Here is a 56788-nt window from a genome sequence, read left to right on the forward strand (position 1 = left end):
CTCTGGTAGTCGTTGCGCCGCTGGATGAACACGACGAAGTTGACCGCGCCCGCTATCAGCATCTGGCTGGCCTCGATGGGCAGTCGCTCGGAGGCCTGCAGCGCGTAGGTGGAGATGCGGTTGAAGACCTCGCTGGAGCTGTTGGCGTGGATCGTGGACAGCGAGCCGTCGTTGCCCTGCGACATGGCGTTGAGCATGGTGACGATCTCGTCGCCCAGGACCTCGCCGACGATGACGCGGGAGGGGTTCATGCGCAGCGAACGGCGCACCAGCTCGGCCATGCCGATCGCGCCCTGCCCCTCGGAGTTGGGCAGCCGCTCCTCGAACGCGACGACGTTCGGATGGAGTTCGGGGAACTGGTCGAGCCCCAGCTCCAGCGCGCGTTCCACGGTGATGAGCCGCTCGTGGGGCGGGATCTCGTTGGCGAGGGCGCGCAGCAGGGTCGTCTTCCCGGCGTTGGTGGCGCCGGCGATCATGATGTTCTTGCGGGCGCGGACCGCGCAGGCGAGGAAGTGGCCGACCTCCGGGGTGAGGGTGCCGTTGCCGACGAGGTCGGAGATGAAGACCTTGCCCATGCGGGCGCGGCGGATGGACAGGGCGGGGCGCCGGGCGACGTCCATGACGGCCGAGAGCCGGGACCCGTCCGGGAGGCGCAGGTCGAGCTGGGGGTTGGCGGAGTCGAAGGGCCGGGAGGAGAGTCCGGAGTAGGCGCCGAGGACCTGGATCAGCTCGATCAGCTCCTCGTCGGTCTCCGCGACCGGTTCCCCGCGCACCTCGCGGCCGTCCGCGTAGCCGACGAAGACCTGGTCGCAGCCGTTGATGTCGATGTTCTCGACCTGCGGATCGTCCAGCAGCGGCTGGAGCCGGCCCACGCCGAACAGGGCCGCGTGCACGGCCGCCGCGTACTGTTCCTCGGTCTCCGCGTCGAGGGGGGTCCGGCCCGCGTTGATCTCGGCGCGGGCGTAGTCCTCCAGGATCTGGGCGATGACGGCGCGGGCGTAGTGCCGTTCGTCCTCGTTGGACATCGGCGTGACGCCGTTGACCTGGTCGAGGCGGCGCTGCTCGGCGATGCGGTCGCCGGCCTCCTGCCGGAACCGCTTGACCAGCTGGTGGTCGACAGCGGTCATCGCCCGGCTCCCGCGTGGCCGCCGGCCTGGCCCTGACCCTGGGCGGGCACGGACCAGGCGGCGCCGTACTGCTGGTACAGGTCGGCGGTGACCTTGCGGGCGGAGCGGATCAGCAGGGACTTGTCGAGCCGTCCGCGCTTGCGCCCGGCCAACTGGTCGGCGCCGGCGGGGTCGTCGGCGATGGTGCCGACGACGCGCGCGCCCGTCTGGGCGTGCACGAGCATGTCGTTGACCTGCCCGGCGAGCTTGCCTGCGGTGCCCGGGTCGGCGATCAGGACGACGCCGATCAGCGGCGTGGCGAGGCTCGCGGCGCCGCGCGGGCCGCCGTGCAGCTTGGCGGAGAGGGCGGCGGCCCGGTCCCGTACCCGGGCGAGGGCCTCGGGCTCGGTGCGGGAGATCAGCAGCACCAGCGCGGCGTGCGGGAACAGCTCCAGCGCGGGCGTGTCCCCGCTGATGCGTCCGCAGTCGGCGATGACGTCGGCGGGCGCGTGCGGGGAGTCGGCGAGCGAGGCGAAGGCGCGCCCCAGGGTGGGCCACAGCCCGGTGAGCCCGGCGGCCTGTTCGGCGATGCCGAGGCCGACGAGCACCTCGAGCCCGCCGCTCAAGGGCTGTACGTGGTCCCACAGTTGGTCGGGCACCAGCCCCCGGCGCGCGGTGGCGGCGATGGACAGCATCCCGGTGTTCGGGTTGAGCGGCCCGCCGTGCGCCGCGGCGGAGCGGTACACCAGGTCCCCGCCGGCCGGATCGGTCTCGGCCAGCAGAACGCGCCGCGGCCAGACCGCCGCGAGGGCGACGGCCGCGGTGGTGACGCCGGGGGAACCCTTGTCGGCGGCGAGAGCGATGAGCGCCATGGGTGTGGTGCCCGCTTTCTAGTTGCCGTTGCCGGGGATGTGCACGATGGCGACCTCGCCGGCGGCCGCGGCCTGGGCGAGGGCGGCGGCGTCGGCCTGGTCGACGACGAGGTTCACGACGAGGGTGCCGGTGGACACGGTGGAGTCGCTCTGCGTGCCGACGCTGCGGACCTCGGCGCTGTCGACGAGGACGCCACCGGCCCCACTGCCGCCGCTGCCGGCGTCGGACGCGTCGCCGTCGGAGTCCGAGCCGCTGCCCGACGCGGTGCTGCCGACGCGGTAGGCGGCGACGGTGTGGCCGGACTCGAGGTCCTTGGGGTACTGGCCCTCCTTGAGGGCGAGGCCGACGGCGGCCTTGCCGGCGGGGACCGAGTCGCCTTCGGTGAACATGTTGCCGACGAGGACGGTGCCCTGATGGATCGTCGACTTGGCCTTGAGCTTCTTGAGGGCGTCCAGCTGCTCCCAGCGGACGTAGTTGATGGTGTCGTCCTCGGCCACCATCACGGAGGTGACGTCGCCGTCCTCGACGGACTCGCCGGCCGGGATCGACTCCGCGGTCACCTTGATGACCTCGATCCGGTTGCCGGCCTGGAGCACGAGCATCGTGGCGCCGAGCGCGCCGACCAGGATCAGCAGCACCGCGAGTGCGGCCAGCGCGGGTTTGCGCTCGCGAGGAGGCGTGGGAAGCCGGTCACCGACCGACGGCTGAGCCGGTGCCGCGGAACGCCCGGCGCCCGCCCCCGTACGCTCTTGGATCTTCACGCAGCCGCTCCCCGTACACCCAAGATCATTCTGCCAGTTCGCCGATGAGTCCGGACACTTCGCTCCCAGGGGCCCTCGCATGCACGCGGAAACGTCCGCATGCGTCATGCGCCGCGCAAACGTCGGCGCCGCGACGCGCCGGGACGAGTAGCCAGCGCCGAGGCGAGTGTCAAGCCATGGCACCGTATCAGCCGTGCATAAGGCCCTCAAGGCGCGTCCGGCGCAACGCACATCACCTCGTCACCATCCGTCGGAGGACAACTGTGCCGCGTCTCCCCCTCTTTACGGGAGCCACCGCAAGAGGCGGGTCCATGTACGGGAGCGAACGGCCGGATTCCTCACGCGCCGACCATCGGTCCTCCACGATCGACTCACGAGGTCCGGCAATCGCCATGCCATGATCTTGGATCCTCACGATCAGGAAGAGACGTCGGGAAGCGGGGACAGTGCGGTGACTCACACCGGCAACCAGGTGGAACTGCTGCCCATCAACGGCGCGACGCTGGCATCCGACGCCCGTGTCCTGGAGACGGCGCGCGCACTGGGGACCCGAGTCGGGGCCGACTATCTGGACGACGCGGCGGTTTCCGCCCTCCTGGCAGAGCGCCGCCGTGCGTTGGCGGCAAGGCAGCGCGGCCCGCTCGCCTGGATCGGCGCACTGGCCATGGCGCTGACCGTGCTCTGGCCGATGTCCGCTCCGCTCGTCCCCGCACTCTCCGACCGCCCGGCGTTGGCGTTCGGCCCAGCGGGCGTGTGGCTCGTGCTGGCCGTGGCGACCCTGACGGCGATGCGCGTTCGCTGGAAGCGGGAGCTGCTGCATCCGTGGCTCGCCGGGTACCGCCAACTGCTGGGACTGGCGCGGGCACACGGCCTGCCCCTGACCCACGTGCCGTACTGGCTGGAGGGCAGGTCGCCCGACGGGACCGGGAAGGGGGCGGCGCCCATACCGTCGTATCCGAAGGTCGAGCCGGTAGCCGAGCAGGCGGCCCCCGGGCAGCCCTCGCAGGCGCAGCCGAGCACGGCCCCGACGACGCCGGTGTCCGCCGACCCCGCGACGCCGGTGTCCGCCGACCCCGCGACGCCGGTGTCCGCCGACCCCGCGACGCCGGTGTCCGCCGACCCCGCGACGCCGGTGTCCGTCCCCCCGAAGCCGGCGACCGTCGCGTCGTACGAGGCGATGGCGGACGAGGGCGGCTGGCACGACGAAGCGGGGTGTCTGCTGATCGCGGCGGGCGGAGGCGGCGCGTTGTGGGCGGCGACCTCCGACGCACCCGTCGGCTATCTCGCCCCCGTACTCCTCGTGCCCCTCGCCATCTCGGTCTGGGTCTCGGGCAGCCGACAGGGCGCGGAGAAGGAGCGCTTGAGGCAGGAGGCCCTGGCCTACGTCCGACAGGTCGCGGCGGCACAGGCGGCGGGTGCGCGGGTGCCGGAACTGTCGCCGGCGCTGCGCAAGTTGCTGGAGGAGTGAGCGCGGCGGGTGGCGTCGGGCGGGGGCCTCGTCGCGCCGGTGCCGAGCGGGGAAGAGCGAACGTTGTCCGCGGTTGGCCCCTTCAAGTCAGCGCTGCCGCATCTGGGAATCACCCGAACGACGCACGGTGCGGCGGGGCGCAGCCGTGACCTCGCCACCGTCGGCTTCTGGGCGCACGGCGGGGAATGGCACACCCGCCCGAGGATGTGGCGGTGGCTCCGCCGCCCGGGCCCGGGCGGCTCCGGCTGATGCGGATGTGGGCGCCGATGGTGCCGTTGGCGGAGTCGGCGCCCGAGTCGGGGGTGGGTACGGTCCCGGTGCCTGACTGATCAACGCCCTGGCCGTCGTCCGCGTACGACGTGGCCGGCGCCCAACGCGAGGAGGCCGGCCGTGGTCATCGCGCGGGGACGCCCGGAGGCCGGTCACCGGACGTACGCTGCGGCCCCCTTCTTGCAGTTCTGCTGCGTCGCCTGCTAGTCGCCCTCGTGTCTCATATCCAGCGCAGCGAGTGCGCCATCGCGTCGCACAGCTCGCCCATGGCGCTGTCCGTTCCGCTCAGCGGCATCGAGCAGGCCAGGTGCAGATAACCCACGTCACCCGGCATACGGACGTGGAAGTCGAGCGTCGTCCCGGTGCGGGCGCGGACCGTGCGGCCGGCGGGCAGGTCGACGAGGCCCACCTCGGTCTCCGGACCCCGGCGCCGGGCCAGCGTCTCGGCGAACTCCTCCGGCGTGGGCGCGAGGCCGCGGGGCGTTGGCGGCCAGGAGATCAGCAGGGACGCCGGCAGCGCCGAGCCGCCGGGTGACTCCGAACGGAGGAAGAACTCCAGGGCGCCGCGGATGAGTCCGTTCTCGGCGGTGTTGCGCAGGGCGACCCACGTGCTGCGGGCCACCTCGGCGGGCATGCCGCTGCCGGTGAACTCCTTGTCCACGAAGGTCTTCAGCTGTCCGCGCCAGCGCTCCCGTGTGAGGTCGACGCGGAACCAGTCGCGGGGGACGAGGAGGCGGTAGTCGGAGGGCGGGGTTTCGGGCACGGTGGCGGTCACGCCCCCGACAGGGAAGTAATGAGCGGTGCGCCGTCGGCGCCGTACAGGCGGATGCTGCTGACGATGTTGCCGAACATCGTGGAGAACGTGTCCCAGGCGGGGAGGGTGGGCGTCGACATCTCCATGACCAAGGTGGTGCCGTTCGGGAGCGGGACGTAGACCCGTATGAACGAGGTCTCGAAAAGGAGGCTTTCGCCGGACTCGGTGAGCTCGCCCAGCAGCTTGGCGTCCCGGGTGCCGACGTACGAGACGGCCCATCCGCACGACAGTTCGATCCGCGAGGTCTCCCCGGTACCGAGGCGGTTCAGGCCGGCGGCGATGGCCTTCGCCGCGCCCTGGACGTCGTTCGCCTGCGGGCTGTCCACGAGGGACGCGAACACCGTCGCGGTGCACGGTGTCCCGTCCATCGCCGCCACGCAGAGGGCCGCGTACTGGGCGCCTGCTTCCAGCAGGTCGTCGATGCCGAGAGCACAGGTGACCGCGAGCGCCGTCTGCGCCTCCTCTCCCGCGCCGGGCAGCGCCTTCTCCACGAGCTCACCCAGCAGTCGTACGGCCTCGTCGTCGTCCTGCACGTAGAGGGGGAGGTCGTGGAAGTTCTCCGGCATCACCCAGCGCACTTGTATGTCGTCCGCGTGCAGCGCGGCCGGCGCGGGACCGGTGGGTATCAGCGCCGGCAGTTCGGTCTCGGTCGTCACGGGGACTGTTCCTGTTCGGGGACGGGGCGGTCGGGCGCCTCCGGGAAGAATTTCCGGGAGGTCGCGTACATGCCGTAGTACGGGTACAGGCGCGGGATGTCCGCGCCGCCCTTGCGGGCGATGCCGACGATCTTGCGGTACAGACGCGCCCGGCAGCGCACGTTGCGGACGACGGGGTCGAGCAGGGTGCGCCTGCGGGCCAGGTAGGCGCCGATGATCAGGCCGCAGACGATCAGGGCGTCCACGACGACGAAGCCGATCTGGAACTGGCGCGACTTCTGGGATGCGACCAGATCCCAGAAGGGCCAGGCGCCGACTCCGAAGACCAACAGCGGCACCGCTAGCAGACAGCCGATCAAGCTGCCCTGCTCCGTGTCCTCCCGGCGCTGGAACAGCAGCCAGTGCACGGCCCTGTCGTCGAGGAAGTCGAAGCGGACCTCGCGCCCGTACTTCTCCGCGGCCGCTCTCGCCTCCGGCACCGCCGCGATGACGGACGAGGGGACCATGTTGTGGACCGTTCCCTGGTCGTCGACGAAACGGCCGAACTCGAGCGCTTGGTAGTCGCCCATGGTTTCCTCTTTCCTACGCGGCGGGCGCCAGAGCGGCGTGGAACGACGCGGACGACGGTGTGGGGCTGGGACTCGGAGCCGGCTGCGGTGAGGGGGACGGCGGGGTCGGGACGCCGGACGGGGCAGGTGTCAGGTCGGGGGTGGGCCTGGGCCTCGGGACGACCGTCGGGGAGCCGCCGCCGCTGGGCGAGTCCTCGATGCCGTCCATCCTGTTCTTCACCCGGAGCACACCCTGCACACCCGCATTGACCAGGGACGCGCCCTTGATGTAGCGGGTGACCAGTTCGGGGTCGAACCCGTTCGCCGGGAGCTTGATCCTGGTGATGCCCTTGCTCGTCAGGTACTTGGAGGCCAAGACGACACCCTTGTTGAAGTTCTTCACGGCGAATCCGTTGGTGAAGCCGGCCCAGACGGCGTTCTTCGCCGTGAGGAAACGGGAGCCCTTGGCCGCCGCGGTGAGCCCCTTGAGCGCGCCGAGGCCGGGGATGATGCCCAGCACGTCCAGGCCGATCTTCAGCAGGTCGAGTTTGCCGCCGCGTGCGAAGACGTCGTAGAGGCGACCCGTGAGGGCGGTGGCGCTCAGCGCGGACGCCGCGAGCACCAGCACGAAGGCCAGTGTGCCGCCGGACAGGACCACCGCCGCGACCAGCGCCGCGACCGCCAGCACCGTGGCGGCGGCGGAGAACCAGTCCGCGTGGTCCGCGATGAAGTTCATGATGCCGCCGGGATCCCGGACGCCGTCGTGGTGGATCACGTTCTTGATCTTCTTGGCCGCCCGGCTCGCCGCGTCGTCGCGGATCTCCTTCGCCTGTTCGATCTTCCGGCGCGCCTTGGCCATGAGGAGCGCGGCGTCGTCCCGCTTCTTGCCCTGCTTGGTGCGCTCGGTGTGGTCCTCGCGGGACGGCACGGTGCCCTCGAACGGCTCCAGCGCCTTCAGCGCCGCCTTGTGGTCGGACTCGGCCGCGCGGAACTCCTCCAGGGCCTTGTCGGCCATGCGCTGCGCCCGGTGCAGTTCGCCGGCGTACTCGTCGGACCGGCCGTCGCCCTCGACGACCTTGGTGCCGAGCGCGGTGGCGGCCTCGTCGTAGCGGTCGTACGCCTTCTTCAGCCGACCGGCCGTGTCGCCCGCGATCTCGTGGAAGGCGCGGCCCGCGTCGCTGTCCCAACCGTCCACGGACGCCAGCGCCTTGATGTTCCGCGCCTGCTTGTCGATCTCGTCGGCCATGCCGCGCAGCTTCTTGCCGAGCCGCGCCACCTCGTACGGGTCACCGGGGACCGGATCGGAGTCGTACATCGGTGACCAGTCCTTGGGACGGGCTGTCACTGGCTACTTCTCCTTCTTGCCGTTCTTCTTGGCTTCCCGGAGCGCGTTCGCGAGCTCGTGGTCGATGTCCTCGTACGCCTTGGCCGCATTGGCCGTGTACTTGGCGAGGTTCTCGATGTCCTCCATGAGCTTCTTGCGGTTCTTCTTCCACGTCTGGGAGAAGTCGTCGAAGACGTCCCGCAGTTCGTCGCTGCCGAGGGCGTCGCCGTACTCGTCGGCGGGGTTGCCGTTCTCCTCGAACTCCCGGTGGATCCGGTAGAGCGAGTTCGAGCACTCCTTGATCAGATCGAGGTCGTACCGAGTCCTGTCTGCCACCCGTTCAGACTTCCTGCCTCACAAAGGGCCCACCGGGCGCGGGCGTGGCGGACATCCCACGTGCCCCGCCACGCCCGCCCGGTGCGGCGGCCGGCGACGTCACGAACCCTTTGCGCTCTTCGCGAGCTGCTCGTCCAGGTCCTCGTAGGCCTGCTTGGCCTTCTTCAGGAACTCGGACATGCCCTCCAGGCCCTCCATGGCCTTCTTGGCGCCCTTGGTGAAGTCCTTGAACGACTCCTCGAAGGCGGCGGATCCCTTCTGGGTGGTGTAGCCGTTCTCGACGAGCTGCTTGATGCGGTCGTCGATGGTGTCCAGCTCGCCGTGCAGCCGGTGCATGTCCTTCAGAAGCTTGCCCGCTTCCTTGTCCATCTCGGCATAAGTGATATCCGCGTCTTTCTTGGCCATGACGGCTCCCTCCCGTTTCCGACAGCCGCAGGGCGGACCCCCGTGGCTACGTCGCAGTGGACGCTGTGGAGACCCGAGCAGTTGCGGGCGTCCGCGTGAGCAAAGATCTTACGGGCGGGCGGGATGGGATCCCAGGGGCGTCGTGGGGGTGGATCGTGAACGCGGACGCGTTCGGGGCCCGAGTGCAACGTCACGGTGTGCGCGGCCCGTTCGGAGTGACCGCGTCGGCCTGCTCAGGCCGGTCCGCCCCTTGCCGGGCCAGTCCTGGGAGTTGGTCCAGGCAGACGCACAGTCGGAGTCCACGGAGACTCGGGCCTCGGCTCGGGCCCGGGGCAATGGCACCGTCGAGCGGTGACCGCCGATCGCCTGATCGCTGCACGGACGTCGGGGACTTGCCGTCCCCCCGGCACCCGATGTCCCCCCTTCCCTCGCCCTACCCCGAACATCGCCCATCGCGTCGCCCGCCACCGCCGGCACCGCCATGACCGCGCCCTCCACTCCGTCGCCCCCACCTCCCATTGCCCAAAGCAAACCCCCGACCACTAAGGTCGCTTCCGTTGCGGGGGCGGCCTCGGGGCCGGCGGGAGTCGGTGCGGAGCCGGTACGGAGGCAGTGAGGAGGACGGACGTGCGTCTGAGTCTGACCGTCGTCGATCCGATCGGTGGGGCCACCGCCGACGTGGTGCTCGACGCCGATCCGGAGTCGCCGATGGGTGACATCACCCGGGAGCTGGCGCGGCAGGTGGGGCTGGGCGACGGGGCGCGGATCATTCCCCTCGGGGGGCAGCGCACGGCCGGCTCGGGTGATGCGCCGCAGGCCTTCGTCGACGGGTATCTCCTCGATCCGGACTCCACCATCGGCGGTTCGCCGTTGCGCGAGGGCGCCGTCGTCAGTCTGTACGACCCGGCCGGGTGTCTGCTCGGGGAACCCACCGGCGTGGTCGAGTTCCGGGTCGTGGGCGGGCCCGGCGCGGGGGCCGTGCACCGGCTCGGGGTCGGCCGGTACGACATCGGCAGCGGGGCCGCCGCGCAGATCCGCGTCGACGATCCCGAACTGGACGGTCGTGCGGCCACCTTGTCCATCGCGATCGACGGGACCTGCCAGGTCGTCGTGCACGGCGAGGGCAAGGAGGACGCCCGGCTCGACGGGGAGGCCCTCGACGGGGACGCGTGGCCGCTCGGCGCCCAGCTCGCCGTGGGGAACAGCCTGCTGGAGATCGTCGCGTACACCCCGCCGAACGCCGCGCTGAAGTGGTCGGAGGACGGCATCGGCCTCGACTACAACCGGCCCCCGCGGCTGCGGCCCGCCGAGCGGCAGACGCGGTTCCGGCTGCCGTCGCCGCCCGGTGAGTTCGAGGCGCGCCCGCTGCCCTGGCTGATGGCGCTGTTCCCGCTGGTCGGCGCCGTCATCGCGGTGATGATCTTCAATCGCTGGTACTTCCTGATCATGGCCGTGCTGAGCCCGATCATGCTGTTCGGCAACTACTTCCTGGACAAGAAGCACGGCCGCAAGTCGCACGCCAAGCAGATGAAGGAGTACAAGGAGACCAAGGCGCGGATCGAGAGGGACGCCGAGGAGTCCCTGGTCACCGAGCGCACCGACCGTCGGCAGGCCATCCCCGACCCGGCCGCCGTCCTCACCTTCGGCACCGGCCCCCGCACCCGCCTGTGGGAGCGCCGCCGCACCGACGCCGACCACCTCCTCCTGCGGGTCGGCACCGGCCGCATACCCTCCGAGGTCGTGCTCGACGACCCGGAGCAGGACGACCACAAGCGCGAGGTCACCTGGCACATCGAGGATGCTCCCGTCGCCCTGCCGCTGAAGGACCTCGGCGTGATCGGCCTCGCCGGGCGCGGCGACTCGGCGCAGGCGCTGGGGCGTTGGGCCGTGGCGCAGACGGCGGTGCTGCACAGCCCGATGGACGTGCAGTTCTACGTGCTCACCGAGAACGACGCGCACGGCCGCTGGGACTGGGTGCGCTGGCTGCCGCACGCCCGCCCCTCCAGCGGCCAGGACGTCAACCTGCTGATCGGCACGGACTCCGAGACCGTCGGCGCCCGCGTCGGCGAGCTGACCCAGTTGCTGGACGCCCGGCAGAAGGCGCTGAAGGAGTCGGGGCGCGGTGACGGCGGCCCGGCCTTCTCCGACCCGGACATCGTGGTCGTGTGGGACGGCTCGCGGCGGCTGCGGTCCATGCCCGGCGTCGTACGGCTGCTGCGGGAGGGGCCGGCCGTGAGCATGTACGCGATCTGCCTGGACGAGGAGGAGCGGTTCCTGCCCGGCGAGTGCCAGGCCGTCGTCGTGGCCGAACCGCTGCGCAGGGACGACGCCACCGCCGCGTCCGCCGCCGTCCCTCAGCCCGCCGCTCCGCCCGGCGGCTTCCCCTCCTTCCACGCCTGGCACCAGACCGCCCAGCAGCCCGGCGGGAATCAGGACGAGGCGTCCGAGCTGCGGCTGCGCGTCGAGCAGAGCGGCGCCCGCCGGATCGGGGACGTACGGCCCGACTTCGTCTCCCCCGCCTGGTGCGCCCGTCTGTCGCGGTCGCTGTCGCCGCTGCGGGACATCAGCGGCGAGACCGAGGACTCCGCGCTGCCCGCCTCCAGCCGGCTGCTGGACGTGCTCCAGCTGGAGCCGCCGACCGGCGACGCGATCGCCGCGCGGTGGCGGATGGGCGGCCAGTCGACGACGGCCGTGATCGGCGAGTCGTACGACGGCCCGTTCGGCATCGACCTGCGCAAGGACGGGCCCCACGGTCTGATCGCCGGTACCACCGGTTCCGGCAAGTCGGAGCTGCTGCAGACGATCGTGGCGGCGCTGGCCGTGGCGAACACGCCGGAGAACATGACCTTCGTGCTCGTCGACTACAAGGGCGGCTCGGCGTTCAAGGACTGTGTCGAACTGCCGCACACCGTCGGCATGGTCACCGACCTCGACGCGCACCTCGTGGAGCGGGCGCTGGAATCGCTCGGCGCGGAGCTGAAGCGACGCGAGCACATCCTGGCGGCGGCCGACGCCAAGGACATCGAGGACTACCGGGACCTGGTGCGCCGGGACCCGTCCCACCAGCCGGTCCCCCGGCTCCTCATCGTCATCGACGAGTTCGCGTCGATGGTCCGCGACCTGCCGGACTTCGTCACCGGCCTGGTCAACATCGCCCAGCGGGGCCGTTCCCTCGGCATCCACCTGCTGCTCGCCACGCAGCGCCCGAGCGGCGTCGTCTCCCCGGAGATCCGGGCCAACACCAACCTGCGCATCGCGCTGCGCGTGACCGACGCCGGCGAGTCCACCGACGTCATCGACGCGCCCGACGCCGGTCACATCTCCAAGAGCACGCCCGGCCGCGCGTATGTGCGCCTCGGGCACGCCTCGCTGATCCCGTTCCAGTCCGGACGCGTCGGCGGGCGGCGGCCCGGGGCCGCCGATCCGAGGACGCTGGAGCCGTGGGCGGGCGAGCTGGCCTGGCAGGACCTGGGCCGGGCCACCCTGCGCAAGCCGAAGTCGCAGGCGCGCGAGGAGGAGGAGATCACCGACCTGAAGGTGCTGGTGGACGCCGTGCGCGAGGCCAACGGCGCGCTCGGCATCCCCGCCCAGCACTCCCCCTGGCTGCCGGCCCTGGAGGAGACGCTGCTGCTGGACGACATCCCGGCCGTGCCCGCGCAGGGCGCGCTGCCCGCGGCGCCGTACGGTGTCGAGGACCTGCCCGCCGACCAGGCCCGCCGTCCGGTCGCCGTGGACTTCGCGACCTTCGGGCACCTCCTCGTCGGCGGCGCCCCGCGCACCGGCCGCTCGCAGCTGCTGCGCACCATCGCCGGTTCACTGGCGCGCACCAACTCCTGCGCCGACGTGCACCTGTACGGCATCGACTGCGGCAACGGCGCCCTGAACGCGCTGACCCGCCTGCCGCACTGCGGCGCGGTGGTCGGCCGCAACCAGCTCGAGCGCGTCGTACGCCTCTTCACCCGGCTCTCCGGCGAACTCACCCGCCGGCAGGACCTGCTGGCGGAGAAGGGCTTCGCCGACATCGGCGAGCAGCGGGCGGCCGTGCCGGAGGAGGAGCGGCTGCCGCACATCGTGCTGCTGCTGGACCGCTGGGAAGGCTGGCTGCCCACGCTCGGCGAGTACGACCACGGGGACCTGACCGACCAGTTGATGACGATGATGCGGGAGGGCGCGAGCGTCGGCCTGCACGTGGTGATCACCGGCGACCGTCAGGTGCTCGCGGGCCGGATCTCCGCCCTGACCGAGGACAAGTACGGTCTGCGGCTCGCGGACCGCGGCGACTTCTCGATGCTGGACATCAACTCCCGCAAGGTTCCCGAGGAGATCCCGCCGGGCCGCGCCTTCCGCAACGAGACGGCGACGGAGACGCAGTTCGCGCTGCTGTCGGAGGACACCACCGGTCAGGGCCAGGCCGCCGCGCTGATGGCGATCGGGGACGCGGCGACCGCCCGGGACGCGGACGTGCCGCGCTCGCGCCGGCCGTTCCGGGTGGACGTGCTGCCCAGCCGGATCTCCTTCGCCGACGCCTACGCCATGCGCGACCCGCAGACGACCGGCTCCCCGCTGTGGGCGCTGGTCGGCGTGGGCGGCGACGAACTGACCGCGTTCGGACCGGACCTGGCCGAGGGTGTGCCGGCGTTCGTCATCGGCGGGCCCGCCAAGTCGGGCCGCAGCACGGTGCTGATGAACTTCGCCCGCTCCTATCTCGCCCAGGGGGTACGGCTGGTCGTCGCCGCGCCCCGGCAGTCGCCGCTTCGCGAACTGGAGGGCCGGGAGGGGGTGCTGCGGGTCTTCACCGGCCGGGACGTCGACGAGGACGAGCTGGAGGAGGCCGTGGGGCCGGCCACGCGGGAGCAGCCGATCGCCGTGCTCGTGGACGACGCCGAGGTGCTGGACGACTGCGACGCGGAGGACGTCTTCAAGCGGATCCTGCAGAGCGGCGTCGAGGAGGGGCTCGCGCTGGTGATCGCCGGTGACGAGGAGGAGATCTGCGACGGCTTCTCCGGCTGGCAGGTCGACACGAAGAAGGCCCGCCGCGGCATCCTGCTCTCCCCGCAGGACAGCTCAGCGGGCGAGCTGATCGGCATCCGCACGACCCGCAGCATGGTCGGCGGCCCGATCGCCCCCGGCAAGGGCATGCTGCACCTGGGCAGCGGGGAGCACATCACGGTGACGACGCCGATGTGAGCGGGCGCCTGCGCCGGCGGCGGGGCGGGGAGCGTGGCGGGAAGCGTGAAGGGGGAGCGTGGAGGACGGGGAAGGGCCGTCGCCGCGGAAAGCCTGCGGCGGCGGTGCCGGGAGGGCGGGGCGGAATCGTCGCCGTGGTCGCCCTACGCCCCGGTCGCCTGCGCCCCGGTCCCCTACGTTCCGGTCGCCTACGCCCCGGTCCCCTACGCCCCGCCGCCCTCCACGTCCAGCAACTCCACCCGCACATCCCCCGCGAACCCCGTCGTCGGCCCCACCCTCCGCGCGAACTCCGCCACCGCCGCCAGCTGCGGCTCGCCGAAGCGGAAGTCGAGGGTGGTGAAGTAGCGCTCCAGGACCTGCTCGTCGAAGGCCTCCCAGCGGGCCGCCTGTTCGGCGACCTTGGCGACCTCTTCCAGAGAGAGGTTGCGGGAGGCCAGGAAGGCCTCGTGGACCTTGCGGGTGATGACCGGCTCGCGTTCCAGGTAGTCCCGGCGGGCCGCCCAGACGGCGAAGACGAACGGCAGGCCGGTCCACTCCTTCCACAGCTCACCCAGGTCGTGGACCTGGAGGCCGAAGCGCGGGCCGTCGTGGAGGTTGGCCCGCAGCGCCGCGTCGCCGATCAGCACGGCCGCCTCCGCCTCCTGCATCATCACGCTGAGGTCGGGCGGGCACGTGTAGTAGTCGGGCGTCACGCCGAACCGCTCCGCCAGCAGCAGCTGCGCCAGTCGGACGGAGGTTCGAGAGGTGGAGCCGAGGGCGACGCGGGCGCCGTCGAGCCGGTCCAGGGGGACCTGGGAGACGATCACGCAGGACATCACCGGGCCGTCGCAGCCGACGGCGATGTCGGGGAAGGCGACCAGCTCGTCGGCGTTCTTGAGGAACTCGACCAGGGTGATCGGGCCGATGTCGAGGTCTCCCCGCACCAGCTGCTCGCTGAGCTTCTCCGGGGTGTCCTTCGTCAGCTCGAAGTCGAGGAGCGTACCGGTTCTCGCGAGCCCCCAGTACAGGGGCAGGCAGTTCAGGAACTGGATGTGGCCGACGCGCGGCCGGGTGCGAGAAATGTCCACATCGCGAGACTAGCCCCTGGGTCCCGCGCCACCGCTCCCGGGCCCGCCGGGGGCCCACCTTCCGGCGGTTCAAACATTCGGGTGACGTGATCTTGGCCCCTATTGCATTCGGCCGGGCGCGTGCTAGGCTCGTTCGCAAGTTGCAGTTTGGTTTCCCTTGCAGTACAGAGCCTGCGGAGCATGTGACCGCGGGCTCTCGTCGTTCTCAGACATACGCAGTTGTGCAGAACTCAAATCTTCACACTTGCTGGTTCTGGAGCAGGGCAACCCTTTTGAGCCCAAGGAGGGCTTATGGCTACCGGAACCGTGAAGTGGTTCAACGCCGAAAAGGGCTTTGGTTTCATCGCCCAGGAGGGCGGCGGCCCCGACGTCTTCGTCCACTACTCCGCGATCAACGCGACCGGTTTCCGGTCCCTCGAGGAGAACCAGCAGGTGTCTTTCGACGTCACCCAGGGCCCGAAGGGCCCGCAGGCGGAGAACGTCACCCCGGTCTGATCTCTCCCTGATCAGGATCGAGTAGCAGTACCCAAGGAGCCCCGCGCCGACAGGCGACGGGGCTCCTGCCTTTTCCCGGATGCCGAAGGAACGAACTCGCCGGGGCAGGCCCCGCGGGCCTCCGCGCGAGTTTGCGCGCCGGTGAATTCTTCGGGAATTCCCCCGGCCCCCGCTCCGGAGAACCCTCTTCCCGCCCCCTGTCAGTGGCAGCCGCTACCGTCACCGCCCATGACCGACGCATCGGATGCCACCGACCCGTCCGCCGACACGACGGCGCACGACTTCCTCACCGCGACCCGCCGCTTCTACGACGCCATCGCCGAGGACTACGCCGGCCAGTTCCGTGAGGATCTCGCCGCCCGGCCGCTGGAGCGCGCGCTGCTCACGGCGTACGCCGAAACGGTGCTGGGGGAGGGCGCCCCGGCCGGGGACGGGCAGGTGGCCGACCTCGGCTGCGGGCCCGGTGTGACGACGGCGTTCCTCGCCTCGCTCGGGGTGCCGGTCCTCGGGGTCGACCTGTCGGCGTCCATGATCGCGGTCGCCCGCCGGGAGCATCCGGGGCTGCGGTTCGAGCAGGGGTCGATGCTGGACCTGGACCTGCCCGACGGCCGCCTGGCGGGGGTCGTGTCCTGGTACTCCTCCATCCACACGCCCGTGGACCGGCTGCCCGCCCTCTTCTCCGAGTTCGCCCGGGTGCTGGCGCCGGGCGGTCATCTGCTTCTCGCCTTCCAGGCCGGCGACGCGCCTCGCCGGATCACCGAGCCGTACGGCCACCCCGTCTCCCTGGACTTCCAGCGGCGGCGGCCGGAGCGCATCGCCGGCCTGCTGGAGGAGGCCGGCCTGCGGACGCTCTCGCACACGGTGCGCGAGGCGCAGCGGCGGCCGTACGAGGAGACCTCCCCGCATGCCTTCCTCATCGCCCGGAAGCCGGGCCCGGCGGATACAGACTCTCCACGACCTGCGTGAAGTCCCGCAGTATCCGCTCCCGGCGCAGCTTCAGCGTCGGTGTCAGATGTCCGGCCGCCTCGCTGAAGTCCACGGGCAGGACGGCGAAGCGGCGGATGGACTCCGGGCGGGACACGAGCTGGTTGGCGTCGTCGACCGCGCGCTGCAGGACCGCGCGCAGGTCGTCGTCGTCGGCCGGCAGCTCGGGCGGGACGGGGTGCTTGCCGTTCATGCGGCGCCAGTGGGTGACGCCCTCGGCGTCGAGGGTGATCAGGGCGGTGACGTAGGGGCGGCGGTCGCCGAGGACGAGGCACTGGGAGATCAGGGGGTGGGAGCGCAGCCGGTTCTCCAGGGGCGCCGGGGCCACGTTCTTGCCGCCCGCGGTGATGAGGATCTCCTTCTTGCGGCCGGTGATGGTCAGATACCCGTCGTCGTCCAGCCGGCCCAGGTCCCCGGTCGGGAACCAGCCGTCCGGGGTGGCCGGGACGACGCCGCCCGCGTGCGGGTCCCAGTAGCCGCGGAAGACCTGGCCGCCGTGGATCAGCACCTCGCCGTCCGCCGCGATCCGCACCCTGGTGCCCGGCATCGGCCAGCCGACGGTGCCCAGGCGCGGTCTGAGGGGCGGGGTGAGGGTGGCCGCGCCGGTGGACTCGGTGAGGCCGTAGCCCTCGTAGACGTCGATTCCGGCGCCCGCGTAGAAGGCGGCGAGGTCGCGGCCGAGGGGTGAGCCGCCGCAGACGACATAGCGGACCCGGCCGCCGAGGGCGCCCCGGATACGGCGGTAGACCAGCGGGTCGTAGAGGGCGCGGGCCGCCTTCAGGGAGGTGTTCGGGCCGGGGCCGCCGCTGTGCCGGGCCTCGACGGCCTCGCCGTAGCGGCGGGCGATCCTTGCGGCGCGGTCGAAGGCGGGGGCCTTGCCGCCGCGTTCGGCGGTGGCGCGGGCGCCGTTGTAGATCTTCTCCAGCATGTAGGGGATGGCGAGCAGGAAGGTCGGCCGGAAGGCGGCGAGGTCGGCGAGCAGGTCCTCGGATTTCATGCTGGGCGCGTGGCCGAGCCGTACCCGGGCCCGGACGCAGGCCACCGCGACCATGCGGCCGAAGACGTGGGACAGGGGCAGGAACAGCAGGGTCGACGGCTCGGCGTCGGTCCTGGCCCTGAAGACGGGGTAGAGCAGCTCGATGGCGTTGTCGACCTCGGACAGGAAGTTGCCGTGGGTGAGCGCGCAGCCCTTGGGGCGGCCGGTGGTGCCCGAGGTGTAGACGATGGTCGCCAGCGTGTCGGGGCCGAGGACGCCTCTGCGGACGGTGACCTCCTGGTCCGGGACGCCCGCGCCGAGGTCGGCGATCCGGTTCAGGTGGTTCTTCTGGAAGACCCACACGTGCCGCAGTCCGGGCAGGCGGCTCAGCTCGGGGCCGAGGGCCGCGGCCTGCCGGGCGTCCTCGGTGGCGAGGGCGACCGCGCCGGAGTCCTGGAGGATCCAGCGGGTCTGGTGGACGGAGGACGTGGGGTAGACCGGGACGGTGACCAGTCCGGCCGCCCAGGCCGCGAAGTCGAGCAGCGTCCACTCGTAGGTGGTGCGCGACATGACGGCGATCCGGTCGCCCGGCACCAGCCCCTCGGCGATCAGTCCCTTGGCCAGGGCCAGCACCTGCGCCGCGAACTCCGCCGCCGTGACGTCGGCCCAACGGCCTTCTGCGGTACGGCGGCTGAGGACCGGGCGGGACGGTTCCGCGCCCGCGTTCTCGAAGGGCAGGTCGGCCAGGGAGCCGTGCGACACCGGGGGCACGAGCGGGGGTACGGCGGCCTCGCGCACCTCGCCGTCCAGGCGCCGCAGTTCGGGCTCGACGAGCACCGGTCCGCCGTCCGGGTCGTACTCCAGGGACGAGGCGGACGTCGATCCCGCCGGGTGCGGCGTGGGCGAGGAGTACGAGATGGGCATGGATGGGCAGCTCCTGGGGCCTTGCAGCGGCGTCCGTTCCGCGCGGCGCGCTGCGTGGAGTACGCGGGCGCGTACGGAGGCGTTCACCGGCGGCGCGCGCTCCGCCGGGCGTCACCGCCGGTCGGACGGCGATCCTACGGCGGTCGGGTGGGGGGATCGTGCGGGTTCGGGGAGGGATCGGGGACGGTCCGGGGGCAGGGGTGTGCACGTCCGGTGCAGGCATGTGCCGTCCGGGCGCCGTCGCCCCCGTACCCGGACCACCGCCCGGCCCACGGTGACCGAGCCTACACTTACCTGCGGTAACATCACTCTGCAGCAAGCGTCGAGAACAGGGAGTGACGCATGGCCGACCGCTATCTGCGCTTCGCGGGCACCGCCCCGGGACGCTTCCTGACCCGGCGGCTCGGCCTGCCCCGCCCGGCCCCGCTCCTGCGCTGGACGCCCGAACGGCCCGCCCTGCCGGGGGGATTGCTGCACCTGACGGCCGGCGACTGTGCCCTCGACCTCGCGCCCGTCCTCGCACGCACCGGCCTCGCCCCCGTCACCGGGCCCACCGGCACCGCGCCCGTCGGCCGCACCCCCGCCGCAGTCGTCCTCGACGCCACCGGCGTCCGGGACGTCCCCGCCCTCGCCGGAGTGCACGCGGCCCTCCGCCCGGTCGTGCGGTCGGTCGCCGAAAGCGGCCGGATCGTCGTGGTCGGCGCGCCCCTCGACCCCGCCGACCATCACCAGTCGGCCGCCCAGCAGGCCCTGGAGGGCTTCGTCCGCTCCCTCGCCAAGGAGACCGGCGGCGGCCGGACCGTGAACCTCGTCCGGCTGTCGGACACGCCGGTCGACGCGACGGCCGCCGAGTCCACCCTGCGCTTTCTGCTCTCCCCCAAGTCCGCCTACGTCAGCGGGCAGACGATCCGGGTGGACGCCACCGCCGCCCCGGTCGCCGCCGACCCGGACCGCCCCCTCGCCGGCCGCACCGCACTGGTCACCGGTGCGGCGCGGGGCATCGGCGCGGCCGTCGCCGAGGTGCTGGCGAGGGACGGGGCGCGGGTCGTCGTCCTGGACGTGCCGGCGGCGCGGGCGGACGCGGAGCGGCTCGCGCAGCGCCTCGCCGGCAGCGCGCTCGCGCTCGACGTCACCGCGTCCGACGCGGGCGGGCGGATCGCCGCCGCGCTGCCCGACGGGCTGGACGTACTGGTGCACAACGCGGGCGTCACCCGGGACCGGCGGCTGGCCAACATGCCCGCCGAGCAGTGGGCCGCGGTCCTCGACGTCAACCTGGCCGGCGTGCTGCGGGTCACCGACGCCCTGCTCGCGGACGGCACGCTGCGTCCCGGCGGGCGGATCGTGGCCACCTCGTCCATCGCGGGGCTCGCGGGCAACGCGGGGCAGACCAACTACGCGGCGAGCAAGGCGGGGGTCGCCGGCCTGGTGCGCTCGCTCGCGCCGCGTGCCCTCGCGCAGCACGGGGTGACGGTCAACGCGGTCGCGCCCGGCTTCATCGAGACCCGGATGACCGCAGCCGTGCCGCCGCTGATCCGGGAGGCAGGCCGCCGGATGAACTCCCTGGCCCAGGGCGGCCTTCCGGTGGACGTCGCCGAGACGGTCGCCTGGCTGGCCCACCCGGGCTCGGGCGGGGTCAACGGGCAGGTCGTACGGGTCTGCGGCCAGAGCCTGCTGGGGGCGTGAGTGAGCGACGGCATCCGCACCGCCACCCTCGCAGCCCCGCCCGCGCTCGCCCCGGCCCTCGCGCGCGGCGCGCTGCTGTCGCCGTTCAAGCGGCCCCGCGCGGGCGCCGGTTGTCCCGCCGACCGGCTGGTCCTGCCCGGCGTCCGGATCGACCTGGCCCGGCTGGCCGCCTACGAACGGGTGTGCGGCTTTCCGACCGGTGAGGACGCCCTGCCCCTCACCTACCCGCACGTCCTCGGTTTCCCGCTCGCCATGCGGCTGATGAGCCACCCGCGCTTCCCGCTGCCCCTGCTCGGCCTGGTGCACACCTCGATCGACATCGCCCGCCACACGGCGACGCCCGCCACCGGTGTGTACGAACTCGCCGTGCACGTCGCCGGGTTGGCGCCGCACCGGCGCGGGACGGAGGCGACGGTGGTGACGGGGCTGCGGCGCGACGGGGACGTCGTGTGGGAGTCGACCAGCACGTATCTGGCACGGCATCGCACAGCGTCCGGGCAGCGCGGGCCGTCGGGACCGTCCGGGCCGTCCGATGCTCCACGGAAGCCGGAGGGCGCACGGCCGTCGTTGCCCGTCCGCGGCGAGTGGCGGCTTGCGGCGGATCTCGGGCGGCGGTACGCGGCCGTGTCCGGGGACCGCAACCCGATCCATCTGCACCCGCTCGGCGCCCGCCTGTTCGGCTTCCCGCGGACGGTCGCGCACGGCATGTGGACGGTGGCGCGCTGCCTCGCCGCGCACGGGACGCCCGAAGCGGCGCTGGTGCGGGCGCGGTTCAGGGCGCCGGTGCTGCTGCCCGCGACGGTCCGGCACGCGGCGGCGGACGACGGACGCTTCGCCCTGCACGGCGACGGACGGACCCATCTGGAGGGCAGTGTGCGCCCCGCCGACCCGTCAGACGGCCGGCGGTGACCAGACACGCTCCGCCGACCCGTCGGACGACCGGCCGCGCCCCTGCCCGGCCCGCCGCCCCGTCACGCCACCGGCGGTGACCAGGGCCGCCCCGCCATCAGGTTGCCGAGCCCGGCCCAGGCGAAGTTCATCAGGGTGCCGGCGGCCTGGCGGGCGGTGACGCCGGGGGTGGCGTTGGCCCAGTCGGCCAGCGACTCGGCGGCCCCCACCAGCGCCTCCGCGAGACCGGCGAACTCCGGCTCGGCCCCGTTCGGCGCGCCGTGCGCCTCGCGGGCCGCGTCGCCTATCAGTTGCGTGACGAAGGAGACGATCTCGGTGCGCATGGCGGACACTTCGGCGGCGAAGGTCTCGCCGTGGGTGCGGGCCTGGATGTGCAGGATCGACCAGCCGTCCGGGTGCCGGGCGGTGTGCGTGAAGAACGCCAGGAGCCCGTCCCAGAGTTGGCGGTCGGCCGTCCGGTCCGGGTGGACGCCGGCCCGGACGGCCTCGGTCAGCGCGGCGCCCTCCCGGCGGATGCACGCCGTGAACAGGTCGTCCTTGGAGTTGAGGTAGAGATACACCAACGGCTTGGAGACGCCCGCAAGTTCGGCGATGTCGTCCATGGACGCCGCCATGTATCCCCGTTGTCCGAAGATCCTCACGGCCGCGTCCAGCATCTGCTGCTCACGGACCGCACGCGGCATCCGCTTGGTCTTCACGGCACCCATGGACACCAGCCTACGGTCCGTTGGCAGGTGGCCGGGACGGTCGCGCTCAGGCGGCCGCGGCGACCGTGTCGCGCGGCTGCGGCTCGTCCACCGGGGAGCCGCCCGCCGTGTCGTAGGCCTCCCGGTCCAGCAGTCCCTCGCGGGCGGAGACCAGGACCGGCACCAGTGCCTGTCCGGCGACGTTGGTGGCCGTGCGGATCATGTCCAGGATCGGGTCGATGGCCAGCAGCAGGCCGACGCCCTCCATGGGCAGGCCCAGCGTGGACAGGGTGAGGGTCAGCATGACCGTCGCGCCGGTGAGACCGGCGGTGGCGGCGGAGCCGACGACCGAGACGAACGCGATCAGCAGGTAGTCGCCGACGCCGAGCTGGATGTCGAAGATCTGGGCGACGAAGATCGCGGCGATGGCCGGGTAGATCGCGGCGCAGCCGTCCATCTTGGTCGTGGCGCCGAACGGCACGGCGAAGGAGGCGTATTCGCGCGGGACGCCGAGGCGCTCGGTGACCTTCTGGGTGAGCGGCATGGTGCCGACCGAGGAACGGGAGACGAAGGCCAGCTGGATGGCGGGCCAGGCACCCTTGAAGAACTGCAGCGGGCTCGCCTTGGCGACGGTCGCGAGCAGCACCGGGTAGACCACGAAGAGGACGATCGCGCAGCCGACGTAGACGTCGGCGGTGAAGGTGGCGTACTTGCCGATCAGGTCCCAGCCGTAGGTGGCGATGGCGTACCCGATGAGGCCGACGGTGCCGAGCGGGGCGAGGCGGATGACCCACCACAGGGCCTTCTGGAGGAGTTCGAGGACGGACTCGCTCAGGGTGAGGACGGGCTGGGCCTTCTCGCCGAGCTGGAGGGCGGCGACGCCGGCGACGGCGGCCATGAAGACGATCTGGAGGACGTTCAGCTGGGTGAACGGCGTGATCACGTCGGTGGGGACGATGCCGGTCAGGAAGTCGATCCAGGAGCCGGCGGTCTCGGGCTTCGCCCCGTCGCGCGGGGTGAGGCCGGTACCGGCGCCGGGGTTGGTGACCAGGCCGATGACGAGGCCGACGGCGACCGCGATCAGCGACGTGATCATGAACCAGAGGAGGGTGCGGGAGGCCAGGCGGGCCGCGTTGTTCACCTTCCGCAGGTTGGTGATCGAGACCAGGATGGCGAAGAAGACGAGCGGGGCGACGGCGAGCTTCAGCAGGCCGATGAAGGTGCCGCCGGTCTTCTCCAGGGTGGTGACGAGCCAGGACAGGTCCTGGGCGCGGGCCAGCCAGCCGAGCAGGACGCCGAGGACGAGGCCGGCGACGATCTGGGCCCAGAAGGGGACCTTGGGTATCCGGGAGATTCCGGGCAGGGTGAAGGACTTCGTGTTCGCGGACACGGACGACTCCGTTGGGGAAGACGCGCGGGGAACCGTCGCGGAGGGACGGCTGGGGACGGTGGGGGAAGACGTCAGGGGCGACAGGTCGCCGACGCGCACCGGCAGAGGTCCACATGCAGGCGCGCCACGAGCGCGAGGCCCGGGAGTGCGGAGAGCGCGGCTGCTGACTTCATGCACACGACTTTAACACCACAGCTTTGGGACACCCAAAGCCTGGCTTTGATGGGTGCGGACGCGCGATCACCCGCACATTGCAAGTCCGTGAAGCCTTCGGCGGAACCGCGGCGGTGGAACCGCCGCGAGCCGCGGGAACGAGCGGGCCCTACGACGCCCGCCCCTGCGCCCGCGCCTCGTCCACGGCGTCGTCCTCCTGGCTGCGGTTGGCCTCCAGGCCGGCCTTGACCTGGTCCACCTTGCGCACGATCTGCTCGGAGGCCCGGTCGCGCTCCTTGCGCAGCACGACGAAGCTGATCGGCGCGGAGATGACGAGGGCGAGCAGCAGCACCCACATGCCGTTGGACTCGCCGAGACCGCGCGGGACGACGCCGGAGTAGACGAGGCCCCAGACGACCACGAAGCAGCCCACGAAGATACCGAGGCGCATCAGCGTGTAGCGGAGCATCTCAATCCACTCTTCCGTTTCCCGGGGTCCGCAGGGGTCCCGCATGTCCGAACCGTGCCCATGAGGGCCACCGTCCAGTGAAGCACGCCCGGCGCCGGTCCCCCGCAACGGGGGCTCAGTGCAGGGGCAGCAGCATGGTGACGTCGTCGCGGTCGTCGCCGGGGGCGACGCGGATCGCGCCGGGGACGCGGCCGACCTCCTTGTAGCCGCAGGAGGCGTAGAAGTTCTCCAGGCCGAGGCCGCCGCGGCAGGTCAGGCGGATCGCCTCGATGCCCTCGAAGCCGCGGGCGGCGTCCGCGGCGGCGGCGAGCAGGTCGCGGCCGTAGCCCTTGCCCTGGTGCCGGGGGTGCACCATCACCGTGTACAGCCAGACCCAGTGGGTCATCAGCCGGTGGGTGTTGAAGGTGAGGAACGCGGTGGCGGCGACCTGCCCGTCCGCGTCGTGCCCGACGAGCAGCCGGGTGCGCCCCTCGGCCAGCGCGGGGAAGTACTTCATCAGCTCGGGCCGTACGTTCTCCCGGGTCACGGGCGGGACGAAGCCGACGGCGCCGCCCGCGTTGGACACGTCCGTCCACAGGTCGAGGATCCCGTCGCGCAGGGCGGGATCGACGGCGGGGTCGAGAGTGAAGGTAAGGGGCATGGCCGCATCGTAGCCATTACATCTCCTGTGCCGCCACCCTCAGATCGGCGACCAGCCCCTGGTACGCGCCTTCCCGGTCGTCCGCCCGCAGCACCGACGACGGGTGGACGGTGGGCACCAGCCGCTCGGGGCGGCCGTGGATCTCGCGTTCCAGCACCGTGCCGCGCACCTCGCCGACCTTGAACGACGATCCCAGCAGCGCCTTGCCAGCCGTCGCGCCCAGCACCACGATCAGCTCGGGTTCGACCACGGCCAGCTCGGCGGCGAGCCAGGGCCCGCAGGCGGTCATCTCCCGCAGGCTCGGCGCCTTGTGGATCCGGCGCTTGCGGGGCTCGGCCTGCGTGAACTTGAAGTGCTTGACGGCATTGGTGACGTACGCCTCGCCGGGGTCGATGCCGGCCTCGGCGAGCGCCCGGTCGAGCAGCTTGCCCGCCGGGCCGACGAACGGCCTGCCCCGACGGTCCTCCTGGTCGCCGGGCTGTTCCCCGACGAGCATGACGCGGGCCGACGCGCTGCCCGCGCCGAAGACGGTCCGGGTGGCGTCGCGGTGCAGGGGGCAGCCCCGGCAGCCGGCCGCGGCCTCGCGCAGGGCGTCGAGATCCGCACCGCGGGGGACGAAGGGGTCGGCGGTGTACTGGTCCTCGGGAGCCAACGTGTCGGCCATGGAGTCCGGGTACCCTCCGTCGTCCTGCGAACCCGCGTCGGCCGCGGGTGGTCCGTGGCTGGTCGGCCCGCGGCCGGGACGCGACCGGGCCTCACACCCGCATCGGCTGCGGCGCCTCCCGGCGGGCGGGGTCGGGGCCCTCGTACTCCCGGATGATCTCGTAGCGCGTGTTGCGCTCCACCGGGCGGAAGCCCGCGTCGCGGATGAGGTCGAGCAGGTCGTCGCGGGTGAGCTTGTTCGGGGTGCCGTAGTTGTCGGCGTCGTGGGTGATCTTGTACTCGACCACCGAGCCGTCCATGTCGTCCGCGCCGTGCTGGAGGGCGAGCTGGGCGGTCTGCACTCCGTGCATGACCCAGAAGACCTTGACGTGCGGGACGTTGTCGAACAGCAGCCGGGAGACGGCGAACGTCTTCAGGGCCTCCATCGGCGTGGCCATCCTCGTCCGGGCCTGGAGGCGGTTGCGGACCTTGCCGTCCTTCATGTCCACGAAGTCGTGCTGGTAGCGCAGCGGGATGAAGACCTGGAAGCCGCCGGTCTCGTCCTGGAGTTCACGCAGCCGCAGGACGTGGTCCACGCGGTGGCGGGGCTCCTCGATGTGCCCGTACAGCATGGTCGAAGGGGTCTTGAGACCCTTCTCGTGCGCCAGCCGGTGGATGCGGGACCAGTCCTCCCAGTGGGTGCGGTGGTCCACGATGTGCTGCCGCACCTCCCAGTCGAAGATCTCCGCGCCGCCGCCGGTGAGCGACTCCAGACCGGCGTCGATCAGCTCGTCCAGGATCTCGGAGGCGGACAGCCCGGAGATGGTCTCGAAGTGGTGGATCTCGGTGGCGGTGAACGCCTTCAGCGAGACGTTCGGCAGGGCGGCCTTCAGCTCGCGCAGGGAACGCGGGTAGTAGCGCCAGGGGAGGTTGGGGTGCAGCCCGTTGACGATGTGCAGCTCGGTGAGGTTCTCGCCCTCCATCGTCTTCGCCAGCCGCACCGCCTCCTCGATGCGCATGGTGTACGCGTCCTTCTCCCCGGGCTTGCGCTGGAAGGAGCAGTACGCGCAGGAGGCGGTGCAGACGTTGGTCATGTTGAGGTGGCGGTTGACGTTGAAGTGGACGACGTCGCCGTTCTTCCGCGTCCGCACCTCGTGGGCGAGCCCGCCGAGCCAGGCCAGGTCGTCCGACTCGTAGAGCGCGATGCCGTCCTCGCGAGTCAGCCGCTCGCCGGAGCGGACCTTCTCCTCCAGCTCGCGCCTCAGCCCGACGTCCATGCCGATACCTCTTTCCTCTGCTCGACTCGCTCCACCGTACGCCCGCGGGATCAGACCTCTTCGGGCAGCTCTCCCACGCGGTTCTCCCACTTGGTGGAGAGCACGATGGTGGTACGGGTGCGGGAGACGCCCTTGGTGCCGGAGAGCCGCCGGATGATCTTCTCCAGGCCGTCGACGTCGGTGGCGCGGACCTTGAGCATGAACGAGTCGTCGCCGGCGATGAACCAGCAGTCCTCGATCTCCGGCAGGTCCTTGAGCCGGCGGGCCACGTCCTCGTGGTCGGCGGCGTCGGAGAGGGAGATCCCGATCAGGGCGATGACGCCGAGGCCCAGCGAGGCGGCGTTCACGGTGGCGCGGTAGCCGGTGATGACGCCGGCCGCCTCCAGCCGGTTGATGCGGTCGGTGACGCTCGGTCCCGACAGGCCGACGAGGCGCCCCAGCTCCGCGTAGGAGGCCCGGCCGTTCTCTCTCAGGGCCTGGATGAGCTGCCTGTCCACGGCGTCCATGCGATCGAAAGCCTTCCGCTGAAGAGTTTGACGATACGGGGGGTTGGTTGGCGGGTGTGACGGGTGCTGCGGGGGTGCGGTGGCGCTCAGGGGGTGCGGGAGCCGCCGATCCCGCCCTGCCAGCGGCGGTAGAGCGTGTGCGGCACGCCCACCGCGTCCAGGACGCGCCCGGCGACGAAGTCGACCAGGTCCTGGATGTGGGTGGCCCCGGCGTAGAAGGCGGGCGAGGCCGGCACCACGGCCACGCCGGCGTCGTCCAGGGCGACGAGGTGACGCAGCGTCTGCCCGTTGAGCGGCGCCTCGCGCACGGCGACGGCCAGCGGGCGGCGCTCCTTGAGGGTGACGCTCGCCGCCCGCTGGAGCAGGTCCTTCGACAGCCCGAGGGCGACACCGGCGACGCAGGCGGTGGAGGCGGGCACGACCACCATGCCCTTGCTGGGGTACGACCCCGAGGACGGCCCAGCGGCCAGGTCCCCCGCGGGCCAGTGCCGTACGCGGTCGCCGCCGAGGTCCACGTCGAAGACGTGCGGCTTGCCGTCGGCGCCGCGCGCGAGCCAGGCCGCGAGGTCCTCGCGCCAGTGGGCGTCCCGGAAGGAGACGCCGGTCTCGTCCAGCAGGGTGAGCCGCGAGGCCCGGCTGACGACCAGGTCGACGCTCTCACCCGCGTCCAGCAGCGCCCGCAGCACGGCGGCTGCGTAGGGCGTCCCCGATGCCCCGGACACTCCCACGATCCAAGGCTTGCGCTGCGTTTCTCCTGCGTTCACATCTCGAGCCTACCGGCGCACGGGACCCTGCTCAGGACCGGCCGGACGCCCGGGGGTCGACGGGGAGGCGGCCGGCGGGCACTCGACGGTGGGCCGCACTGTCATCAGACCGTCAGCCCCCGCACCACGAGATCCGCCAGCGCGCACACGAAGAGGGCGATCCCGATGAACCCGTTGACGCTGAAGAACGCCCTGTTCACCCGCGAAAGATCATGCGGCCGCACGATGATGTGCTCGTACAGGAACGCGCCCGCGACGATCAGCAGGCCCAGCCACAGGAACGCGCCCCCGTCCGTGGCCAGGACGTACCAGGCGAACAGGGCCGTCGTCACGGCGTGGCAGGCGCGGGCCGACCAGATGGCGGCGGGGACGCCGAATCGGGCCGGGACCGACTTGACGCCGGTCGCGCGGTCGGCGTCGACGTCCTGGCAGGCGTAGATCAGATCGAAGCCGCCGATCCACACGCCCACGGCGAGGCCCAGGATCACCGCGTCCCAGGACCAGGCGCCGGTGACGGCCAGCCAGCCGCCGACGGGGCCCATGGCCTGGGCGAGACCGAGGATGGCCTGCGGGAAGTTCGTGAACCGCTTGCCGTAGGGGTAGACCACCATCGGGATCACCGCCACGGGGGCCAGCGCCAGGCACAGCGGGTTGAGCAGGGCGGCCGAGCCGAGGAAGACGGCGAGCGCGATCAGCGCGCCGGTCCAGGCGTGCCGTACCGACATCGCGCCGGTGACCAGCTCGCGCTGGGCGGTGCGCGGGTTACGGGCGTCGATCTCGCGGTCGATGATCCGGTTGACGGCCATCGCGAAGGTGCGCAGGCCCACCATGCAGACGGTGACCAGCAGCAGCTCGGTCCAGTGGATGTTCTCGTCCACCTCGTACATCGCGGTCAGGGCGGCGATGTAGGCGAAGGGCAGTGCGAAGACGGAGTGCTCGATCATGACCAGGCGCAGGAACGCCCGGGTCCGTCCCGGCCGTGGCATCGCCGCGGAAGCCGTGCTCACAGGCCGTACTCCTTCCAGCGGCGGTCGACCTTCGCCGCCGTCTGCGGGTCGGACAGGACCATGTCCGGCCATCCCCCGTCGCGCGTGTACCCCTCCTCGGGCCATTTCTTCGTCGCGTCGATGCCTGCCTTGCCACCCCAGAACTGCTGGTAGGAGGCGTGGTCGAGGTGGTCGACGGGGCCTTCGACGACCGTGAGGTCGCGGGAGTAGTCCGTGTTGCCGAGCGCCCGCCAGGCGACCTCGTGCAGGTCGTGGACGTCGCAGTCGGCGTCCACGACCACGATGAGCTTGGTCAGGGACATCATGTGCGCTCCCCAGATCGCGTGCATCACCTTCTGGGCGTGCTTGGGGTAGCGCTTGTCGATGGAGACGATCGCGCAGTTGTGGAAGCCGCCGGCCTCGGGCAGGTGGTAGTCCACGATGTCCGGGACGATGATCTTGAGCAGGGGCAGGAAGAAGCGTTCCGTGGCGCGACCCAGGGGGCCGTCCTCCGTCGGGGGGCGGCCGACGACGATGGACTGGAGGAGCGGGCGCCTGCGCATCGTCACACAGTCGATCTTCAGCGCGGGGAACGGCTCCTGCGGGGTGTAGAAGCCGGTGTGGTCGCCGAACGGGCCCTCGGGCAGCATCTCGCCGGGCTCCAGCCAGCCCTCGATGACGACCTCGGCCTGCGCGGGCACCTGGAGCGGGACGGTCTTGCAGTCGACCATCTCGATCCGCTTGCCCGCGATGAACCCGGCGAACAGGTACTCGTCGATGTCGCCGGGGAGCGGGGCGGTGGAGGCGTACGTCACGGCGGGCGGGCAGCCGAAGGCGATGGCGACGGGCAGTCGCTCGCCGCGGCGGGCGGCGACCTGGTAGTGGTTGCGGCTGTCCTTGTGGATCTGCCAGTGCATGCCGATGGTGCGCTTGTCGTGGCGCTGGAGGCGGTACAGGCCGAGGTTGCGGACGCCGGTGTCGGGGTGCTTGGTGTGGGTCAGGCCCAGGTTGAAGAAGGAACCGCCGTCCTTGGGCCAGGTGAACAGCGCGGGCAGCGCGTCGAGGTCGACGTCGTCGCCGTGCAGGACGACCTCCTGGACGGGCGCGTCGGAGGACTTCACCTTCTTCGGCGGCACATGGGTCATCGCGCCGAGCTTGCCGAAGGCCTCGCGCACGCCGACGAACCCGTGCGGCAGCTCGGGCTTGAGCAGCCCGCCGATCTTCTCACTGATCTCGCCGTACGACGTCAGCCCGAGGGCCTTCAGCAGCCGGCGGTCGGTGCCGAACACATTCATGGCGAGGGGCATCGAGGAGCCCTTCACCTTTTCGAAGAGCAGTGCGGGTCCGCCCGCCTTCTGCACCCGGTCGACGATCTCCCCGACCTCCAGGTAGGGGTCGACCTCCACCTTGATGCGCTTCAGGTCCCCGTCGCGCTCCAGTGCCCTGAGCAGGGAGCGAAGATCGTCGTAAGCCATGCGGCCCAGTATCCCCGAGGGGCTACCCTGGCCCTGTACCTGGGGGCCGTGCCCACGGTCCCGACCGTCCCTTCCGCTGGAGACGCCCATGCTCCGGGTGCTGATGTTCCTGCTGCCGCTGGCACTGAGCATCTACGCGTTCATCGACTGCATCAGCACGAAGGACGACGACGTCCGTCACATGCCCAAGCCGCTGTGGGCGATCCTCGTGCTGCTGTTCCCGCTGGTCGGGTCGCTGTCCTGGATCATCGCGGGCAAGCGGCGCAGTCCGGCCGCCGACGGCTGGTCCGGCGTGCGCGCCGGCGGGGGCCGCTCCCGGCAGTGGGTGGCGCCCGACGACAACCCCGAGTTCCTGAAGTCGCTGGACGAGGACGGGCCGAAGGACACCGGCCCGGACGCGGACCCGGACCCGGACGACAGGCGGCGCGACCAGCCCTGAGCCGGAGCCCCGAGCCGGGCTGGCGAGGCCGGAAAAGGCGGGGTGCGGGGGCGGCGTCCCCGCTACTCTTCCTCCCCCGACGACGGGCTCAGCCATCCTTCAGCAGGGGACGCCGCAGACATGGACACACCCGAGAAACCGGCCGCGCCGCCGCAGGCCCCGCCCCGCACTCCGCCGCCCGCCTTCCCCACCCAGGCGTCGAACGACGGCGCCAGACCCTGGCACGACCGCACCCCTCCTCCTCCGCCCCCGGCGTTGCCCCCGCATCTCGGCGCCGGCGTCGAGATGCGGGTCGACAAGCGGCTGCTGTGGGTCGGCGGCGCCGCCTACCCGCTCCAGAACATCACCCGCGTCCACACCTTCCTCCTCACCCCGCGCCGCGGTGAGGCGACCGTGAACTTCTTCAAGCGCGCCGCGATCATCCTGTCGGTGGCGTTCGCGCTGACGATCCTCGGCGGCATCACGAGCCTCGCGAACGAAGGCGCGGCGGAGACGATCATCAATCTCGTCTGGATCGGCGCCGTCGCGGCGCTCATCTGGTCCGCCGTGGAACTGGGTTCCGTCCTGACCGCGTCCTCGCACTGGGTGATGGCCGTGGAGACGTCCGGCGCGTCGACGGCCCTGGTCACCAGCAGGGACACGACGCACCTCAACCAGCTGGTCGGGCACGTCGTGCACGCGATCGAGAACCCGGAGGCCGAGTTCCAGGTGAAGGTCGAGACGCTCACCGTCAACCCCCGGAACTACTACTTCGGGGACAACGTCAACATGTACGGCGGCAGCGGCAACGTGGGGATGACGAAGGCATGAGCGGCGACAGCATCAACTACGGCGACACGGTCAACATGTACGGCGGCACCGGGAACACCGGCATGGTGAAGAACTCCGCGCCGGCCGCCGCGCTGGATCCCCAACTGCGTTCGGCCATCGAGGCGTTGATCGAGCAGCTGCGCGAACTGCGCGAGCAGGTGCCGCCGCTGACGGCGCGGACGATCGACGAGTCCCTCCCGGTCCTCGCCCCCGACGCCGCCGTGCCGGTCCAGGCCCGCACCCGTGCCCTGATGGCGGTCGCGGGCGTCGCCGCGACCGCCGGGGCGCTGGGCGTGCCGATCGTGGAAGCGGTGAACGCGATCCTCCAGCTGCTGGCGTAGGCGGGCCCGGCGGCGCCCGGCCGCCGCAGGCAGGCAGACCGACGGCGGCCGGGCGGGTGGACGACCGGCACGGCCGACCGGGCCGGTGGACGACCGGCGTCCCACCGCGGCCTGGCGGGCGGAACGCTGGCGGGCGGAACGACCGGTCCCGTCGGCCCCCGTCCCCTCCCGGACAGGGGCCGACGCCTTACGGCCCCGCTCCCTCCCGGCCCCGTCCCCCACCGGCCCCGTCCCCTCCCGGACGGCCTGTCTACGCCCCGCGTTCATTTCGTAACCCAACGGACACCACTGCATCTGGTCGGGACCAACTCCCTCTCCTTACCCTTGGGTTGGGATCGTTGCCAGGGGGAGGCGCGGTGGGCAGAGGGTTGCACGGGCGCGGGGCGCTGTTCGATGTGGATCCACCCGGTCTCGTCCCCCGGCTCGTGGGCCTGCGTCCCCATCAGCACCGGGTCTGCACGGTGGAGTACGAGCGCGAGCTTCCGCTGCTGGTCCTCACCGGCGCGCGGGGCGTCGGGAAGAGCGCCGTCCTGCGGGAGTTACGGGCCGCGTACAAGGGGCACACGCCGGTCGCGTTCGTGGACTGCGCCGACCCCGAGTTCGCGGCGCCCCCGACCGGGCGGCCCGCCGAGGCGTGGTCGCCGCTCGCGCAGGCCCTGCTGGTGGCCGCCGAGCAGCTGGCCGAGCCGGTCACCGGCGCCGGGCGGATCCAGTTCCCGCGGCTGATGGCGGGCCTCGTCGCGGTCGCCGCGGCAGGCTGGGAGGACGCCGATTCGGGGCGGATCCGGCGCGAGGTGGAGCGCATCCTGCTGCTGAACGAGAGCGCCGCCCGCATCACCGGCCTCGCCGGACGCTGGGCCGGGCGGGTCGCCGCCAAGGTGGTGGCCGCGGCGACCGGCACCGGGGCGCTGCTGACGGCGGCCGTGGAGACGACGCTGGAGTCGCTCGCCGAGGGCATGGCGGGCCGGCGCCGGCAGCGCGCGGCGACCTGGTACCGGGACTACCCCAACGCCGGCGGCCACGCCGAGCGCGGGCTGATGCTGCTGTCGGGGCACTTCCGGGCCGGCGGCACCTCCCGCGAGCACGCCGAGCGGTTCCTCGTCCGGGCGATGCTCGCCGATCTGGCCGACGCGTACGCCGGAGTCCTGGCCCGGATGCAGCGGATCGGCCGGCCCCTCGTCCTCGTCGACAACGCCCAGACCGCGCCCGGCGCCGGCCTGATCGACGCCGTGCTGCGCGACCGCGCGGACGGCGTCGCCGACCAGGTGGTGTTCGTCGCCGGTCTGCGCGGCGACGGCGCCCACCTGCGCAACGCGGTGCGCCGGGAGCTGCCTCAGGTGGTCCGGCGCAGCGGCTGGACGCCGGACCCGGCGGCCCCCTCCTCGCGGGCGCTGGTCGTGTCGCTGTCGCCGCTGAGCCCCGACGACACCCTGCACATCGTCGGCGCGGCCCGCGACCTGCTGCCCGTGCCGCCGCAGCTCCCGCACGCCACGCACCGGCTGACCGGCGGCAACCCGCTCGGCATCACCGTGCTCGCCGAGGCCTCCGCCCAGCATCCCGACGCGGCCTCGCTCGGCGACCTGCTCGTGGCGGACGTACGGCTCGCCGAGGACCAGGAGGCCGTGCCCGCCTACCGGGAGCTGCTCGACCGGCTGGTCCCCGCCGACCGGCTGGAGGAGCTGACCGTGCTGGCCGCCGCCCACGACCACGACTCGGCCTGCGCGCTCGCCGGGGCCCTGCTGCCGGACACCTTCGGTCCGGCGGACGTCCGCGCGCTGCAGGCGCGGCTGGCCGAGGAAGGGCTGCCGGTGGTGCCGGAGCAGTTCGTGGGCAGCCCCTTCGTGCGGACGCTGCTGCTGCTGCGGCTGCACCACCGCGACACCGACCACGCCCGCTGGCGCCTGGCCCACGAGGCGCTGATCCGGCACTACGCGCCCGCCGCCGGCGCCACCGACCCGCACGCCCGCTTCCGGCTGCACCACCAACTGGCCCTGGGCGTTGACGAGTCGGCGATCGCCCACCTGCGGGACTCCTTCGCCTCCCTCGACCCCCTCGCCTGGCTCACCGCCCTGCGCTTCCTCGCCTCCGCGCCCTACTTCCACGCCCACGACGCGGACGGCCGCGACTTCACCGGCCGGGACGACCGGCGCGCCGCCGTCGCCCTGGGCCGCCTGCAGCGGGACGACTCGGTGCCCGCGGGCGCGGACCCGGTGCTGCACCTGCGGATGCGGCGGCTGCTGCACGCGGTGTGGAAGGTGACCGATCCGCTGGTGCTGCCCGACCCGGAGGTCTGCGACCGGATGCGGTTCGAACTGGAACAGCTCTCCAACCTGCGCCCCGCGGGCAGCGCCCTGCTGTGGCGGGCCTCGCGCGAGTGGCCCGAGGACGCCCTGCTGGGCCGGCCGCTGCGCATCCCGGGCGACGACGACCGCGACGACGAGGGGGCATAGATGGCACGGGGACTGGGCGTGTGGCTGCGCGAGGACGTGTGGGAGATCCCGCTGCGCCGCTACCTCGCCATCCTGCTCGCGACGGCCCTCGTGGCCGGGCTCGTCGTCGGCGTGCGGGCCCTCACCCGCGAGGACCGCTCCTGCGCGCCCGGCGTCGTCCGGCCCGAGGGCAGCACGGAGTGCGTCGGAGTGTCGGCCACGGCGTACGACTTCGGGCGGGAGCGCCTGACCAAGGTCATCGCGGCCATCGACAGGGAGAACCGCTCGCTGGAGCCGGGCAGTTACGTCACCGTCGCCCTGCTGGAGCCGTTCACCGCGAAGGAGGACAACACCATCACCGACGTGCTGCACGAGGTGCAGGGCGCGTATCTGGCGCAGTACCGGGCCAACCACCAGACGCACGAGGCGGGTCCGGCGATCCGGCTGGTGCTGGCCAACCCCGGCGCCACCGGGGCTCACTGGAAGTACACGGTCGACCGGCTGGCGGAGATGACCAAGGGGCCGGACAAGCTGCGCGCGGTGACCGGCGTCAGCGTGAGCTCCGAGGGGAACAAGCTGGCCGTCACGGAGCTGACCAGGCGTGGCATCCCGGTCATCGGCTCGTCCATCACCGCCGACGACATCGCCAACGGGCAGCGGGGCAGGGAGCCCTTCCCCGGCCTCGCCCGGGTGGCGCCGACCAACACCGACCTGGCGAACGCGCTGAAGCACTTCGCCGACATACCGGCGAAGCGGGCGATGCTGGTGCACGCCAAGCCGGGCGACCCGTACACGCGCACGCTGCAGAGGTCGTTCGCGCGGATCGTCGAGGGTTCGCCGTACGAGCCGAAGCCGTTCAGCCCGCCCAGGGACCACAACAAGGAGGGGTCGACCGCCAACACCTTCGAGCAGATCACCGACATCCTGTGCGACACCCCGGACACGACGGACACGATCCTGTTCGCGGGCCGGCACGTCCAGCTGCGCCAGTTCATCAACGCGCTGGGCGCCCGCGGCTGCACGGACCGCAGGTTCACGGTGCTGGCGGGCGACGAGGGGTCGTATCTGACCGGTGACCGCAAGCTCGACCGCGACGCCCTGACCCGCCAGGGCAGCAAGCAGCCCGTCGTCGTCCGGTACACCGCCCTGGCCCATCCGAAGGCCTGGTACGAGGACGAGAGGACCGGGTGGAACCCGCCGGCCACCGGCGGCTCGGTGGACGACATCGAGAGGCTGCGCATGCTGATGAAGGGCGCCACCCCGGCACACGAGCAGGGCGAGCGGAACACGTTCGGCGGCGTCACCGACATCACCGCCATCCCCGACATCGGCGAGATCGGCGACACGGCCCTGGACGACGGTCAGCTGATCATCGCCTACGACGCGATGGCGCTCGCGGTGCGCGGCATCCGCGGGGCCGGAGGCGGCGGCGTCCCGTCGCTCGGGCAGGTCCGCAACCAGTGGCCGCAGGTCCAGGGGGACGAGCAGCGGGTGGACGGGGCGAGCGGCTGGATCTGCCTGAACAGCTCCGGCAACCCGGTGAACAAGGCCGTGCCCATCGTGGAGCTGACGCCGGAGGGCCGCACCCGCTTCGTGCGCATCGCCTGGCCGGAGAAGGAAGCGCCGACGGAGTGCATCTCCTGACGACGGCGGGCGGGCCGGTTCCCCGACGCGATCCGCGTCGGGCAACCGGCCCGCCTGCTCGCCCTGCCGCTGTCAGAACCCGGCCGACTGGAGCACGCCCAGGCCGACGTCGGCGTAGGAGTGCTTGCCGGTGACGAAGATGTTGACGCCGTAGTAGTTGAACAGCCAGCAGCCGAACGCCAGCAGGGCCAGGTAGGCGGCCTTGCGGCCCTTCCAGCCGGCGGTGGCGCGGGCGTGCAGGTAGCAGGCGTAGGCGATCCAGGTGATGAAGGACCAGGTCTCCTTGGGGTCCCAGCCCCAGTAGCGGCCCCAGGCGTCACCCGCCCAGATGGCGCCCGCGATGATCGTGAACGTCCACAGCGGGAAGACGGCGGCGTTGACGCGGTAGGAGAACTTGTCCAGGGATGCCGCGGCGGGCAGCCGGTCCAGCACCGAGCTGGCGAAGCGGCCGGGGGTGCCGCCGGAGGCGAGCTTGGTCTCGTGGGAGTCCCGGAACAGGTAGAGGATCGTGGAGACCGCGGCGACGTAGAAGACCGCGCCGCACAGGATCGCCGTGGAGACGTGGATCCACAGCCAGTACGACTGGAGGGCCGGGACCAGCTGGTCGCTCTCGGTGTACAGGACGGTGACGGCGAGACCGAGGTCGAGCAGGACGGTCGTGGTCAGGGGCAGTCCGAGCCAGCGCACGTTCTTCCGCAGCGCGAGCAGCGTGACGAACACGCCGACCGCGACCGTGGAGAAGGTGATGTTGAACTCGTACATGTTGCCCCACGGCGCCCGCTCCACCGACAGGGCGCGGGTGAGGACGCCGCCGAACTCGATGAGGAAGCCGAGCACGCTCAGCGCGACCGCGATGCGCCCGTAGAGGTCGCCCTTCTCGGTGCCGCCGTGCGCGCCGGGGCCGTCCGGCACGTCCCGGTCGCCGCCGGTGGACCGGGCGACGACCTTCGGCCGTTCGAGCACGGCGGTGCCGCCGCCCGTGCGGACGGTGACCGCGGGCGCGTTCGCCGCGGCCGGTGCGGTGAGGGCGGCGGCGGTGCGGCCGACCCTGCTGCGGCTGCCGAAGATCCATTCGGCGATGTAGGCGAAGAAGGCCAGCGTGTAGACGGCCATCGAGGAGTAGATCAGCGTGTTGCTCAGGTTCGCGAGGTTCTCGTTGGTTGCTGCGGCGAGATCCGTTGCGGCGGCGAGAGTCACTTCTCAGCCCCTTCGGCAGATGCAGATACGGCGGGGTCGGCGGGGTCGGACGGTTCGTCGGGGTCGTGGCCGGGCTCCGGTGCGCCCGGAGCCTTGTCGTACAGGACTGCGGCGAGGTCGCCCAGTTCCTCGGGCACCTTCGCGGACTCGCTGCGGCCGAGGCCGGCCATCTCCACGACGGTGACGCCGTCCTCGCCGCGCACCGCGCGCACCCACACGCGGCGGCGCTGGACGAACAGGGAGGCGGCCAGGCCGACGGTCGCGACGGCCGAGCCGCCGAGCGCCCAGCCGCTCGCGGGCTGCCGGGCGATGTTGAAGCTGGCCCACTCCTGGACGCCCTCGAAGGTGACCGACCCGGCGCCGCCCGGCAGTGTCATGGTCTCGCCGATGGCCAGCCGCTTCTTGAACAGCTTGCCGTCGGCGTCCTTGAACTCCTTGAGGTGCTTCTTGTTCAGCTGGTACACGCTCTGCGGGATGCCCGAGTCGACGCCGAGGTCGCCGTGGTACGCCGACAGCGCCAGCCGCGGGTTCAGCAGCGCGGGGAACTGGGAGACCATCGTGCCCCGGCCCTCGCCGGCGAAGGTCGGCACGAAGAAGGCGTTGAAGCCGAGCTGCTCCCGCTTGCCCTCGGGGCTGCGGTAGCCGTCCATGACCTTGATCGCGCCGGTCGAGGTGACGAACCCGTCGAGCGGCAGCAGCGGCACGGCCTCCTTGTCCATCACCACGTTGCCCTTGCCGTCCCGGACGGTGACGACGGGCGCGTAGCCGTGGCTGCCGAGGTGGACCTTGGTGCCGCCGACCTCCAGCGGGTCGTTGACGGTGATGGTGGCCTTCCGCTCCTCGCCGTAGGCGCCGACGCTGTAGTTGACGTGGGCCGCGTAGGTGCGGGCGGTGCCCTGGTTGGGGCCCCGGGTCTCGTAGGTGCCCTCGAACTCCTCGAGGTTGAAGCTGAACGGGTCCAGGTCGTCCTGGGTGAACAGGCTGCCGGAGCGGAAGTCGTCGTACTGCGTGAGGGTGTTGGCGAACCCGTCGCCCTCCAGCACCAGCTTGGTCCCCTCCGACTTGTACAGCTGCCCCCAGCCGAAGGCGACCAGCAGCACGATCAGCGCGATGTGGAAGGCGAGGTTGCCGACCTCGCGCAGATAGCCCTTCTCGGCGGCGACCGCGTCACCGGCGGCGTGCGCCCGGAAGCGGCGCTGCCGCAGCAGTGCGAGGGCGGCCTCGCGCACCTGCTCGGGCTCGGCCCCGGTGCGCCACGTCGTGTACGCGGGCAGCCGGGTCAGCCGGCGGGGCGCCGCCGGCGGGCGTCCGCGCAGCTGGCCGACGAACTGCCAGGTGCGCGGGACGATGCAGCCGATGAGGGAGACGAACAGCAGGATGTAGATCGCGGAGAACCACACCGAGCTGTAGACGTCGAACAGGCCGAGCCGGTCGTAGATCGGGGCGAGGCTCTCGTGGCGCTGCCGGAAGTCGGCGACCTGGGTGGGGTCGACGCCGTTCTGCGGGATCAGCGAGCCGGGGATCGCGGCCAGCGACAGCAGCAGGAGCAGCAGCAGCGCCACCCGCATCGAGGTGAGCTGCCGCCAGAACCAGCGGAGCCAGCCGGTGACGCCGAGCGCCGGCAGGTGGGGCGCCTCCTCACGGGGGGCGGTGGACAGCTGGGAGCCGGCGGCGCTCAGCTCCTGCTCCTCGCCCGGGACCGGGGCCGCGGCCTCGGTCCGGGTGGTTTTCTCGGTGGTCTCTGTGCTGCTCATCGATCAGATCCCCACAGTGAAGCCGTTGGACCAGGTCTGCATCTCCTGCACGAGGCGGTCCCACGCGCCGGTCAGCAGCAGCAGCCCGGTTGCGATCATCATGACGCCGCCGATGCGCATCACCCAGACATAGTGGCGCTTGACCCAGCCGAACGCGCCGAGGGCCTTGCGGAAGGCGATGGCGGCGAGCACGAACGGCACACCCAGGCCGAGGCAGTAGGCGATGGTGAGTACGGCCCCGCGGCCGGCGCTGGCCTGGTTGGAGGAGAGCGCCAGCACGGAGGCGAGGGTCGGGCCGATGCAGGGCGTCCAGCCGATCCCGAACAGCGCGCCCAGCACGGGGGCGCCGACCAGGCCGGCCACCGGCCGCTTGTGGAAGCGGAACTCCCGCTGGGTGAGCCAGGGCATCAGGCCCATGAAGAACACGCCCATCAGGACCATGACGACGCCGAGCACCCGGGACAGGGTGGTCTGGTGCTGCTGGAGCGTGGAGCCGAAGTAGCCGAAGAGGGCGCCGCCGGACACGAAGACGGCGGTGAAGCCGAGCACGAACAGGGAGGCCCCGGCGGCCATCCGGCCGCGTCTGGCCTCGGCCAGGTCGGTGCCGCTGACCCCGGTGACGTACGAGAGGTAGCCGGGGACCAGGGGCAGGACGCAGGGGGAGAAGAAGGAGACGAGTCCGCCGAGCAGCGCGAGCGGGATCGCGAGGAGCAGGGCTCCGTTGAGGACCGTCGCGTTGGTTCCGGTGGCGGCGAGCACGGACGCTGCGGTCACGTCACTTCTCCGCGAGCACGGGGGCGATCATCTCGCGCAGCTTCTTCTCGCTGAGCGCCTGGAGGGTGCGCGCGGCGATCTTCCCCTCCCGGTCGACGACGAGGGTGGAGGGCACGGCCTGCGGGTTCAGGGTGCCCTTCGCGAAGCGGAGCATCAGCTTGCCGGTGGGGTCGTACAGGCTCGGGTAGGTGACCCCGAACTCCTTCTCGAAGGCGCGGGCGAGGCCGGTGCTGGCGTCGCGGGTGTTGATGCCGACGAACTCGACCCCGTCGTCCTTGAGGTCCTTGTACACGGCCTCGAAGTTCTTCGCCTCGGCGCGGCAGGGCGGGCACCAGGAGCCCCAGACGTTGATGACGACGACCTTGCCCCGGTGGTCGGCGACGTCGACGTGCCCGCCGGAGACCGTCTTCCCGGACAGTGCGGGCAGGGCGGCCCGCTCGCCCTTCTCGACGGTGTCGACGCCGTCGGACCCGGCGACGAAGTTGGTGCCTCCGCCGCCCCCGTTGGTGCCTTCGGAGCACGCGGAGACGGCGGCGAGCGCGGCGAGCAGGACCGCGGCCGACGCCGCTCTGCGGATCGGCGGAGCGGCGCGGCGACGGGTGCGGCGTGGGCGGTTCGAGCGCAGGGAGGCGCGGCTGGCGGCACTCATGTGAAAAGTTTCGCATGCCCGTTCCGGGGATCTTGGGCACCCCCTCGTTTAGGCGCCGAAGGCCTTGTCCTTGCCTTTCACGGGCTTGGCGCCGGCCAGCAGGTGGGGGGGTACGAGGTCCCGGGCGGGCTCGCTGTAGGCGATGGACACGATGCGGTCGCCGTCGTAGGTGAACGACGTCAGGGAGGCGAGGGTGCACTGCCGGCGGCGCGGGTCGTGCCAGAGCTTGCGCCGCTCGACGTACGACCGCACGATCCAGATCGGCAGCTGGTGGCTGACCAGCACGGCCTCGTGCCCGCGGGCGCGGTCCTTGGCGGTGTCCAGCGCGCCCATCATCCGCACGACCTGGTCGACGTACGGCTCGCCCCAGGACGGCTTGAACGGGTTGACGAGGTGGCGCCAGTTGCCGGGCCGGCGCAGCGCCCCGTCCCCGACGCCGAAGGTCTTGCCCTGGAAGACGTTCTCGGCCTCGATGAGCCGTTCGTCGGTGGCCACGTCGAGGCCGTGGGCCTTGGCGATCGGCGCCGCCGTCTCCTGCGCCCGCTCCAGCGGGGACGCGCCGACGTGGGCGATGTCACGGTCGGCGAGGTGCTCGGCGACCCGGTCGGCCATCCGCCGGCCCAGCTCGGACAGGTGATATCCGGCCAGCCGCCCGTACAGCACACCGTCCGGGTTCTCGACCTCGCCGTGCCGCATCAGGTGTACGACGGTGATCTCGCTCATGCTGCCGTGGCCTCCGCCGCCGCTCGCGCCGCCGCCGGGAGGGCGTCGGCGATCCGCTGCACCGCGCGCTCGTCGTGCGCGGTGGACACGAACCAGGACTCGAAGGACGACGGCGGCAGGTAGACGCCGTTCGCCAGCATCGCGTGGAAGAAGGCGGTGTAGCGGTACGACTCCTGCGCCTTGGCGGCCTCGTAGTCGCGCACCGGCCGGTCGGTGAAGAAGACGGAGAACATGTTGGAGGCGTTCTGCACGGTGTGCGCGACGCCCTCCTTGCTCAGCGCGTCGGAGACCAGCCCGCGGATCTCCGCCGAGACGGCGTCGACCCCGGCGTAGGCGGCGTCGTCGAGGAGCCTGAGCTGGGCGAGGCCGGCGGCCGTGGCGACGGGGTTCCCGGAGAGGGTGCCGGCCTGGTAGACGGGCCCGGCGGGGGCGAGGTGCGCCATGACGTCGGCGCGTCCGCCGAAGGCCGCGGCGGGGAAGCCGCCGCCCATCACCTTGCCGAAGGTCATGAGGTCGGGCACCACGCCGTCGATCCCGAACCATCCGGCGCGGCTGGTGCGGAACCCGGTCATGACCTCGTCGGAGATGTAGAGGGCGCCGCTCTTCGCGCAGACGTCCTTCAGCCCTTGGTTGAAGCCGGGCACGGGCGGCACGACGCCCATGTTGCCGGGCGAGGCCTCGGTGATGACGCAGGCGATCTCGCCGGGGTGGGCGGCGAAGGCGGCGTGCACGGCGTCGAGGTCGTTGTACGGCAGGACGATCGTGTCACCGGCCTGCGCACCGGTCACACCGGGCGTGTCGGGGAGGGCGAACGTGGCGACGCCGCTGCCGGCGGAGGCGAGGAGGGCGTCGACGTGGCCGTGGTAGCAGCCGGCGAACTTGATCACCTTGGACCGCCCGGTGAATCCGCGGGCGAGCCGGATCGCGGACATGGTCGCCTCGGTGCCGCTGGAGACCAGCCGCACCTGCTCGACGGGCGCGACCCGGGCGACGATCTCCTCGCCGAGGGCGACCTCGCCCTCGCCGGGCGTCCCGAAGGACGTACCGCGCGTGACGGCCTCCTGCACGGCGGCGACGACCTCGGGGTGCGCGTGCCCGAGGATCATGGGTCCCCAGGAGCACACGAGGTCGACGTACTCCCGGCCGTCCGCGTCCGTCAGATACGGGCCGCTGCCGGACACCATGAACCGGGGCGTGCCGCCGACCGCGCGGAAGGCGCGCACCGGGGAGTTCACGCCGCCCGGCGTGACGGCGGCCGCACGGTCGAACAGCGCCTGCGAGGCCGGCGCTTCGTATGAATAGGGCAGTTCGCTCATGACGTGCGACTTCTCCGACTTCTCGGACTCCGGTTGCAGTGACTCCCTCAGAGTAGGCCAGCGGCCGGGACCGGGTATCACGGTGTGCGACGCGGCGGCATCTGCGAAACTGAGACCCGATACACACAGCTTGCGCGGGGTGAGAGGGTCAGGGCCTGCGAGGATCCGACGGTCAGTCGTTTGCGTGCGCACGTTTCGGCGGGCGGCCGTGGGGGAGGTCACTGACACGATGATCGGGTTGCGCGGCCGGGGACACGGGTCCTAGAAAAGCAGTCGGGTGGAGATATGCATCGCGGTGGCGGACTGGGCGAGGGGACTGACGACCTGGGTCCTCGACGTGCCCGGCGGGGAAGGCACCGACGCGAGGCGGAGGAAACGACCGAGGCACGTCAGAACCACGGAGTACCGAGTGAGCCCGAGCCGGTCGACCGGCGGCCGGCCGACCGCCGGACGGAGCGCCGGGTGGAGCGCCTGCGGGCGGAGAGCAGGAATGGTGGTCGGGTGGGGGTGACGTACAAGTACTTCGGCGCGCCGGACGGTGCGACCGCGGCCCGCGTCCCGATCTCGATGCGCCCCGAGGAACTGGGCGGCGACGAGCTCGGCATGAACGGCATGTTCACCAAGATCAAGCCGGAGACGATGGCCGCGATGGTCCTCACCGGCATCGAGGGCGTCCCCCTCCACAAGGTGCCGCCGCTGGAGCTGGTCGTCCTGCACCCCGACTACGCCGTGGTGAAGCTCCCCATGACGGTCGTGGACCCCTTGCGCGGCATCGGCGAGGAGGCGGTCGGCGCGGCGGCCTTCATCTGGTCGACGGTCCCGGACCGGGGCGGCCCGCGGGACGCGTTCAACGTGTACCAGCTGCTGCACGAGTGGCAGGACTTCTCGCACCGGCTGCATGAGGCGGGGCATCAGCCTTACTGCCTGGTGTGGCCGTGAGCTGAGGAGGCTTGGGGGTGGGCGGGGTCTTCGGGTCCCGCCCTTTTCGTGCGGGTCGGGGGGCCGCCCCACTCCCGGGCAGGCAGCAAGTCCGAGCGGTCCCGCACATGTGCGGGCGGCCCCGTCTACGATCAGCCGCCATGGACTGGCTGGAGCGGATGGCGAGGCTGAGGCAGTGGACCAGGAGTGGAACGCGCGCTCCGCACAAGCCGCTGCTGCTCCTGTACGCCCTCGGCCGGTTCCAGGAGGACGCCGGCGGCGGTCTGCGGTACACCGCGGTGGAGCAGGACCTGCAACGGCTGCTGATCGAGTACGGGCCACCCCGCAGGACGACCCCCGCCTACCCCTTCCACCACCTGGTCGGCGACGGCGTATGGGAAGTGCGCACCGATCGCGGACCGGGCAGCCCGGGCAGCGGGGTGCGGGACCTCCGGGATACGGGCGCGACCGGGCGGCTCGCGCCGGACCTGAGAGCGGCCCTGCGACGTGAGCCCGAACTGCTCGGCAGGATCGCGCGCTTGCTGCTCGACCTGCACTTCCCGTCCTCTCTGCACGGGGAACTGTGCGAAGCCGTGGGCCTGGCGCTGGAGCCGGCGGAGGCCGAACCGCTCGCCGCGGCACGCAGGCAGCGGGACCCGCGGATGCGGGAGCGGGTGCTGACCGCCTACGAGTACCGGTGCGCCTTCTGCGGGTACGACGGCAGGATCGGCGCGGTACCGGTCGGGCTGGAGGCCGCCCACGTGCGCTGGTGGGCGTTCGGCGGACCCGACGAGACGGAGAACGGGCTGTGCCTGTGTGCGCTCCACCACAAGCTCTTCGACAAGGGCGTCCTCGGTGTGGGAGACGATCACCGCATCCTGGTCTCGCAACGCTTCGTCGGCCACAGCCCCGCCGCCCGTGAGCACGTCATAGCCCTCGCGGGCCGCCCGCTCATCGGCCCCCAGCCCGGCACACGCCCCGTTGCCGCAGCTCACCGCGCCTGGCATGCCCGGGAGGTCTTCCACGGCGAACCGCGCCCTGCCGCGGCTGCCGGCTGAGCATCCCGCCTCACGCCCCGACGTCCGACGCCGGCGGCACCCAGCGTCGGCTGCGAGGGACCGTGTCCTTGACGCCGTAGTCCTTCTTCAGGTGCTCGGGGATGGCGTAGTGCATCACGCGTCCGCGGGTCAGCGAGGAGAGTTCGAGGACCGTGGTGAGGTGGCCGAGGCGGTCCAGGGCCCAGGCGCCCAGGGGGGAACGGTCCTCGATGGTCTCCAGGGCGCCGAGGAGGTGGGGGACGGCCCGGACGACGGTGTCCCACGGGGTTTTCGGGACGTCGAGCCAGTCGGCGCAGGTGTCGCCGACGAGGTGGCGGATCAGCGCGGAGACGATCGGGTCGAAGAACGTCCCCGGAACGACCTCCTCGTACAGGTCGATCAGCTGCCGCGTCAGGTGCGCGCCCTCTTCTGAGGGGCCCATGTGCCGGATCATGTACAGGTCCAGGAAGCGGCGCGCCTCCTCCAGGGTCTTCGGTACGGCGTCCTGGTCGACGCCGAGCATGGCGCCGACGACCCGCCAGGCGTAGTAGTAGGCCTCCGCGCCCTCCTGGGACATGTGGACGCCGAGGCGGTGCAGGCTGTCGAGGACCAGCAGGGAGAAGAACATCTGCCCGCCGATCATGTCCTCCTGGCAGATCGGCACGCCCAGCGCCGCCGTGTCCCAGCGGTCCTCCCGCCGCAGGTGGTGGCGGATGGCGGCGTGCAGCAGGCGGACCTTCTGTGCGGCGGGGATGAAGCGGCTGCCGGCCTCGAAGGCGTCGGGCTGCATGAGGTGGACGGTGAACTGGCCGGTCTCCGCCATGCGTTTGGCGGGGTACTTCAGCGAGTGCGTGGCCGACAGCAGCTTCGCCACGTGCGGCACGACGTAGCAGGCCGGCATCGACGCGAACGACAGGGCCGTGGAGATGTGCACGTTGTTGTCGATGAAGAACAGCCGCGCCTTCTCCATCTCGCCCCAGTCGACCCACGCGGGCGGGGCGGCGGTCCGGGCGAGGTAGTCGCGCGCCACCTCGGGCAGGCCGTCGGGGAGCGGGGCGCCCGCGGTGGAGACGTACCGCATCAGGGTGTTGAGCGTGCCCACCTCCCCGCGTTCGAAGAGGGTGGCCACGGTGGCGTCGGCGAGTTCGTCGCCGACCTCGCGCAGGGCGTCCGGTGACGGCTGTGACGCCTCGGTGCGGGCCATGACAGCGCTCCTTGGGTCGGGGTCGGGGTCGGGGCGGGTCAGTGGCGGCGGTGTGCCGCCGCGTCCGTCAGGGTGCGCAGGGCCGTGGCGGCGGGCGCGGGCAGGCTCAGGGCGTCCAGGGCGGTCAGGGCCTCGTCCACGCGTTCGGCGATCATGGCTTCCACGCGGTCCGGCGCCTTCAGCCGGCGCATCAGCTCCCGTACCTCTTCGAGTCGCTCCCCGTCGGGGTCGGGGCGGCCCAGCAGGGCGCGCATCCGGATCCGGTCCGCGTCGTCGGCCAGCCGCCAGGTCTCGGCGAGCAGCGCGGTGGGCCGGTGGCCGCGTACGTCGTCGGCGCTCGCCTTGCCGGTGACGCGCGCGTCCCCGAACAGGCCGATGAGGTCGTCGCGCAGCTGGAACGCCTCGCCCAGCGGCAGGCCGTACGCCCGGTAGCCGGCGCCCAGTTCGCCGTCGGCCCCGGCCAGGGCGCCGCCGATCAACAGGGGCTGCTCGACGGTGTACTTGGCCGTCTTGTAGCGGATCACCTTCAGCGACACCGCCGTGTCCGGGACGCCCGCGGTGTGCAGGATCTCCAGGCACTCCCCGGCGATCAGGTCGCGGGCCAGCGCGCCCCACAGCGGGCGGGCCCGGCCGAGGTAGGCGGCCGGCAGGCCGCTGGTGACGAACAGCTGTCCCGCGAGGGACATCAGCAGATCGCCGGTCAGCATGGCAAGCGACCGGGCCGCGCGGGCGGCGCCGGGCCGGTGGGCCACCGCGGAGCGCAGGGCCACATGGGCGGTGGGACGGCCGTGCCGCAGCGGGCTGTCGTCGATGAGGTCGTCGTGGACGACCGCCGCGGCGTGCACCAGTTCCATGGACGCCGCAGCCCGCACCATGGCGTCGCTGTCCGGCTGGCCCGCCGCCCGCCAGCCCCAGTAGCAGAACGCCGCGCGCAGCCGCTTGCCCTCGGCCACCGCCGACTCCAGCCGGACCGCGACCGGGGTCAGCAGGGGATCGATGTCCGCCAGCCGGTCGGCCTCCGCGCCCACGAACGAGCGCAGTACGGCATCGACGCGCGCCCGGAACGCGGGCGCGTCCCACTGCTCAGTCACCGCCGCCCGCCCGCCGGGCCAGTGCGTGCCGGGCCAGGATTTCGAGGTGCGCCGGCGGCGCCGCGTACCGGTCCAGGGCCAGGCGGCCCCGCGCGACGAGGTCCCGCTCGGCGTCGGCCGCCAGTTGGGCCGCGTCCGAGCGCCGCAGCAGCCCCCGCACCGTCCCCCACGCCGCCCCCAGCGTGCTCACCGCCAGATCGGCGAGCCCCGCCGCCAGCAGCACCGCCTGCTCGTCCAGGCCCTCGCGGGCCCCGCCCTCCCCGGTCACGTTCGTCTCCCCTCGCCGGTCCCGTCATGTCCAGGCTGACCGCGGGGGCGGTTCGGTGCGGCGGCAACTCACCGACGGGTGAACGCCCGTACAGGCGTGCGCACTTGTCAGCTCAGGGCGTGTACCGCTTGAGGTACAGCGTCTTGCCGTACTCCTGGGCCAGCCACAGGCGGCGGTGTTCGCCGAAGTCGGCGAGGTTGGGGTTGTCGAAGGTGTGGGGGGTGTCGGAGTGGGGGTTGACGGTGACCCAGACGCGTTCCACGCACCAGGCCGGGTGGTGGCCGGCGGGCTCGAAGCGGAGGTAGGTGGGGTAGCGGTCGAGGTCGTCGGTGTCGAGCTGGGGGCGGCGCGGGTCGTTGTGGTTCGCGTTCTCGATGTTGGCGTCCTCACCGAGGACGAAGGTCCAGTTGTCGCCTCGCTCGGTGCCGGCGCTGGTGCCGGCGGCGTTGAGCACGAACTCGCGGCCGGCGATGCCGAGGTAGACCCAGCCGTAGGTTCCGGCGCGCGGCAGGTCCGCGGTGCGGACGTGCGCCTCGATTTTCCTGATGTCCGCCATATTCATCATTCCTTTCCGCGCGGACTCCGTGGGCGCCGCCGCAGGGACGGCGATTCATTGTCGTTATTCCGTTGAATGGCGTCGGATGAATCGGTCGGACGGATATATGGCCGAATGAGGGCGTGCGCCAGGCACACCGGGAGAGCGGGAAAGTTGGATTATCTGCTCCGACTGCCGCGTGTCGGTTCCGTTTGCAAGGAGAAGAGGCGCGGCCGTGGCCAGGGGTTGGCCCATCGGGACGGCTCTAATCGGCCATGAACACCGGCTGACCAGCAACGATCGGCGCACGCCCGGCGTGCGGCGCCCTTTCGACACGCGCGCTCCCTCGATCGAGGCAAAGCGTGCCGGGTCGCGTTTTTCCGGGTGGGCGGCGGACAACATCCCATTAACCGGCTGCGAAAGGCCGCCCCTCGGACGATCCCCTGTTTTCTGCCTCGGGAGGTTTTATGCCCCGCCGATCACGCACGTCGTTCAGTCATGCCCTCCAGCGAATTGTTCACGCCACGGAAGAGCTGGTCGACGACGCGCTGGACCGCGCCGGTGATTTCGAGCGTGGAATGCGGCGTTCGTTCAGCAGGGCTCTGGACGACGATCCGGACGACTGGGACGACGACCGGCGCGACCGCTGGGACCGACGGGACCGCTACGACAGGGACGACCGATGGGACAGGGACAGGGACAGGGACGACCGGTATGACTGGGACGACCGGCACGACCGGCACGACCGGCACCGGCGGCGGGACCGGCACGATCGACGTGATCGCCACGACCGCCACGACCGTGACCTTCCGCACGACGGCTACGACCCGTACGACGACCGGTACGACGACGACTGGCACGGCGACGACCGGGACGACCGCGACGGCCGGGGGCGCCGCGGCCGGCACGACCGCGGGCCCCGGCGCCGGCCCGACCCCGACGGATCCCGTGACGAGGACCGCCATCATGGCGGCGACCGGCGGTACGAGCGGGAGAGCCGGGAGGGTCTGGAGGGCCGGGAGGGCCGGGGCAGTCGAGGGGGACGTGACGGCGAGGAGTTCAGGGCGCTCAAGGACCAGCTGTCCCAGCTGGCGAACCGCATCGACCGGATCTCCGGTGGCTGACGCCGGGGCCCGCCGCCGCCCGGCCGGCTGCCCGACTCGCCACCGGACCCGTATCCCGACCGGCTGCCCGACCCCTTCCGCTGCCCCTCGGCGTCCGCCCGGCCCTCCGGCCCTCCGGCGGCCGTCGTGGTGAGCTCCGGCCGCGGGCGGCTGCTGCTGCGCGTGCTCGGCCGGCTCGCCGGATGCGAGGCGGCGCGCGTCGTGAACCGGACCGGCCGCGCGGCGGCGGGCGAGGACACCAACGCCCTGCGCCGAGCCCGCGACCTGCGCGGCGCGCTGGAGAGCCTGGGCCCCTTCTACATCAAGGTCGGACAGATGCTGGCCACCCGTCCCGACATCGTCACCCCGGAGATGATCACCGAGTTCGAGAAGCTCCAGGACCAGGCCGCGCCCGCGCCGTTCACCGAGTTCGAGCCGGTCCTCACCGAGGAGCTGGGTCCGCTGTGGCGGCGTTCGTTCCGCGACATCGACACGCACAACCCGCTGGGCACCGCCTCCCTGTCGCAGGTCTACCGGGCCGAGCTGCCCTCGGGCCGTCAGGTCGCCGTCAAGATCCAGCGGCCCGGCGTGCGCGAGACGGTGGCCGCCGACATGAGGCTGATGGGCACCCTGGCCCGGGTCGCGGCCCGTCGCGCGCCGCGGTTCAACGAGGTCATCGACGTCGAGGCGATGCTCGGCGTGGTCTTCGACGCGATGCGGCCGGAGCTGGACTTCGTGATGGAGGCCCGCAACATGGCTGAGGCCGGCAAGGCCGCCGCCGACTTCGAGTACATCGCCGTGCCGGACGTGCTCAAGGCCACCCCCCGCGTCCTGGTGCAGAGCCTCGCGCCGGGCAGGCCGATCCGGGAGGCGGACCGTGACGCGTTCTCCGCCGAGGAACGCGCCGCCATCGGACGCGACCTCCTGGCGTTCATGTACCGCGGCTACTTCGTCGACCGCGTCTTCCACGCCGACCCGCACCCCGGGAACGTGTTCGTCGAACCCGGCGAGCCCGCCACCCTGATCGACTGGGGCATGGTGGGCCGCATCGACCGGCCGATGAGCACCAGCATCCTGCTCATGCTGCTGAACCTGGCCATGAACGACGGCGCCGGAACCGCCCGCGCCTGGATCGACATGGGCAGCACCACGTCCTGGACCAACGCCTCCGCCTTCGCCGGCGACATGGCGGCCCTGGTCCCCCAGATCGCGACCGCCTCCCTGGAGGAGCTCAACTTCGGCGTCACGCTCACGGCGGTGCTCCAGCACTCCACACGGCGCGGCATCCGCACCAGCCCCATGGTGTCCATCCTCGGGAAGTCGTTCGCCAACATCGAGGGCTCCATCCGGCATCTGAGCCCCGAGCTGTCGATCATCGAGGTGTTCTCCGAGGAACTCCTCGGCATCGTCACCGACCTGATCAAGGAGAACATCTCTCCCCACCAGGCCGTACGCACCGCCCTGGAGGTCATCACCGCCGGCGCCGCCGCTCCCCAGCAGCTGCGCGGGGTCACCCGGGACCTGTCCAACAGCGATCTGAGCATGCGGATGACGCTCAACAGGCCGCGCCGGCCCCACCACCGCGAAGCCGCCCTGCGCCTCGGCCCCATGGAGGCGGCCCTGGCCATCGGCGCCGCGCTGCTGTGGCACCACCAGTCCAAGCTCGGCTGAGCACGAGCCCCGACCCCCTGCAGGAGCCCGCCCACTCTGGTGCGGCAACCCCCTTCAGCCGTCCCCGTCCCCCACCACCTCACCACCAAGGAGTCCGGGTGAGTACCGACGCCGCCACGACGGACACCCTCGACCCGACCGACCTGCGCTCCCGTATCGACACCGCCCTCGCCGCGTTCCTCCGCCGCGGGCGCACGACCGTGCCCGCCCAGCGCGCTCCCGCCGACGAACTGTCCACCGCCCTGGCCGACTTCGTCCTCGCCCCCGGCAAACGCCTCCGCCCGCTGCTGTGCGTCCTCGGCTGGCACGCCGGCGGCGGAACCGGCGACGACGAGCGGCTGCTGCGGCTCGCGGCGAGCCTCGAACTGTTCCACGCCTTCGCCCTCATCCACGACGACATCATGGACGCGAGCGACACCCGCCGCGGCCGCCCCACCGCCCACCGCGCCTTCGCCGCCCGGCACCCCCGCCGGCGGGACGCCGACGCCTTCGGCACCAGCGCCGCCATCCTCCTCGGCGACCTCGCCCTCGTGCGCGCCGACGAGATGCTGCACGCCGCGCGTCTGTCGCCCCGCGAGTCCGAGGTGGTCCTGCCGTTGGTCGACGCCATGCGCGACGAGCTGGTCCGGGGCCAGTACCTGGATGTACTGGCGACGGGCGCGGCGAGCGGTGACGTGGAGCGGGCGCTGACCGCGAACCGCCTCAAGACCGCGCAGTACACCGTCGAACGGCCCTTCCAGCTGGGCGCGGCCCTGGCCGGCGCGGACGCCGCCCTGCTGCGCGCCTGCTCGGCGTTCGCGCTGCCGTTGGGCGAGGCGTACCAGTTGCGGGACGACCTGCTCGGCGTCTTCGGCGACCCCGGCGTGACCGGCAAGTCCGCCGACGAGGATCTTCGGTCCGGCAAGGCCACCGTGCTCATGGCGCTGGCCGTGCGCCGGGCCGACCGGGCCGAGCGGGAGCAACTGGCCCGGCTGGTCGGTGATCCGCTGCTGGACGCGGAGGGCGCGGCGCGCGTGCGCCGGATCCTGGAGCGGACCGGTGCCCGCGACACCGTCGAACACATGATCGCCGAACGCTACGACACCGCCCTCGCGGCCCTGGACCGGGCGGAGCTCGCTCCCCGGGTGTCGGCGGTACTGCGCCGTATCGCGACGTCGGCGGTCCGCCGTACGGCGTGACGCGCGGCTCGGTACGGCTTTCGGACCGCGCGCCCCCGTACGTCCATGGACTCGTCCGGCCCCTGGACTCGTCCGGCCCCTGGACTCGTCCAGCCCTCCAGCCCCCGGCCCCTCCCGCATCGCCCTCCCGTATCGCCCCTCCCGGCCCTCGAACAGGAGTCCGCCGTGAGCACCAGCGCGCCCGACGCCCAACCGTCTCTCCCCTCCCACCCGGCTGTCCCTTCCCTCCCTCCACTCCCGTTCTACTGTCCGCTCCCGTCCGTCCTCCACCCGGACGTGGACGACGTCGAGCGCCGCGCCCTCGCCTGGGTCGACGCGTCCGGGCTGTGCCCCGACGAGGCGTCGCGAGCTGTGGCCGTCGCGAGCAACAGCGCGGAGTTCTACGCCCGTTTCGCGCCGGCCGCCGATCCCGAACGGCTGTGGGTGGCCGCCTGCTGGGTCTACTGGGGGTTCGTCTTCGACGACGCCCGCTGCGACGAGGGGCCGTTCGCCGCCGACCCGGCCGCCTTCGCCGCGCTCGCGGGCAGCGTGCAGCGGGCGCTGGAGGTGCCCGGCCCGCTGCGCACCGGCGACCGCTACGCCGCCGCGCTGCACGACCTCGGCGAGCACATGCGCGCCTGCGCCGGCCCCGTGCAGTGCCGGCGCTTCCACCACGCCCACCGGGCCTGGCTCGGCGGCGTGCAGTGGCAGATCGGCAACCGCGCCGCCGGGCGGATGCCGGACCTGGACGAATACCTGGCCATGCGGCTGCACGCGGCCGGCGGCGAACCGACGTACGCCCTGCTGGAGATCGCCAACGGCATCGACGTACCGGCCGCCGAGATGGACTCCCCCGCGGTCCTCGCGCTGACGGAGATGGCGATGCTGGTCGCCTCCCTCGACAACGACCGCCACTCGTACGCCAGGGAGACCGGCCTGGGCCAGACCGGCCAGAACATCGTGACCGTCCTGATGGCCCAGGACGGCCTCGCGCCGGGGCGTGCGCTGCGGGAGGCGATCGCCTTGCGGGACGCGATCCTGGACCGGTTCCTCGCCCTGCGCGCCGAGATCCTCCCGCGCGCCGGCGCCGCGCTGCGCCGCTATCTGGAGGATCTCGGCCACGGAATCCGCGGCAACATCGAGTGGGGCCTGCGCGTGCCCCGCTACGCCGGTCCCGTCGGCGCCGGGCCATCTCCCGTACGGGCTCGGGTGCCCGCGCAACTGCCCTGGGCGCGGCGGCCGTTGAGGGGCGGGCGCGATCCGCGGCGCCTGCCGTCCATCGCCTGGTGGTGGCGGGACCCGGCCTTCTGACCCCGGGGAGGCCGTCAGTCCCGGTGGACCACGGTGAAGTGCCGTGTTCCGTAGGGGACTTCCAGCTCGTCCACGACGGCGACCGCGAGGTCCTCCGCACTGATCCAGGACGTGCCGGCGGACGTCGTGAGCAGGGTGTCCGTGCCCCGGCGGTAGCGGCCGGTGCGCTCGCCCGGCTCCAGCAGGGCGGGCGGGCTGAGGTAGGCCCAGTCGGCGGCCGAGTGGGCCTCACAGGCGTGCAGTTGGGCGACTCCGGCCAGGGCCACCTCGCGGTAGGAGGCGGGAACGTACGCCGGGTCGTCCGCTGCCCGTCGGGCGGGGTCGCCGGGGCTGCGCAGGGCGCCCGCACCGCCGATCACCAGGGCGCGCACGCCCAGTTCGGCGGCCGTGTCCAGCACCGTGCGGGTCGTGGCCACCAGGAAGTCCTGGTCCACCGGCTCCGTCCGCACGGTCAGGACGACGGCGTCCGGCGCCGAGGCCACGAGCGCCTCCCGCACCGCGCGCCCGTCGCTCGCGTCGACCGCCACCGGCGTCACCTCCGCGCCCGTCCGCGGCGTCACGTCCCCCTCGCCGCCCTCCGGCTTCCGGGACAGGGCGATCACCCGGTGCCCCCGCCGGCCCGCCTCCGCGACCACCCGACGGCCCACCATCCCCGTCGCCCCCAGTACGGCGATCCTCATGCCTCTCCCCACCTTGCCTCGGCCCCTCCAGTCAGGGGCGTTCACCTGCGCCGCCGCCATCGCGGCCAGCGCCATCACGAACCCCACGCCCTGCACCGCGCCCAGCGACTCGCCCAGCAGCCCGGCGCCCACCACCGTCGCCACCAGCGGCGACAGCAGCACCAGCGGCGCCGACGCACCGACCGGCAGCCTCCCGATCCCGCGGAACCACACCGTGTACGCGATCAGCCCGCCCATGCTGCCGAGCCACACGTATCCCCCGGCCGCCCCCGTGTCGATCCGTTCCGGAACCCCCTCGACCGCCAGCGTGACCGGCAGCAACAGCACCCCGCCCGCCGTGAGTTGCCACCCCGCCAGCGCCAGCGGCCCGACCCCTGCCGGACGCCCCCAGCGCTTGGTGAGGACGACGCCGCCCGCCATGCCCGCCGTACCGCCGAGCCCGGCGAGCACCCCGACCGGGTCGAGCCGGGCGTCGGGCCCCAGCACGACGAGCCCCACGCCGGCCACGCCCAGCACGCCCCACCCCCAGCGCCACAGGGTCGGCCGGTCGTCGAGCACCGCGACGGCCAGGCCCGCCACCATCAGCGGCTGGGCCGCGCCGAGGGTGGCCGCGACCCCGCCGGGGAGCCGCTCGGCCGCCAGGAACAGCAGCGGGAACAGCGCGGCGATGTTGAGGGCGCCGAGCACCCCCGCCTTCCACCACCACTCGCCGCGCGGCAGCACCCGCGTGAGCGCCAGCCCCAGCAGCCCGGCCGGCAGGGCCCGCATCAGCCCGGCGAACAACGGGTGCCCCGGCGGGAGCAGTTCCGTCGTCACCGCGTACGTCGTGCCCCACGCCGCCGGAGCGAGCGCGGTCAGCGCCACGGTCCCGGCCGTACGGCGCGTGCCTGTCTGGAGGGAGTGCATGCCATGCAGTCTCGGCAGGGCGGGCACGATGAGTCCAAGACATGCTTTTCATCCCAGCGATGAAGGACAGCCATCAATGGGTCCATGGATCATGTCCCTCCATGGACCTCCAGCAGATGCGCTACGTCGTCGCCGTCGCCGAGACCCGCAGCTTCACCCGCGCCGCCGAGCGCTGCTTCGTGGTGCAGTCGTCCCTCAGCCACCGCATCGCCGGCCTCGAGCGGGAGCTGGGGGTCCGGCTGTTCGCCCGGACCAGCCGGCGGGTGGAGCTGACGAGCGCCGGGGAGGCGTTCCTCGCCGCCGCCCGCGAGTGCCTGGCCGCGGCCGACCGTGCGGCGGCCGACGCGGCGGCGGCGACCGGCGTCGTGCGCGGCCGGCTCGCCGTCGGCGTCATCGTCACCACCGCCGCGGTCGACGTCCCGGAGCTGCTCCAGCGCTACCGCGCCCTGCATCCCGACGTCCGCGTCGTCCTGCGCTCCGGCCGCAGCGACCAGCTGGCGGCGGCGATCCGCGACGGCGACCTGGACATCGCCTTCCTCGGTCTGCCGGAGGGCGAGCAGCCGCCCGGTGTGGAGAGCGTGGTGCTCGCCCGCGACGCCCATGTGCTGGTCGTCCCGGCCGGGCACCGGCTGGCCGGCGCCGAGCGCGTCACCCTGCGCGACATCGCCGACGAGACCTTCGTGGACTTCGTCCGCGGCACCCCGGCCCGCGCCCAGTCGGACCAGGCCTTCGCCTCCGCCGGTCTGGTCCGGGACGTCGCGTACGAGGCGGGCATCGTGGAGCTGATCATGGGGCTGATCACGCGCGGACTGGGCGTCGCGCTGCTGCCGTCGGCGTTCGTCCGGCCGCTCGTCGCCGCACGGCCGGGGCCGGCGCTGGTCCCGGTGGCCGACGGGCCGCGCCGCATCGAGTGCCTGGCGTGGAGCCGCTTCAACCCCAGCCCGGCCACCCGCGCCATGCTCGCCGTGCTCGGGGACCTCGGGGCCCTCGGGGCCCTCGACGGCCTCGGCGCCCCCGGCGATCTCAGGGGAACCGCAGGAAACGGTCCAGCGACGCCGTGAAACTCCGCACGAACGCCTCCCGCCTCTCCTCCCCCACCAGCTCCAGCGACAGGTAGGGATTCAGGTCCTCCAGCTCCACCAGCAGCAGCTCACCGTCCCGCGTACGACAGGCGTCCACCCGCTGGATGCCCTGGTCGAGGGTGTTCCAGTCGATGAACCGGCGGGCGAAGTCCAGGTCGGCCGCGGTGGCGTCGTACGGCGCCAGGTCCCAGCGGCGGGCCGGGTCGGGGGCGTACAGGGCGTACTGGAAGGCGTCGTCCACGAAGTAGAAGGAGACCTCGTGGACGAAGTCGATCCGCGGCTGGACCAGGACGTCGTCGCCGAAGGCCGGGCCGTCCAGCTCCTCCGGCGTCACGAAGCGCAGGCCTATGGAGTCCGCGCCCGCCCTCGGCTTGACCGCGTACTGCGCGGCCCGCGGAAGCCGCGACAGGTCCTCCGCGCGGTCGACGGTCGGGATGACCGGGAAGCCCCCGGCGGTCAGCTCCAGCAGATACCCCTTGCCGGCCATGTCGCCCCGCCCGTGCAGCGGGTTGTAGACACGGGCGCCGAGCCGCAGCGCCCGCTCCCGGAAGGCGTCGTACTCCTTCTGGTAGTGCAGCACGGGCCCGCTGTTGCGGACGACGACCGCGTCGAAGCCGTCCATCAGCGCGGCGGCGTCCAGCGGGTGGCACAGGGCGAGGTCGAAGTGGGCGCGCAGCCGGGAGGTCAGGAAGACGTCCTCGTCGCCGTAGCGCCGCCCGCGGGCCGGGTAGGCCAGATCGGTCACGAACAGGACGGAAGAGCGTGCGGACACGAAAGGGCTCCTTCTGCATGACCGGTGGCCGGCGACCGCGGCCGGCGACCGCGGCCGATGAACTGCATGACCAATGACCAGTGACCGATGACCAATAACCGAAGACCGAAGATCCACGGCCGGGCACGAGGCGGCCGTCGGTCACTGACCACCAGGGGCCGAATACTGGCCACCGTGTCCGGTTGTCAACGACCGACCGGTGGCCGCAAATCTAACCGACCGGCCCCTCACCCGACCGTCCCCCGCCCCCGACCGTGAATCCGATCACCATGCCGCCCCCCTCCCGCCGCCGCGCGAACGGCTCGCCCCCGTGCGCCAGCGCGACCTCCCGCACGATCGACAGGCCGAGCCCCGAGCCCGGCAGGGAGCGGGCGTCGGCGGCGCGGTAGAAGCGGTCGAAGACGCGCATCAGGTCGGCGTCCTCGATACCGGGACCGCGGTCGAGCACCTCGACCCGGATCGTGCCGGGGCGCGCCGGACCGGCGACGGCCAGCTCGATCGGCTCGGTGCCCCGCCGGTCGAACTTGGCCGCGTTCTCCACCAGGTTGGACATCGCCCGCGCGAGCATTCCCGGCCGCCCCTCGGCCGTGGTGTCGCCGCAGGTGCGCAGCACGATCCGGCGTCCGGTACGGCGCCGGACCAGGCCCACGACGTCCTCGGCCAGCTCGGCGACGTCCACGCGCTGCACGGGCTCGGCGTCCGACTGGCCGGCCGCGAGATCGACCAGCTCGTTGACCAGCTCGGTCAGTTCGAGGGCCTCCTGGGCGAGGTCGGCGACCAGCTCCTCGCGGGCGGGAGGCGGCAGTTCGTCCATGCGGCGCAGCAGGGAGATGTTGGTGCGCAGGGAGGTGAGCGGCGTGCGCAGCTCGTGTCCGGCGTCCTGGACGAGCCGCCGCTGGTCCTCCTCCGACTGGGCGAGCCGCCCGAGCATGCGGTCGAAGGCGCGGCCGAGCCGGCCGACCTCGTCGCTGCCGGTGACGGGCACGTCGATGCCCAGTCGCCGGGTGCGGGCGACGGCCTCCGCGGCGGAGGTCAGGATCACCAGCCGCCGGGTGATGCGCCGCGCCAGCCACCAGCCGAACAGGCCCGCGCCCGTCACGACCGCCGCCATCAGCAGCAGCGTGCGCTGCTGGAGCGCCCGCAGCAGGTCCTCGGTGTCGCTGAACTCCTGCGCGACCTGCACCCCGCCCCGCCCGCCGCCCA

At 72.4% G+C, this 56788-nt stretch carries 53 protein-coding genes and 1 pseudogene (2 of these 54 only partly in view); 18 read left to right on the top strand and 36 right to left on the bottom strand.

Annotated features, from left to right (window positions below; genetic code table 11):
• The 3 genes in view from ABZY13_RS19750 to ABZY13_RS19760 are tightly spaced (at most 18 nt apart) and all read right to left on the bottom strand, a layout consistent with a single transcriptional unit that may run on beyond the window.
• Positions 1-1127: the 5' portion of an ATPase, T2SS/T4P/T4SS family gene (locus ABZY13_RS19750; protein ID WP_356632377.1), read on the bottom strand. The gene continues 181 nt to the left of window position 1, outside the view; 1127 of the gene's 1308 nt are visible here — the first part of the coding sequence; it begins with the start codon at positions 1125-1127; its stop codon lies off the left edge, out of view.
• Positions 1124-1978, bottom strand: a complete 855-nt coding sequence (locus tag ABZY13_RS19755) for a hypothetical protein (protein WP_356632379.1) — start codon at positions 1976-1978, stop codon at positions 1124-1126. The genes ABZY13_RS19750 and ABZY13_RS19755 overlap by 4 nt, the downstream gene beginning before the upstream one ends.
• An 18-nt stretch (positions 1979-1996) precedes the next feature.
• Positions 1997-2740, bottom strand: coding sequence for a hypothetical protein (locus ABZY13_RS19760; RefSeq protein ID WP_356632381.1), 744 nt, complete (start codon positions 2738-2740; stop codon positions 1997-1999).
• A gap of 451 nt (positions 2741-3191) precedes the next feature.
• On the opposite strand from ABZY13_RS19760, the gene ABZY13_RS19765 reads away from it, so the two are divergent.
• Positions 3192-4208: a hypothetical protein gene (locus ABZY13_RS19765; protein ID WP_356632383.1), complete on the top strand. Its 1017-nt coding sequence runs from the start codon at positions 3192-3194 to the stop codon at positions 4206-4208.
• A gap of 490 nt (positions 4209-4698) precedes the next feature.
• On the opposite strand, the gene ABZY13_RS19770 is transcribed toward ABZY13_RS19765, so the two are convergent.
• The 6 genes from ABZY13_RS19770 to ABZY13_RS19795 form a co-directional block, all read right to left on the bottom strand.
• The gene (locus ABZY13_RS19770; RefSeq protein ID WP_356632385.1) at positions 4699-5253 is read right to left on the bottom strand and encodes a hypothetical protein; all 555 of its coding nucleotides are present in this window, start codon (positions 5251-5253) and stop codon (positions 4699-4701) included.
• Positions 5250-5948 (bottom strand): hypothetical protein, encoded by a 699-nt coding sequence (locus tag ABZY13_RS19775; protein ID WP_356632387.1) that lies wholly within the window; start codon positions 5946-5948, stop codon positions 5250-5252. Before ABZY13_RS19775 ends, ABZY13_RS19770 begins: the two co-directional genes overlap by 4 nt.
• Positions 5945-6517 (bottom strand): hypothetical protein, encoded by a 573-nt coding sequence (locus tag ABZY13_RS19780; RefSeq protein ID WP_356632389.1) that lies wholly within the window; start codon positions 6515-6517, stop codon positions 5945-5947. Before ABZY13_RS19780 ends, ABZY13_RS19775 begins: the two co-directional genes overlap by 4 nt.
• 13 nt (positions 6518-6530) lie before the next feature.
• A complete protein-coding gene (locus ABZY13_RS19785; RefSeq protein WP_356632390.1) occupies positions 6531-7841 on the bottom strand; it encodes a putative T7SS-secreted protein in 1311 nt (436 codons plus the stop codon).
• Positions 7842-7844: 3 nt separating this feature from the next.
• Positions 7845-8156, bottom strand: coding sequence for a hypothetical protein (locus tag ABZY13_RS19790; protein ID WP_356632392.1), 312 nt, complete (start codon positions 8154-8156; stop codon positions 7845-7847).
• 99 nt (positions 8157-8255) lie between these two features.
• On the bottom strand, positions 8256-8561 hold the full coding sequence (locus tag ABZY13_RS19795; protein ID WP_356632394.1) for a WXG100 family type VII secretion target: 306 nt from the start codon (positions 8559-8561) through the stop codon (positions 8256-8258).
• Positions 8562-9188: 627 nt separating this feature from the next.
• Here ABZY13_RS19795 and ABZY13_RS19800 point away from each other — a divergent pair.
• Complete coding sequence (locus ABZY13_RS19800; RefSeq protein WP_356632396.1) at positions 9189-13748, top strand: FtsK/SpoIIIE domain-containing protein; 4560 nt, start codon at positions 9189-9191, stop codon at positions 13746-13748.
• Positions 13749-13951: 203 nt separating this feature from the next.
• Here the strand turns inward: ABZY13_RS19800 and ABZY13_RS19805 are convergent, their stop codons facing one another.
• Positions 13952-14815, bottom strand: a complete 864-nt coding sequence (locus ABZY13_RS19805; RefSeq protein ID WP_356632398.1) for a menaquinone biosynthesis protein — start codon at positions 14813-14815, stop codon at positions 13952-13954.
• A 291-nt stretch (positions 14816-15106) separates the two neighbouring features.
• On the opposite strand from ABZY13_RS19805, the gene ABZY13_RS19810 reads away from it, so the two are divergent.
• Positions 15107-15310, top strand: a complete 204-nt coding sequence (locus tag ABZY13_RS19810) for a cold-shock protein (RefSeq protein ID WP_004984723.1) — start codon at positions 15107-15109, stop codon at positions 15308-15310.
• 228 nt (positions 15311-15538) lie between these two features.
• Entirely contained in the window at positions 15539-16276 is a 738-nt protein-coding gene (locus ABZY13_RS19815) for a class I SAM-dependent methyltransferase (RefSeq protein ID WP_356632400.1), read from the top strand.
• On the opposite strand, the gene ABZY13_RS19820 is transcribed toward ABZY13_RS19815, so the two are convergent.
• Positions 16224-18194, bottom strand: a complete 1971-nt coding sequence (locus ABZY13_RS19820; RefSeq protein ID WP_356632402.1) for an AMP-dependent synthetase/ligase — start codon at positions 18192-18194, stop codon at positions 16224-16226. The genes ABZY13_RS19815 and ABZY13_RS19820 overlap by 53 nt on opposite strands.
• Before the next feature lie 342 nt (positions 18195-18536).
• On the opposite strand from ABZY13_RS19820, the gene ABZY13_RS19825 reads away from it, so the two are divergent.
• Positions 18537-19877 carry a 3-oxoacyl-ACP reductase gene (locus ABZY13_RS19825; protein ID WP_356632404.1) on the top strand — a complete coding sequence of 447 codons (1341 nt, stop codon included), beginning with the start codon at positions 18537-18539 and terminating at the stop codon, positions 19875-19877.
• Positions 19878-20786: a MaoC/PaaZ C-terminal domain-containing protein gene (locus ABZY13_RS19830; protein ID WP_356632406.1), complete on the top strand. Its 909-nt coding sequence runs from the start codon at positions 19878-19880 to the stop codon at positions 20784-20786. It begins immediately after the preceding gene.
• Positions 20787-20848: 62 nt separating this feature from the next.
• Here ABZY13_RS19830 and ABZY13_RS19835 read toward each other — a convergent pair whose 3' ends face one another.
• The 11 genes from ABZY13_RS19835 to ABZY13_RS19885 form a co-directional block, all read right to left on the bottom strand.
• Positions 20849-21493: a TetR/AcrR family transcriptional regulator gene (locus tag ABZY13_RS19835; RefSeq protein ID WP_356632408.1), complete on the bottom strand. Its 645-nt coding sequence runs from the start codon at positions 21491-21493 to the stop codon at positions 20849-20851.
• Positions 21494-21539: 46 nt separating this feature from the next.
• Positions 21540-22862, bottom strand: coding sequence for a dicarboxylate/amino acid:cation symporter (locus ABZY13_RS19840; protein WP_356632410.1), 1323 nt, complete (start codon positions 22860-22862; stop codon positions 21540-21542).
• Between the two features lie 71 nt (positions 22863-22933).
• Complete coding sequence (locus ABZY13_RS19845; protein ID WP_356632412.1) at positions 22934-23035, bottom strand: putative leader peptide; 102 nt, start codon at positions 23033-23035, stop codon at positions 22934-22936.
• Between the two features lie 149 nt (positions 23036-23184).
• Positions 23185-23484, bottom strand: a complete 300-nt coding sequence (locus ABZY13_RS19850; RefSeq protein WP_356632414.1) for a DUF4229 domain-containing protein — start codon at positions 23482-23484, stop codon at positions 23185-23187.
• Positions 23485-23599: 115 nt separating this feature from the next.
• Positions 23600-24124, bottom strand: a complete 525-nt coding sequence (locus ABZY13_RS19855; RefSeq protein WP_356632416.1) for a GNAT family N-acetyltransferase — start codon at positions 24122-24124, stop codon at positions 23600-23602.
• Between the two features lie 16 nt (positions 24125-24140).
• Positions 24141-24788, bottom strand: a complete 648-nt coding sequence (locus ABZY13_RS19860) for a UdgX family uracil-DNA binding protein (RefSeq protein ID WP_356632418.1) — start codon at positions 24786-24788, stop codon at positions 24141-24143.
• A 91-nt stretch (positions 24789-24879) separates the two neighbouring features.
• Positions 24880-26043 carry an aminofutalosine synthase MqnE gene (gene mqnE, locus ABZY13_RS19865; RefSeq protein WP_356632420.1) on the bottom strand — a complete coding sequence of 388 codons (1164 nt, stop codon included), beginning with the start codon at positions 26041-26043 and terminating at the stop codon, positions 24880-24882.
• A gap of 50 nt (positions 26044-26093) precedes the next feature.
• The gene (locus tag ABZY13_RS19870) at positions 26094-26549 is read right to left on the bottom strand and encodes an Lrp/AsnC family transcriptional regulator (RefSeq protein ID WP_356632422.1); all 456 of its coding nucleotides are present in this window, start codon (positions 26547-26549) and stop codon (positions 26094-26096) included.
• An 86-nt stretch (positions 26550-26635) separates the two neighbouring features.
• Positions 26636-27313: a UbiX family flavin prenyltransferase gene (locus ABZY13_RS19875; protein ID WP_356632424.1), complete on the bottom strand. Its 678-nt coding sequence runs from the start codon at positions 27311-27313 to the stop codon at positions 26636-26638.
• A gap of 104 nt (positions 27314-27417) precedes the next feature.
• Positions 27418-28320: a menaquinone biosynthesis prenyltransferase MqnP gene (gene mqnP, locus ABZY13_RS19880; RefSeq protein ID WP_356632426.1), complete on the bottom strand. Its 903-nt coding sequence runs from the start codon at positions 28318-28320 to the stop codon at positions 27418-27420.
• Positions 28317-29774: a menaquinone biosynthesis decarboxylase gene (locus tag ABZY13_RS19885; protein ID WP_356632428.1), complete on the bottom strand. Its 1458-nt coding sequence runs from the start codon at positions 29772-29774 to the stop codon at positions 28317-28319. Before ABZY13_RS19885 ends, mqnP begins: the two co-directional genes overlap by 4 nt.
• A gap of 88 nt (positions 29775-29862) precedes the next feature.
• On the opposite strand from ABZY13_RS19885, the gene ABZY13_RS19890 reads away from it, so the two are divergent.
• The 5 genes from ABZY13_RS19890 to ABZY13_RS19910 all read left to right on the top strand — a co-directional run bounded on the left by ABZY13_RS19890 (position 29863) and on the right by ABZY13_RS19910 (position 35437).
• Positions 29863-30213 (top strand): PLD nuclease N-terminal domain-containing protein, encoded by a 351-nt coding sequence (locus ABZY13_RS19890; protein WP_356632430.1) that lies wholly within the window; start codon positions 29863-29865, stop codon positions 30211-30213.
• 120 nt (positions 30214-30333) lie between these two features.
• Positions 30334-31023 (top strand): DUF6232 family protein, encoded by a 690-nt coding sequence (locus ABZY13_RS19895; RefSeq protein WP_356632432.1) that lies wholly within the window; start codon positions 30334-30336, stop codon positions 31021-31023.
• Positions 31020-31364 (top strand): hypothetical protein, encoded by a 345-nt coding sequence (locus ABZY13_RS19900; RefSeq protein WP_356632434.1) that lies wholly within the window; start codon positions 31020-31022, stop codon positions 31362-31364. The genes ABZY13_RS19895 and ABZY13_RS19900 overlap by 4 nt, the downstream gene beginning before the upstream one ends.
• A gap of 356 nt (positions 31365-31720) precedes the next feature.
• Positions 31721-33814 carry a hypothetical protein gene (locus ABZY13_RS19905; protein WP_356632436.1) on the top strand — a complete coding sequence of 698 codons (2094 nt, stop codon included), beginning with the start codon at positions 31721-31723 and terminating at the stop codon, positions 33812-33814.
• The gene (locus ABZY13_RS19910) at positions 33815-35437 is read left to right on the top strand and encodes a hypothetical protein (RefSeq protein ID WP_356632438.1); all 1623 of its coding nucleotides are present in this window, start codon (positions 33815-33817) and stop codon (positions 35435-35437) included.
• A gap of 72 nt (positions 35438-35509) precedes the next feature.
• Here the strand turns inward: ABZY13_RS19910 and ccsB are convergent, their stop codons facing one another.
• Genes ccsB through hemL form a run of 6 tightly spaced genes read right to left on the bottom strand, consistent with a single transcriptional unit; the run spans position 35510 to position 41850 of the window.
• Entirely contained in the window at positions 35510-36634 is a 1125-nt protein-coding gene (ccsB, locus tag ABZY13_RS19915) for a c-type cytochrome biogenesis protein CcsB (protein ID WP_356632440.1), read from the bottom strand.
• On the bottom strand, positions 36631-38388 hold the full coding sequence (locus tag ABZY13_RS19920; RefSeq protein ID WP_356632442.1) for a cytochrome c biogenesis protein ResB: 1758 nt from the start codon (positions 38386-38388) through the stop codon (positions 36631-36633). Before ABZY13_RS19920 ends, ccsB begins: the two co-directional genes overlap by 4 nt.
• 3 nt (positions 38389-38391) lie before the next feature.
• Complete coding sequence (locus ABZY13_RS19925) at positions 38392-39162, bottom strand: cytochrome c biogenesis protein CcdA (protein WP_356632444.1); 771 nt, start codon at positions 39160-39162, stop codon at positions 38392-38394.
• A gap of 1 nt (position 39163) precedes the next feature.
• Positions 39164-39811 (bottom strand): TlpA disulfide reductase family protein, encoded by a 648-nt coding sequence (locus tag ABZY13_RS19930; protein ID WP_356632446.1) that lies wholly within the window; start codon positions 39809-39811, stop codon positions 39164-39166.
• Between the two features lie 48 nt (positions 39812-39859).
• Positions 39860-40534, bottom strand: a complete 675-nt coding sequence (locus ABZY13_RS19935) for a histidine phosphatase family protein (protein WP_356632448.1) — start codon at positions 40532-40534, stop codon at positions 39860-39862.
• Positions 40531-41850 carry a glutamate-1-semialdehyde 2,1-aminomutase gene (hemL, locus tag ABZY13_RS19940; protein ID WP_356632450.1) on the bottom strand — a complete coding sequence of 440 codons (1320 nt, stop codon included), beginning with the start codon at positions 41848-41850 and terminating at the stop codon, positions 40531-40533. The genes ABZY13_RS19935 and hemL overlap by 4 nt, the downstream gene beginning before the upstream one ends.
• A gap of 285 nt (positions 41851-42135) precedes the next feature.
• On the opposite strand from hemL, the gene ABZY13_RS19945 reads away from it, so the two are divergent.
• Positions 42136-42789, top strand: coding sequence for a hypothetical protein (locus ABZY13_RS19945; RefSeq protein WP_356632452.1), 654 nt, complete (start codon positions 42136-42138; stop codon positions 42787-42789).
• A gap of 140 nt (positions 42790-42929) precedes the next feature.
• The gene (locus ABZY13_RS19950; RefSeq protein WP_356632454.1) at positions 42930-43826 is read left to right on the top strand and encodes a phosphorothioated DNA-binding restriction endonuclease; all 897 of its coding nucleotides are present in this window, start codon (positions 42930-42932) and stop codon (positions 43824-43826) included.
• Between the two features lie 10 nt (positions 43827-43836).
• Here the strand turns inward: ABZY13_RS19950 and ABZY13_RS19955 are convergent, their stop codons facing one another.
• The 4 genes from ABZY13_RS19955 to ABZY13_RS19970 form a co-directional block, all read right to left on the bottom strand.
• The gene (locus tag ABZY13_RS19955) at positions 43837-45009 is read right to left on the bottom strand and encodes an oxygenase MpaB family protein (protein WP_356632456.1); all 1173 of its coding nucleotides are present in this window, start codon (positions 45007-45009) and stop codon (positions 43837-43839) included.
• Between the two features lie 38 nt (positions 45010-45047).
• Positions 45048-46100, bottom strand: a complete 1053-nt coding sequence (locus ABZY13_RS19960) for a polyprenyl synthetase family protein (RefSeq protein ID WP_356632458.1) — start codon at positions 46098-46100, stop codon at positions 45048-45050.
• Positions 46093-46368, bottom strand: coding sequence for a polyprenyl synthetase (locus ABZY13_RS19965; RefSeq protein ID WP_356632460.1), 276 nt, complete (start codon positions 46366-46368; stop codon positions 46093-46095). Before ABZY13_RS19965 ends, ABZY13_RS19960 begins: the two co-directional genes overlap by 8 nt.
• A gap of 112 nt (positions 46369-46480) precedes the next feature.
• The gene (locus tag ABZY13_RS19970; protein WP_356632462.1) at positions 46481-46924 is read right to left on the bottom strand and encodes a hypothetical protein; all 444 of its coding nucleotides are present in this window, start codon (positions 46922-46924) and stop codon (positions 46481-46483) included.
• A gap of 446 nt (positions 46925-47370) precedes the next feature.
• Here ABZY13_RS19970 and ABZY13_RS19975 point away from each other — a divergent pair, with 446 nt between their 5' ends.
• The 4 genes from ABZY13_RS19975 (at position 47371) to ABZY13_RS19990 (ending at position 52145) form a co-directional block, all read left to right on the top strand.
• Entirely contained in the window at positions 47371-48027 is a 657-nt protein-coding gene (locus ABZY13_RS19975) for a hypothetical protein (protein ID WP_356632464.1), read from the top strand.
• Between the two features lie 126 nt (positions 48028-48153).
• Positions 48154-49677, top strand: a complete 1524-nt coding sequence (locus ABZY13_RS19980; RefSeq protein ID WP_356632466.1) for an AarF/UbiB family protein — start codon at positions 48154-48156, stop codon at positions 49675-49677.
• Between the two features lie 98 nt (positions 49678-49775).
• The gene (locus ABZY13_RS19985; protein WP_356632468.1) at positions 49776-50855 is read left to right on the top strand and encodes a polyprenyl synthetase family protein; all 1080 of its coding nucleotides are present in this window, start codon (positions 49776-49778) and stop codon (positions 50853-50855) included.
• Positions 50856-51131: 276 nt separating this feature from the next.
• Entirely contained in the window at positions 51132-52145 is a 1014-nt protein-coding gene (locus ABZY13_RS19990; RefSeq protein ID WP_356632470.1) for a terpene synthase family protein, read from the top strand.
• Positions 52146-52159: 14 nt separating this feature from the next.
• On the opposite strand, the gene ABZY13_RS19995 is transcribed toward ABZY13_RS19990, so the two are convergent.
• Together ABZY13_RS19995 and ABZY13_RS20000 are read right to left on the bottom strand one after the other, a co-directional pair.
• Positions 52160-52885, bottom strand: a complete 726-nt coding sequence (locus ABZY13_RS19995) for an NAD(P)H-binding protein (RefSeq protein WP_356632507.1) — start codon at positions 52883-52885, stop codon at positions 52160-52162.
• Positions 52868-53731 (bottom strand): annotated as a pseudogene (locus ABZY13_RS20000) (EamA family transporter); the annotation flags it as partial. The pseudogene ABZY13_RS20000 and the gene ABZY13_RS19995, both read right to left, overlap by 18 nt.
• 101 nt (positions 53732-53832) lie before the next feature.
• Between ABZY13_RS20000 and ABZY13_RS20005 the strand changes: the two are divergent.
• Positions 53833-54792, top strand: a complete 960-nt coding sequence (locus tag ABZY13_RS20005; RefSeq protein ID WP_356632472.1) for a LysR family transcriptional regulator — start codon at positions 53833-53835, stop codon at positions 54790-54792.
• On the opposite strand, the gene ABZY13_RS20010 is transcribed toward ABZY13_RS20005, so the two are convergent.
• Entirely contained in the window at positions 54755-55585 is an 831-nt protein-coding gene (locus ABZY13_RS20010) for a hypothetical protein (protein ID WP_356632474.1), read from the bottom strand. The two genes, ABZY13_RS20005 and ABZY13_RS20010, sit on opposite strands and share 38 nt — an antisense overlap.
• 211 nt (positions 55586-55796) lie before the next feature.
• Positions 55797-56788, bottom strand: partial view of a HAMP domain-containing sensor histidine kinase gene (locus ABZY13_RS20015; protein ID WP_356632476.1) — the 3' portion only. The gene runs 400 nt beyond the window's last position; only the last 992 of its 1392 coding nucleotides appear in the window; its start codon lies off the right edge, out of view — the gene reads right to left on this strand; the stop codon is at positions 55797-55799.

Source organism: Streptomyces sp. NPDC006610, assembly GCF_040611575.1.
Lineage (GTDB): Bacteria > Actinomycetota > Actinomycetes > Streptomycetales > Streptomycetaceae > Streptomyces.

Bases quoted from the DNA above. Each gene is read 5' to 3' on its own strand.
- ABZY13_RS19755 (WP_356632379.1), bottom strand. From the start codon at position 1,978: ATGGCGCTCATCGCTCTCGCCGCCGACAAGGGTTCCCCCGGCGTCACC.
- ABZY13_RS19780 (WP_356632389.1), bottom strand. From the start codon at position 6,517: ATGGGCGACTACCAAGCGCTCGAGTTCGGCCGTTTCGTCGACGACCAG.
- ABZY13_RS19795 (WP_356632394.1), bottom strand. From the start codon at position 8,561: ATGGCCAAGAAAGACGCGGATATCACTTATGCCGAGATGGACAAGGAA.
- ABZY13_RS19810 (WP_004984723.1), top strand. From the start codon at position 15,107: ATGGCTACCGGAACCGTGAAGTGGTTCAACGCCGAAAAGGGCTTTGGT.
- ABZY13_RS19815 (WP_356632400.1), top strand. From the start codon at position 15,539: ATGACCGACGCATCGGATGCCACCGACCCGTCCGCCGACACGACGGCG.
- ABZY13_RS19820 (WP_356632402.1), bottom strand. From the start codon at position 18,194: ATGCCCATCTCGTACTCCTCGCCCACGCCGCACCCGGCGGGATCGACG.
- ABZY13_RS19825 (WP_356632404.1), top strand. From the start codon at position 18,537: ATGGCCGACCGCTATCTGCGCTTCGCGGGCACCGCCCCGGGACGCTTC.
- ABZY13_RS19835 (WP_356632408.1), bottom strand. From the start codon at position 21,493: ATGGGTGCCGTGAAGACCAAGCGGATGCCGCGTGCGGTCCGTGAGCAG.
- ABZY13_RS19845 (WP_356632412.1), bottom strand. From the start codon at position 23,035: ATGAAGTCAGCAGCCGCGCTCTCCGCACTCCCGGGCCTCGCGCTCGTG.
- ABZY13_RS19850 (WP_356632414.1), bottom strand. From the start codon at position 23,484: ATGCTCCGCTACACGCTGATGCGCCTCGGTATCTTCGTGGGCTGCTTC.
- ABZY13_RS19855 (WP_356632416.1), bottom strand. From the start codon at position 24,124: ATGCCCCTTACCTTCACTCTCGACCCCGCCGTCGATCCCGCCCTGCGC.
- ABZY13_RS19860 (WP_356632418.1), bottom strand. From the start codon at position 24,788: ATGGCCGACACGTTGGCTCCCGAGGACCAGTACACCGCCGACCCCTTC.
- mqnE (WP_356632420.1), bottom strand. From the start codon at position 26,043: ATGGACGTCGGGCTGAGGCGCGAGCTGGAGGAGAAGGTCCGCTCCGGC.
- ABZY13_RS19870 (WP_356632422.1), bottom strand. From the start codon at position 26,549: ATGGACGCCGTGGACAGGCAGCTCATCCAGGCCCTGAGAGAGAACGGC.
- ABZY13_RS19885 (WP_356632428.1), bottom strand. From the start codon at position 29,774: ATGGCTTACGACGATCTTCGCTCCCTGCTCAGGGCACTGGAGCGCGAC.
- ABZY13_RS19890 (WP_356632430.1), top strand. From the start codon at position 29,863: ATGCTCCGGGTGCTGATGTTCCTGCTGCCGCTGGCACTGAGCATCTAC.
- ABZY13_RS19895 (WP_356632432.1), top strand. From the start codon at position 30,334: ATGGACACACCCGAGAAACCGGCCGCGCCGCCGCAGGCCCCGCCCCGC.
- ABZY13_RS19900 (WP_356632434.1), top strand. From the start codon at position 31,020: ATGAGCGGCGACAGCATCAACTACGGCGACACGGTCAACATGTACGGC.
- ABZY13_RS19910 (WP_356632438.1), top strand. From the start codon at position 33,815: ATGGCACGGGGACTGGGCGTGTGGCTGCGCGAGGACGTGTGGGAGATC.
- ABZY13_RS19920 (WP_356632442.1), bottom strand. From the start codon at position 38,388: ATGAGCAGCACAGAGACCACCGAGAAAACCACCCGGACCGAGGCCGCG.
- ABZY13_RS19930 (WP_356632446.1), bottom strand. From the start codon at position 39,811: ATGAGTGCCGCCAGCCGCGCCTCCCTGCGCTCGAACCGCCCACGCCGC.
- ABZY13_RS19935 (WP_356632448.1), bottom strand. From the start codon at position 40,534: ATGAGCGAGATCACCGTCGTACACCTGATGCGGCACGGCGAGGTCGAG.
- hemL (WP_356632450.1), bottom strand. From the start codon at position 41,850: ATGAGCGAACTGCCCTATTCATACGAAGCGCCGGCCTCGCAGGCGCTG.
- ABZY13_RS19945 (WP_356632452.1), top strand. From the start codon at position 42,136: ATGCATCGCGGTGGCGGACTGGGCGAGGGGACTGACGACCTGGGTCCT.
- ABZY13_RS19950 (WP_356632454.1), top strand. From the start codon at position 42,930: ATGGACTGGCTGGAGCGGATGGCGAGGCTGAGGCAGTGGACCAGGAGT.
- ABZY13_RS19955 (WP_356632456.1), bottom strand. From the start codon at position 45,009: ATGGCCCGCACCGAGGCGTCACAGCCGTCACCGGACGCCCTGCGCGAG.
- ABZY13_RS19970 (WP_356632462.1), bottom strand. From the start codon at position 46,924: ATGGCGGACATCAGGAAAATCGAGGCGCACGTCCGCACCGCGGACCTG.
- ABZY13_RS19975 (WP_356632464.1), top strand. From the start codon at position 47,371: ATGCCCCGCCGATCACGCACGTCGTTCAGTCATGCCCTCCAGCGAATT.
- ABZY13_RS19995 (WP_356632507.1), bottom strand. From the start codon at position 52,885: ATGGCGGCGGCGCAGGTGAACGCCCCTGACTGGAGGGGCCGAGGCAAG.
- ABZY13_RS20005 (WP_356632472.1), top strand. From the start codon at position 53,833: ATGGACCTCCAGCAGATGCGCTACGTCGTCGCCGTCGCCGAGACCCGC.